The sequence below is a fragment of the Photobacterium sp. Ph5 genome (assembly GCF_022129445.1).
Classification (GTDB): domain Bacteria; phylum Pseudomonadota; class Gammaproteobacteria; order Enterobacterales; family Vibrionaceae; genus Photobacterium.
The window spans coordinates 1-57,671 of the sequence record NZ_JADQAQ010000017.1 but is presented as its reverse complement, the minus strand read 5'-3'; the positions used below and the strand labels follow the sequence as shown (position 1 = coordinate 57,671).

At 37.9% G+C, this 57,671-nt stretch carries 49 protein-coding genes and 1 tRNA gene (1 of these 50 running past the window's edge); 9 read left to right on the top strand and 41 right to left on the bottom strand.

The annotated features are described in order from the left end of the window. Positions 1-1,309 carry the 3' portion of an anti-phage deoxyguanosine triphosphatase gene (locus I3259_RS08805; protein ID WP_238029274.1) on the top strand. The gene continues 59 nt to the left of window position 1, outside the view, so only the last 1,309 of its 1,368 coding nucleotides appear in the window; the start codon falls outside the window, past its left edge; the stop codon is at positions 1,307-1,309. A gap of 50 nt (positions 1,310-1,359) precedes the next feature. On the opposite strand, the gene I3259_RS08800 is transcribed toward I3259_RS08805, so the two are convergent. Further along, on the bottom strand, positions 1,360-1,971 hold the full coding sequence (locus I3259_RS08800; protein ID WP_238029273.1) for a tRNA-uridine aminocarboxypropyltransferase: 612 nt from the start codon (positions 1,969-1,971) through the stop codon (positions 1,360-1,362). 10 nt (positions 1,972-1,981) lie between these two features. On the opposite strand from I3259_RS08800, the gene rrtA reads away from it, so the two are divergent. Then, entirely contained in the window at positions 1,982-2,554 is a 573-nt protein-coding gene (gene rrtA / locus I3259_RS08795) for a rhombosortase (RefSeq protein ID WP_238029272.1), read from the top strand. 44 nt (positions 2,555-2,598) lie between these two features. Here rrtA and I3259_RS08790 read toward each other — a convergent pair whose 3' ends face one another. From I3259_RS08790 to I3259_RS08755, 8 genes are all read right to left on the bottom strand, one after another. Continuing rightward, positions 2,599-2,892, bottom strand: coding sequence for a ComEA family DNA-binding protein (locus I3259_RS08790; RefSeq protein ID WP_105059699.1), 294 nt, complete (start codon positions 2,890-2,892; stop codon positions 2,599-2,601). A gap of 138 nt (positions 2,893-3,030) precedes the next feature. Continuing rightward, the gene (ppiD, locus tag I3259_RS08785; protein WP_238029271.1) at positions 3,031-4,923 is read right to left on the bottom strand and encodes a peptidylprolyl isomerase; all 1,893 of its coding nucleotides are present in this window, start codon (positions 4,921-4,923) and stop codon (positions 3,031-3,033) included. 405 nt (positions 4,924-5,328) lie between these two features. After that, positions 5,329-5,601, bottom strand: coding sequence for an HU family DNA-binding protein (locus I3259_RS08780; RefSeq protein ID WP_005369098.1), 273 nt, complete (start codon positions 5,599-5,601; stop codon positions 5,329-5,331). 219 nt (positions 5,602-5,820) lie between these two features. After that, entirely contained in the window at positions 5,821-8,184 is a 2,364-nt protein-coding gene (lon, locus tag I3259_RS08775; protein ID WP_238029293.1) for an endopeptidase La, read from the bottom strand. A gap of 192 nt (positions 8,185-8,376) precedes the next feature. Continuing rightward, on the bottom strand, positions 8,377-9,657 hold the full coding sequence (clpX, locus tag I3259_RS08770; RefSeq protein ID WP_045127750.1) for an ATP-dependent protease ATP-binding subunit ClpX: 1,281 nt from the start codon (positions 9,655-9,657) through the stop codon (positions 8,377-8,379). 109 nt (positions 9,658-9,766) lie between these two features. Next, on the bottom strand, positions 9,767-10,390 hold the full coding sequence (gene clpP, locus I3259_RS08765) for an ATP-dependent Clp endopeptidase proteolytic subunit ClpP (protein ID WP_238029270.1): 624 nt from the start codon (positions 10,388-10,390) through the stop codon (positions 9,767-9,769). Between the two features lie 105 nt (positions 10,391-10,495). Further along, the gene (tig, locus tag I3259_RS08760; RefSeq protein WP_238029269.1) at positions 10,496-11,794 is read right to left on the bottom strand and encodes a trigger factor; all 1,299 of its coding nucleotides are present in this window, start codon (positions 11,792-11,794) and stop codon (positions 10,496-10,498) included. Between the two features lie 468 nt (positions 11,795-12,262). After that, positions 12,263-12,339 (bottom strand) — tRNA-Arg (locus I3259_RS08755). A gap of 307 nt (positions 12,340-12,646) precedes the next feature. Between I3259_RS08755 and folD the strand changes: the two genes are divergently transcribed. Continuing rightward, on the top strand, positions 12,647-13,504 hold the full coding sequence (gene folD, locus I3259_RS08750) for a bifunctional methylenetetrahydrofolate dehydrogenase/methenyltetrahydrofolate cyclohydrolase FolD (protein ID WP_238029268.1): 858 nt from the start codon (positions 12,647-12,649) through the stop codon (positions 13,502-13,504). Positions 13,505-13,659: 155 nt separating this feature from the next. Beyond that, the gene (locus I3259_RS08745; protein ID WP_238029267.1) at positions 13,660-14,322 is read left to right on the top strand and encodes a hypothetical protein; all 663 of its coding nucleotides are present in this window, start codon (positions 13,660-13,662) and stop codon (positions 14,320-14,322) included. Between the two features lie 58 nt (positions 14,323-14,380). Here the strand turns inward: I3259_RS08745 and galU are convergent, their stop codons facing one another. Together galU and rfaH are read right to left on the bottom strand one after the other, a co-directional pair. Next, positions 14,381-15,286 (bottom strand): UTP--glucose-1-phosphate uridylyltransferase GalU, encoded by a 906-nt coding sequence (gene galU / locus I3259_RS08740; protein WP_255721142.1) that lies wholly within the window; start codon positions 15,284-15,286, stop codon positions 14,381-14,383. An 87-nt stretch (positions 15,287-15,373) separates the two neighbouring features. Further along, the gene (gene rfaH / locus I3259_RS08735; protein WP_238029266.1) at positions 15,374-15,871 is read right to left on the bottom strand and encodes a transcription/translation regulatory transformer protein RfaH; all 498 of its coding nucleotides are present in this window, start codon (positions 15,869-15,871) and stop codon (positions 15,374-15,376) included. A gap of 454 nt (positions 15,872-16,325) precedes the next feature. On the opposite strand from rfaH, the gene I3259_RS08730 reads away from it, so the two are divergent. Next, a complete protein-coding gene (locus I3259_RS08730; protein WP_238029265.1) occupies positions 16,326-17,714 on the top strand; it encodes a peptide MFS transporter in 1,389 nt (462 codons plus the stop codon). A 52-nt stretch (positions 17,715-17,766) separates the two neighbouring features. On the opposite strand, the gene I3259_RS08725 is transcribed toward I3259_RS08730, so the two are convergent. Continuing rightward, complete coding sequence (locus I3259_RS08725; protein ID WP_255721141.1) at positions 17,767-18,819, bottom strand: response regulator; 1,053 nt, start codon at positions 18,817-18,819, stop codon at positions 17,767-17,769. 316 nt (positions 18,820-19,135) lie between these two features. On the opposite strand from I3259_RS08725, the gene I3259_RS08720 reads away from it, so the two are divergent. Together I3259_RS08720 and I3259_RS08715 are read left to right on the top strand one after the other, a co-directional pair. After that, positions 19,136-20,020 carry a LysR family transcriptional regulator gene (locus I3259_RS08720; protein WP_238029264.1) on the top strand — a complete coding sequence of 295 codons (885 nt, stop codon included), beginning with the start codon at positions 19,136-19,138 and terminating at the stop codon, positions 20,018-20,020. A gap of 222 nt (positions 20,021-20,242) precedes the next feature. After that, positions 20,243-20,845, top strand: coding sequence for a Yip1 family protein (locus tag I3259_RS08715; protein ID WP_238029263.1), 603 nt, complete (start codon positions 20,243-20,245; stop codon positions 20,843-20,845). 58 nt (positions 20,846-20,903) lie between these two features. On the opposite strand, the gene purF is transcribed toward I3259_RS08715, so the two are convergent. The 11 genes from purF to fabB all read right to left on the bottom strand — a co-directional run bounded on the left by purF (position 20,904) and on the right by fabB (position 36,452). Next, positions 20,904-22,421: an amidophosphoribosyltransferase gene (gene purF, locus I3259_RS08710; protein WP_238029262.1), complete on the bottom strand. Its 1,518-nt coding sequence runs from the start codon at positions 22,419-22,421 to the stop codon at positions 20,904-20,906. 73 nt (positions 22,422-22,494) lie between these two features. After that, the gene (gene cvpA, locus I3259_RS08705) at positions 22,495-22,986 is read right to left on the bottom strand and encodes a colicin V production protein (RefSeq protein ID WP_006646399.1); all 492 of its coding nucleotides are present in this window, start codon (positions 22,984-22,986) and stop codon (positions 22,495-22,497) included. A gap of 62 nt (positions 22,987-23,048) precedes the next feature. Further along, entirely contained in the window at positions 23,049-23,711 is a 663-nt protein-coding gene (dedD, locus tag I3259_RS08700) for a cell division protein DedD (protein WP_238029261.1), read from the bottom strand. 48 nt (positions 23,712-23,759) lie between these two features. Further along, positions 23,760-25,022 (bottom strand): bifunctional tetrahydrofolate synthase/dihydrofolate synthase, encoded by a 1,263-nt coding sequence (folC, locus tag I3259_RS08695; RefSeq protein ID WP_238029260.1) that lies wholly within the window; start codon positions 25,020-25,022, stop codon positions 23,760-23,762. A gap of 190 nt (positions 25,023-25,212) precedes the next feature. Then, positions 25,213-26,142, bottom strand: a complete 930-nt coding sequence (gene accD, locus I3259_RS08690; RefSeq protein WP_238029259.1) for an acetyl-CoA carboxylase, carboxyltransferase subunit beta — start codon at positions 26,140-26,142, stop codon at positions 25,213-25,215. A gap of 140 nt (positions 26,143-26,282) precedes the next feature. After that, positions 26,283-27,068: a tRNA pseudouridine(38-40) synthase TruA gene (gene truA, locus I3259_RS08685; RefSeq protein ID WP_107206058.1), complete on the bottom strand. Its 786-nt coding sequence runs from the start codon at positions 27,066-27,068 to the stop codon at positions 26,283-26,285. 198 nt (positions 27,069-27,266) lie between these two features. After that, entirely contained in the window at positions 27,267-31,400 is a 4,134-nt protein-coding gene (locus tag I3259_RS08680; protein WP_238029258.1) for a FimV/HubP family polar landmark protein, read from the bottom strand. A gap of 250 nt (positions 31,401-31,650) precedes the next feature. Continuing rightward, on the bottom strand, positions 31,651-32,664 hold the full coding sequence (locus I3259_RS08675) for an aspartate-semialdehyde dehydrogenase (RefSeq protein WP_238029257.1): 1,014 nt from the start codon (positions 32,662-32,664) through the stop codon (positions 31,651-31,653). Further along, positions 32,661-33,836 carry a 4-phosphoerythronate dehydrogenase gene (locus I3259_RS08670; RefSeq protein WP_238029256.1) on the bottom strand — a complete coding sequence of 392 codons (1,176 nt, stop codon included), beginning with the start codon at positions 33,834-33,836 and terminating at the stop codon, positions 32,661-32,663. The genes I3259_RS08675 and I3259_RS08670 overlap by 4 nt, the downstream gene beginning before the upstream one ends. 19 nt (positions 33,837-33,855) lie before the next feature. Further along, complete coding sequence (locus I3259_RS08665; protein WP_238029255.1) at positions 33,856-35,022, bottom strand: nucleotide sugar dehydrogenase; 1,167 nt, start codon at positions 35,020-35,022, stop codon at positions 33,856-33,858. 215 nt (positions 35,023-35,237) lie between these two features. After that, the gene (gene fabB / locus I3259_RS08660) at positions 35,238-36,452 is read right to left on the bottom strand and encodes a beta-ketoacyl-ACP synthase I (protein ID WP_238029254.1); all 1,215 of its coding nucleotides are present in this window, start codon (positions 36,450-36,452) and stop codon (positions 35,238-35,240) included. Between the two features lie 334 nt (positions 36,453-36,786). On the opposite strand from fabB, the gene mnmC reads away from it, so the two are divergent. Then, complete coding sequence (mnmC, locus tag I3259_RS08655; RefSeq protein WP_238029253.1) at positions 36,787-38,844, top strand: bifunctional tRNA (5-methylaminomethyl-2-thiouridine)(34)-methyltransferase MnmD/FAD-dependent 5-carboxymethylaminomethyl-2-thiouridine(34) oxidoreductase MnmC; 2,058 nt, start codon at positions 36,787-36,789, stop codon at positions 38,842-38,844. Between the two features lie 73 nt (positions 38,845-38,917). Here the strand turns inward: mnmC and I3259_RS08650 are convergent, their stop codons facing one another. The 18 genes from I3259_RS08650 to I3259_RS08565 all read right to left on the bottom strand — a co-directional run bounded on the left by I3259_RS08650 (position 38,918) and on the right by I3259_RS08565 (position 56,601). Further along, the gene (locus tag I3259_RS08650; protein ID WP_238029252.1) at positions 38,918-40,216 is read right to left on the bottom strand and encodes a glycoside hydrolase family 18 protein; all 1,299 of its coding nucleotides are present in this window, start codon (positions 40,214-40,216) and stop codon (positions 38,918-38,920) included. A 312-nt stretch (positions 40,217-40,528) separates the two neighbouring features. Continuing rightward, entirely contained in the window at positions 40,529-41,902 is a 1,374-nt protein-coding gene (locus I3259_RS08645; RefSeq protein WP_238029251.1) for an MBL fold metallo-hydrolase, read from the bottom strand. A 177-nt stretch (positions 41,903-42,079) separates the two neighbouring features. Further along, positions 42,080-42,520: a low molecular weight phosphotyrosine protein phosphatase gene (locus I3259_RS08640; RefSeq protein WP_238029250.1), complete on the bottom strand. Its 441-nt coding sequence runs from the start codon at positions 42,518-42,520 to the stop codon at positions 42,080-42,082. Positions 42,521-42,594: 74 nt separating this feature from the next. Then, entirely contained in the window at positions 42,595-43,827 is a 1,233-nt protein-coding gene (locus I3259_RS08635; protein ID WP_238029249.1) for an exopolysaccharide biosynthesis polyprenyl glycosylphosphotransferase, read from the bottom strand. Between the two features lie 78 nt (positions 43,828-43,905). Next, on the bottom strand, positions 43,906-44,670 hold the full coding sequence (locus I3259_RS08630; protein ID WP_238029248.1) for a glycosyltransferase family 2 protein: 765 nt from the start codon (positions 44,668-44,670) through the stop codon (positions 43,906-43,908). A gap of 13 nt (positions 44,671-44,683) precedes the next feature. Beyond that, positions 44,684-45,610, bottom strand: a complete 927-nt coding sequence (locus tag I3259_RS08625; protein WP_238029247.1) for a glycosyltransferase family A protein — start codon at positions 45,608-45,610, stop codon at positions 44,684-44,686. Then, positions 45,600-46,910, bottom strand: coding sequence for a hypothetical protein (locus I3259_RS08620; RefSeq protein WP_238029246.1), 1,311 nt, complete (start codon positions 46,908-46,910; stop codon positions 45,600-45,602). Before I3259_RS08620 ends, I3259_RS08625 begins: the two co-directional genes overlap by 11 nt. Before the next feature lie 6 nt (positions 46,911-46,916). Next, the gene (locus I3259_RS08615) at positions 46,917-48,014 is read right to left on the bottom strand and encodes a glycosyltransferase (protein WP_238029245.1); all 1,098 of its coding nucleotides are present in this window, start codon (positions 48,012-48,014) and stop codon (positions 46,917-46,919) included. An 11-nt stretch (positions 48,015-48,025) separates the two neighbouring features. Beyond that, complete coding sequence (locus I3259_RS08610) at positions 48,026-49,504, bottom strand: O-antigen translocase (RefSeq protein ID WP_238029244.1); 1,479 nt, start codon at positions 49,502-49,504, stop codon at positions 48,026-48,028. Positions 49,505-49,699: 195 nt separating this feature from the next. Continuing rightward, positions 49,700-50,809, bottom strand: a complete 1,110-nt coding sequence (locus tag I3259_RS08605) for a DegT/DnrJ/EryC1/StrS family aminotransferase (RefSeq protein WP_238029243.1) — start codon at positions 50,807-50,809, stop codon at positions 49,700-49,702. Then, positions 50,806-51,792, bottom strand: a complete 987-nt coding sequence (locus I3259_RS08600; protein ID WP_238029242.1) for a glycosyltransferase family 2 protein — start codon at positions 51,790-51,792, stop codon at positions 50,806-50,808. Before I3259_RS08600 ends, I3259_RS08605 begins: the two co-directional genes overlap by 4 nt. Before the next feature lie 5 nt (positions 51,793-51,797). Then, positions 51,798-52,259, bottom strand: a complete 462-nt coding sequence (locus I3259_RS08595) for an acyltransferase (protein WP_238029241.1) — start codon at positions 52,257-52,259, stop codon at positions 51,798-51,800. Continuing rightward, the gene (locus I3259_RS08590) at positions 52,256-52,657 is read right to left on the bottom strand and encodes an FdtA/QdtA family cupin domain-containing protein (RefSeq protein WP_238029240.1); all 402 of its coding nucleotides are present in this window, start codon (positions 52,655-52,657) and stop codon (positions 52,256-52,258) included. Before I3259_RS08590 ends, I3259_RS08595 begins: the two co-directional genes overlap by 4 nt. A 3-nt stretch (positions 52,658-52,660) precedes the next feature. Then, on the bottom strand, positions 52,661-53,530 hold the full coding sequence (gene rfbA, locus I3259_RS08585) for a glucose-1-phosphate thymidylyltransferase RfbA (RefSeq protein WP_238029239.1): 870 nt from the start codon (positions 53,528-53,530) through the stop codon (positions 52,661-52,663). A gap of 1 nt (position 53,531) precedes the next feature. After that, the gene (rfbB, locus tag I3259_RS08580; protein WP_238029238.1) at positions 53,532-54,614 is read right to left on the bottom strand and encodes a dTDP-glucose 4,6-dehydratase; all 1,083 of its coding nucleotides are present in this window, start codon (positions 54,612-54,614) and stop codon (positions 53,532-53,534) included. A gap of 88 nt (positions 54,615-54,702) precedes the next feature. Beyond that, the gene (locus I3259_RS08575; protein ID WP_238029237.1) at positions 54,703-55,752 is read right to left on the bottom strand and encodes a Wzz/FepE/Etk N-terminal domain-containing protein; all 1,050 of its coding nucleotides are present in this window, start codon (positions 55,750-55,752) and stop codon (positions 54,703-54,705) included. Positions 55,753-55,774: 22 nt separating this feature from the next. Continuing rightward, positions 55,775-56,035 carry a YfcL family protein gene (locus I3259_RS08570; RefSeq protein WP_238029236.1) on the bottom strand — a complete coding sequence of 87 codons (261 nt, stop codon included), beginning with the start codon at positions 56,033-56,035 and terminating at the stop codon, positions 55,775-55,777. Between the two features lie 8 nt (positions 56,036-56,043). Then, positions 56,044-56,601 carry an elongation factor P hydroxylase gene (locus I3259_RS08565; RefSeq protein ID WP_238029235.1) on the bottom strand — a complete coding sequence of 186 codons (558 nt, stop codon included), beginning with the start codon at positions 56,599-56,601 and terminating at the stop codon, positions 56,044-56,046. A 315-nt stretch (positions 56,602-56,916) separates the two neighbouring features. Here I3259_RS08565 and I3259_RS08560 point away from each other — a divergent pair, with 315 nt between their 5' ends. Then, positions 56,917-57,537 (top strand): trimeric intracellular cation channel family protein, encoded by a 621-nt coding sequence (locus I3259_RS08560; protein ID WP_238029234.1) that lies wholly within the window; start codon positions 56,917-56,919, stop codon positions 57,535-57,537. Positions 57,538-57,671: the final 134 nt, after the last annotated feature.

The window sequence follows — 57,671 nt, the reverse complement described above, 5'->3', positions numbered from 1 at the left end:
GCGTCGAGATGATCACCGTTCAGCTTTTCAGCGCGATCGAGCCCGAATTCTTCATTCTGCCGCCTTTCGTCGTTTACAAGCAAAAACTCAAGTCCATGGTGCTGGTAATCACGACTTCTATCGGACTCGACTCACCCACTCGCTAGAAGCATCACAAATCGGTACAGGGATCGTTGCACAACTCAAATTAAAACAACCTGAGTTTAAATCATTACTCCCTTCAACCAGTTTAATGGAAAGTTTGTGCTTAGCACATGATATCGGTCACCCACCCTTTGGCCATGGCGGTGAAGTCGCCTTAAATTACATGATGCGAAATCATGGCGGCTTTGAAGGAAACGCACAAACTTTTCGAATCGTAACCTTACTGGAACCTTATACCGAAGGGTATGGTATGAACCTAGCAAGACGTACCTTGCTTGGTTTACTAAAATACCCAGCCCTACTCAGTGAAACTACCGCTCCAGAGCGTGCACCAGATGTCGTGAACTTTCGTCACCTTAAAGCAAAAGACTGGTATCCAGCGAAAGGCTTATATGTGGATGATAAAGAAGTCTTTGATTGGGTATTAAGCCCGTTATCAGACAAAGATAAAGCCCTCTTTGCGCAAATGCGTTGTGAGCGTTTATCGCCACGAGAACCCTGTAAGACACGTTTTAAATCATTAGATTGTTCAATCATGGAATTAGCGGATGACATTGCATACGGTGTCCATGATTTAGAGGATGCCATCGTGATGGGGATTGTGACACGCGATGATTGGCAAGAAGCGGTTGCCTCAAAAATAGCAGAATGTGGAGACCCGTGGCTTGAGGAACGTATTGGTGATATAAGCGAGTTGATGTTTGCTAGCCATCATCAGCGTAAAGATGCCATTGGAGCGCTGGTCAATGGTTTACTTACTTCTATCACCATTAGCCCTACGATTCAAAACGGTACTGATTTTTTTGATGAGCCATTATTACAATGGAATGCCTTTTTATCCGAGCCTATGGAGCGCGCTTTAGAAGTGCTTAAACAGTTCGTAAGTATCTATGTGGTAAAAAAACCAGAGATACAACTGTCGGAATATAAAGGACAACAATTGATCATGGAACTCTTTGAAGCATTTGCTTCTGATCCCGAAAGATTGTTACCAGATAATACTCGCATGCGTTGGTTAGAAGCTAAAGAGCTGAGAGATAACGAGCTTAGGATCATTGCCGATTACATTTCAGGCATGACGGATGGATTCTCTCAACGTCTTTATAGCACATTATTCTTACCTACCTCTGAAACAGGTATAAGCAATAATGGTTATGGCTTTTAATCATTAACCAGTGAATATAAAGGGAGCCCATGCTCCCTTTTGTGTACAAACTAGCCTTTATAGTTTTTATCAAATACGCCGGGCGGCATTTGTTGAATTTGAAAATTAATCATATTTTCGAATGTATCGAGCAATGGCTGAAGATTTAAAGATGTTGGCTCTAACACTGATAATGCTAAATATCCCGCCTCAACCGTTGATACTCCCTGCTCTTTTGGCGATTTTCTAATACGATAGTTTCCAGTCTCTACATTATCTAAATGGACTAACGGTAGCTGATGTAAATTGGTCGATAATTGCCACATTTTGTAGGCTTTCTTCCAAGTCCCATCAAGTAAGATAATCACATTTTTTCGAGACGACTGAGCATGTTCGACGATATCAGACAGTGCTGTCGCACGCTCTCCTGGGTAAACTACATAAATATCACGATCAGACTCAGCTAAAGCTGTATTTAATTCCTCATGCTGCGAAAAATCTTCACCTACCCAAAGTCGGCTATTGGGTAAAGAAAGTGATAGTATTCTTGCAGTGCCAATTGCTCGTTTAACTTCTGATGGATGTTGTAAAATCCATAACTCTGTTTGAGTTGCAATAGGTTTTATCCAGTGGCAAATGCAGGCTTTGTTTGCTTTACCACAGTTATCACAGTACCGACTCATTGAGGTTGCCTTGTCTATTCGAAATTATATTGTTATTGCGATAATCATGATGGTTATAGCTCAATTACCACAATGTCAGCCATTATTAGTTTGGGATCGCCAAGAAATTATTAATGGCGAATTATGGCGGATCCTATCAGGAAATTTCACACATACCAATTGGGTGCATCTTGCAATGAATGCTAGTGCCTTTGCAATCATTAGCTATATTTTCCGTGCCCATTTTAATGCTAAAGCTTATAGCCTATTGATCTTAACTTTATCGTTCACTATAGGTATTGGACTCTTTGCTACCAGTATTACTTGGTATGCGGGTTTTTCTGGTGTACTACATGGCATCTTTGCTTGGGGTTGTATTCGTGATATCCAATCAAAAACTCGGGGTGGATGGCTCTTACTCCTAGCACTTCTCATTAAGATCTGTTGGGAACAATACTTTGGTGGCTCTGTGAGCTCTGAAGAATTGATTGGAGTACGTGTAGCAACTGAAGCCCATTTGATTGGTGCAATCACAGGCATACTTTATGCCTTGCTTATCAAGCAAAAAATCAACTCTCAAGTCGAATATAATCGATTTAAATGACTATCAATATACGGGAGCATGCTCGCTCCCGTTAAAGTTAATAATTACAATTCAATACGTTTTCTATTTTTATCAACAGTCGCCTCACCGATCCCTTTCACTTTTGTTAAATCGTCGACACTCGCAAATTTACCATTCACTTTTCGATAATTAATAATCGCTTGTGCTTTCTCAGCTCCAATGCCAATTAGTAATGTATCCAATTGCTCAACATTAGCAGTATTAATATTAATTTTTATATCAATACCTTCATGCATGTTGTCAGCAGCGTGACTTAAAGGGACGAGTGCTAATCCACCCGCTAGCGTAATGGCTTTAAACAAGCGATATGAGTACATCTTTGTATCCTTTATTGGTATGAGTGTTTAAAAAGGATAAAAAGAAAAGAAGGACGATGAGGGGGTTATTTAAAAATAAAAGATAAAAAAACGACGGGCCGCACAATGGCGGCCCGTTAATAGAAATGTAAATTTCAATTAGTTTGCTGGCTTGTCCAACATTGGGTAAGTCACTTTCGCTGACTCACGTAATGTCTGAAGCGTTGCTGATAGATCTTGTTGAGCAAACATATTCTCAACTTGAGTTGCAAACTGAGTATCGACATCATCTTTCGATGGCGCAACATTCACAACTTTATCTAATGCAATGATTTCAACATTACCTTTGTTGTCACGTGTCATACCATAAGACACTTTACCGTCTTTTGGTTTAGGTAGTGTAAACGCAACACGTGCCACATTAGCATCAGGACCTGAACGAGTTATAGTTTGATCGCCAGAGAAGCTTAAGCCATCTTTTGCTACAACATCTGACTTACCGTCACGTAGTGCCGCAATGATTGAATCAGCCTTCTCAGTTGCTTGCTTCTCACCTTTTTGTTGAGCGAGTAGTGTTTTCACTTTTGCTTCAACATCGGTAAATGGCAGCACTGATTCAGGGCGTGCATCATCAACACGAACAACAACAACATGCTCTGGTGCAATCTCAATCACATCAGAATTCATACCGTCGTCATGAACCTCAGGGCTTTGTAATGCTTCTTGTACTTTCTTATCACTTAACACACCTTTCTCATCTTGTAATGAGATAAAGCCTGTCTTGATGATCTTCGCCTTTACAGCTTCTGCTGCATCATCTAAAGAGTCTGGTGATTCAAATGCCGTTTCAGCTAGCTTACTTTGTAGCTTATAGAATTGCTCTGCTACTTGCTGCTCTTGAAGTTCAGCGACAATACTCGCTTTCACATCAGCAAAAGGTTTCACTTTAGGCTCTTCGATACCATCAAGTAAAATAATGTGGTAACCAAAAGAAGACTTCACAAGACCAGACATATCACCTGGTTTTGCTAATGAAAACGCTGCTTCTTCAAACGCAGGATCCATCACACCTTTACCGAACCAATCAAGCTTACCACCATCTTTTGCACTGAAAGTATCATCGGATGATTTCTTCGCAACATCAGCAAAGTTAGCACCAGCTTTCAACTCAGCCAGTAATGCTTCCGCTTTTGCTTTAGAAGCATCGCTATCGCCTTTTACTAAGATATGGCTAACTTGAATCTTCTCAGCAGTGCTGTATTTACTCTTATGTTCGTTGTAATACGCTTCAGCTTCTTGGTCAGTGATCTTAATCGTGTTAACAAGATCTTTACCTGATAATTCAATGTAAGACACTTTTACTTGAGCTGGGCGCGTAAACTGCGTTTTATTCTCATCATAATAAGCTTTGGCTTCTTCATCCGTTACCGTTACTTTATCGGTAAAGTCTGCAAGATTCAGCTTCAAAGTACGAACAACACGCTCTTGTGATTCAAGCTTACGAAGTTCATTCAATTCATTATTAAGTGCGAAGTCACTGCCTTCTAATGCGCTTAAGAATTGTTGACGTAGCATGTCTTTACGGATTGACTCTGCAAACTGCTCAGGAGAAATTCCAGCACGACGTAACGTTAAATTATATTGTTCATTATTAAACACACCGTCAACTTGGAAAGCAGGCATTGCTACAATCGCTTGCTTCACTTGAGCATCGCTCACGCCAAGGCCAAGCTCTGTTGCGCGTTGCTCAATCAACTCATCATTAACCATACGCTCAAGCACGCTATTGCGGAACTGCTGTACATAAGCAGGATCACCCATCAGTGTTGAGAAGTAATCACCTAAACGTTGCTGCATTTGGTTACGTTGATTTTGATAAGCCTGCTCGAATGCACGCTGACTAATTTCTTTATCATTAACTTTTGCTGCAACTTGCTCATTACCGCCCGCCAGATAACTGCCGACACCAGCAAATACAAAAGAAAAAATAATTAAGCTAAGAATAATCTTAACCCAGATGCTGTTAGCGCCTTCGCGCAATCGCTCCATCATAATTTGCCGTCTCTCCTACTTGTTCGATCTGGCACGGTTTCGAACTACAAATGTGTGCACAAAATATCGGTATCAACGTGATAGCCGAACCTTCAATATTATTAAGCCGTTACTGACTAAAACGTAAATAACCTGCTGTATTAGCTTTTAAACTAAAGATAGCACTAACACAATAAGCTACAAAGCGCATAGTATGATAACTTGATACCGATTTGACTAATGAAATGTTCTTTGCATTGGTTAAGAAGCAGAAGAATAAATCCCTAGTCAAATAGACATCATTATAAAGTAAAAAAAGCGCATCAACCGATGCGCCTTTGTTGTACTGGATCAGTATACCCTTTCCAGTAGCAATATTTAAGCCATGATAACATGACAAAACAGTCAGAAAAAACCAACTATTTCTTAGTTAACAGAGTCTTTTAGCGCTTTACCCGGCTTAAAACCAGGTACTTTTGCAGCTGCAATTTGAATTTCTGCACCTGTCTGCGGATTACGGCCAGTACGAGCTGCACGTTCACGTACAGAGAAAGTACCAAAACCAACCAACGCAACTTGCTCACCGTCTTTCAATGTGTCTGATACCGCTTCAATGAATGCGTCTAAAGCACGACCAGCTGATGCTTTTGAAATATCTGCGCTTTCTGCGATTTTATCTACTAGTTGAGTTTTGTTCACGATTAAATCCCCTTAATGAACTTGCCTACCCGTAACTCGTCACTGAGACGCTGTGAATAGTAGACAATAAATTGTTTCTAGACCTGATTGTATTGATAGAAACTTACAGGTCTTAATAATACATCGCTTAGCGCGGATTAGAAGTTAACTTATAGCCAGACAAAAAAACGCTGACAAGGACTTTTGTCTTTGAAAGCGTTTTTTATTTAGTTAATTTTGCTACAGGTCACTATTTTGAGCATTTACCAGCTCAATACCCGTCGGATTATTCTGAAGTGCAACAGTTAACACTTCATCAATCCAACGTACAGGACGCACTTCCAAATCGGCAATAACATTCTCTGGGATTTCTTCCAAATCACGTTCGTTCTCTTTTGGAATCAGTACTGTTTTAATACCACCACGATGTGCTGCTAATAGTTTTTCTTTCAAACCACCGATAGGTAAAACTTCACCACGAAGTGTAATTTCACCCGTCATTGCAACATCAGCACGAACTGGATTACCGGTCAAGCTAGAAACAAGTGCTGTACACATTGCAATACCGGCACTCGGGCCGTCTTTCGGTGTGGCACCTTCAGGTACGTGAACGTGAATATCACGCTTTTCGTAGAAATCAGCTGCAATACCTAAACGCTCAGCACGAGAACGTACTACCGTCATTGCCGCTTGAATCGATTCCTGCATCACATCACCCAGTGAACCTGTGTAAGTTAACTTACCTTTACCTGGCATAGATTCAGTTTCGATGGTTAATAGATCACCACCTACTTCTGTCCACGCAAGTCCTGTCACTTGACCTATACGATTACTTTCGTCAGCTTTGCCGTAGTCGCAACGCTGAACGCCTAAGTAATCTTTTAAATTATCTTGACTGATTTCAACGTGTTTAATGTCTTTATTAAGTAAAATTTCTTTCACTGCTTTACGGCAAAGTTTAGATATTTCACGCTCAAGGCTACGAACACCCGCTTCACGCGTGTAGTAACGAATAATGCCAATAATCGCAGAATCATCAACAGTCAACTCACCTACTTTTAAACCGTTACGTTTAATTTGTTTCTCAAGTAAGTGATTCTTAGCAATATTTAACTTTTCATCTTCGGTATAACCCGATAGACGAATAACTTCCATACGGTCAAGCAATGGACCAGGAATATTCATCGAGTTAGATGTAGCAACAAACATTACGTCAGATAAATCGTAGTCAACCTCTAGGTAGTGATCATTAAATGCGCTATTTTGCTCAGGGTCTAACACTTCTAGTAATGCTGACGCTGGATCACCACGCATATCAGATGACATTTTATCAATTTCATCTAATAGGAAAAGTGGGTTTTTCACCTCAACTTTTGCCATTTTCTGGATCAATTTACCCGGCATAGAACCGATATAAGTACGACGATGACCACGAATTTCCGCTTCATCACGTACCCCACCCAATGCCATACGAACATACTTACGGCCCGTTGCCGCTGCAATCGATTGACCTAGAGACGTTTTACCAACACCTGGAGGACCAACCAAACATAGGATTGGACCTTTTAGCTTGTTTACACGACTTTGTACTGCGAGGTACTCAAGAATGCGTTCTTTCACACGCTCAAGACCATAGTGATCGGCATTTAGCACTTCTTCAGCTTTTGCAAGGCTCTTTTTCACTTTAGAGCGCTTGTACCAAGGAACGCTTAACATCCAATCAATGTAACCACGAACAACGGTTGCTTCCGCTGACATTGGTGACATCATTTTTAACTTTTGCAGTTCTTGCTCGGTTTTTTCACGAGCTTCTGCTGGCATTTTAGATTCTTCAATCTTTTTCTTTAGCGCTTCAAACTCATCTGGCGCATCATCAAGCTCACCCAATTCTTTTTGGATAGCCTTCATTTGCTCATTTAAGTAATACTCACGCTGAGATTTTTCCATTTGCTTCTTAACGCGTCCACGGATACGTTTTTCAACTTGAAGCAAATCAATCTCGGATTCCATCATTGCCATTAAGAACTCTAAACGTTCTGTAATATCAACAATTTCTAATACTTTCTGCTTATCTGCCAATTTTAGCGGCATATGCGCTGCAATGGTATCAGCTAGACGTGCAGCTTCATCGATACCGTTAAGTGAAGTTAAAACTTCTGGCGGGATCTTTTTATTAAGCTTGATAAAACCTTCAAATTGGCTGATAGCAGTGCGAACAAGTACTTCTTGTTCACGCTCATCCATTTCTGGCGTAACCAAATATTCAGCATGAGCGGTAAAAAACTCATCATCAGCTAAATCTTCAACTTTGGCACGTTGTTGACCTTCAACCAGTACCTTTACTGTACCGTCTGGTAACTTCAACAGCTGTAAAATAGTGGCAACAGTACCGACATCATAAAGATCAGTGATTGACGGTTCATCTGTCGCTGCTTCTTTTTGGGCAACCAACAGAATCTGTTTATTATTCTCCATTGCCGATTCTAGGCAACGAATAGATTTTTCCCGTCCCACAAACAATGGAATAACCATATGAGGGTACACCACCACATCACGCAGTGGCAGAACCGGGATCTCAAGGCGCTCAGAACGCTCCAGGTTCATATTCATCTCTCTTCCTGTCAATACTAATCGTATTAAGTAACTGATTGAGTCACTTACTTAATACGACTAGAAAGTTAGCTTATATTGAGTATATGGGGGTAAAACATGATTATTCAACGAAAGAAGTAACAGAAAATAAAAAAGGAGGCTTATGCCTCCTTTTTTTAGCCTTTATGTGCACTTATTAGACACTTACTCAGCTGCAGCTGCTGGTGCTTCCGTATTCTCATAAATCAGTAGAGGTTCAGATTCACCTTTAATTACTGACTCATCGATAACAACTTTACTTACACCTTGCTGAGATGGTAGCTCATACATAGTATCAAGCAGTACCGCTTCCACAATAGAACGTAGGCCACGAGCACCTGTTTTACGCTCCATTGCTTTACGTGCAATAGCCACAAGTGCATCATCACGAAACTCAAGTTCAACATTCTCAAGCTCTAATAACGCAGCATACTGTTTAGTTAGTGCGTTCTTAGGCTCACGAAGGATCTGAACGAGTGCTTCTTCGTCAAGCTCACCTAATGTTGCAGTCACTGGTAGACGACCGATAAATTCTGGAATCAAACCATATTTAACAAGATCTTCAGGCTCAACTTTCTCAAACAGATCACTTAATGTATCTGTTTGGTCTTTTGAACGCACTTCTGCGCCAAAGCCAATACCAGTTCCTGTTGCTACACGCTGCTCAACAACTTTATCTAGGCCTGCAAATGCACCACCACAGATAAATAGGATCTTAGAAGTATCAACTTGTAAGAACTCTTGTTGAGGATGCTTACGACCACCTTGTGGTGGAACAGATGCAACAGTACCTTCAATCAACTTCAGTAATGCTTGCTGTACACCTTCACCAGATACGTCACGAGTGATCGATGGGTTATCTGATTTGCGAGAGATCTTATCGATCTCATCAATGTAAACAATACCACGTTCAGCTTTCGCCACGTCGTAATCACATTTCTGTAGCAATTTCTGGATAATATTTTCTACGTCTTCACCCACGTAACCCGCTTCAGTTAGCGTTGTTGCGTCAGCCATCGTAAACGGCACATCTAACATTCGTGCTAGTGTTTCAGCTAATAGCGTTTTACCACTACCAGTAGGACCAATAAGTAAGATATTACTCTTACCTAGCTCAACACCTTCACTAGTTGTATCGCCATTACGTAGACGTTTGTAGTGATTATATACCGCAACAGCTAGCACTTTTTTCGCATGTGCTTGCCCGATTACGTAATCATCTAGGTTGTTACGAATTTCTTGCGGAGTCGGCAGTTCATCACCATCGCGTTTAGGCATCACTTCTTTAATTTCTTCGCGAATAATGTCGTTGCACAAATCAACGCATTCATCACAAATATAAACGGAAGGGCCTGCAATCAGCTTGCGAACTTCATGCTGACTTTTACCGCAGAAAGAGCAATACAATAGCTTACTGCTACCACTCTCTTTTCGCTTATCTGTCATTCGCTAACCTCTTATTGGGGTATTCCCATCATTGCCTTGTCTTGAGTGTATAACAAGTCGGCTTATTTTGCTGCGTTAACTATCTAGAGCTAATCAGCTAAATAAGTACTTAGTCACGCTTACTCAACACAGCATCCACTAAACCATATTCTACAGCTTGATCTGCAGACATAAAGTTATCACGGTCAGTATCACGCTCAACAACCTCTAGTGGTTGGCCTGTATGTTCAGCCAACAAACCGTTTAGACGCTGTTTGATTGTTAGAATTTCTTGTGCATGGATTTGGATATCCGATGCTTGTCCTTGGAAACCACCTAATGGCTGGTGAATCATTACTCGTGAGTTAGGCAGACAGTAACGCTTACCTTTCGCACCACCAGCAAGTAAGAATGCTCCCATTGAACATGCTTGCCCCATACACACAGTGCTCACATTAGGCTTGATGAACTGCATTGTGTCATAGATTGACATACCCGCAGTAACAGAACCACCTGGAGAGTTAATGTATAAGAAGATGTCTTTATCTGGGTTTTCTGACTCTAAAAATAGTAGCTGGGCTACTACTAAATTAGCCATGTGATCTTCAACCTGACCTGTTAAGAAAATCACACGCTCTTTTAAGAGACGAGAATAGATATCGTAAGAACGCTCACCACGAGAAGTCTGCTCGACCACCATAGGTACCAGCGCATCCAAAATTGGTGACATGGCGTTTTTTTCTTGGTAGCTCATAACGTTATTTCCCTAAAATAAATGGCCCGAATGAAATGACTCACACGGACCATTGTTAGCAGAAGACTTGAGATAATGTCAAATCTCTACATCAATTTCAGCAAATTAAGCAACTGGGTTCATTAGCTCATTGAAGCTAACGTCTTTATCAGAAACCTGTGCTTTCGCTAGAAGTGCGTCAATTGCTTGCTCTTCTAGAGCAACATTACGCATGTTGTTCATTAGCTGTTCGTTAGTTTCGTAGTACTTAACTACTTCTGATGGATCTTCGTATGCAGAAGCCATTTCAGCGATGATTGCTTTAACGCGCTCTTCGTCTGCTTTTAGCTCTTCTGACTTGATCACTTCACCAACTAGAAGACCAACTACTACGCGACGCTTAGCTTGCTCTTCGAACAATTCACGTGGTAGTTCAGGCATGTTCTTAGCATCACCGCCAAAGCGTTGTGCAGCTTGCTGACGTAGTGCTTCGATTTCTTGATCGATAAGAGCAGCAGGAACTGTGATATCGTTTTGCTCAACAAGACCGTTAAGAACTTGATCTTTGATGCGACCTTTAACAGCTTGCTTAAGTTCACGCTCCATGTTCTTACGAACTTCAGCTTTAAGACCGTCAACAGAACCGTCTTCAACGCCGAACTTAGCAACGAACTCTTCAGTTAGTTCAGGAAGCTCTTGTGCTTCAACTTTGTGAAGTTTGATAGCGAATGTTGCAGCTTTACCTTTTAGGTTTTCAGCGTGGTATTCTTCAGGGAACGTTACTTCTACAGTAAACTCTTCGCCTGCTTTTTTACCCACAACACCTTCTTCGAAACCAGGGATCATACGACCTTGGCCCATAGCAAGTGCGAAACCTTCAGCTTTACCGCCTTCGAACTCTTCACCGTCGATAGTACCAACGAAGTCGATAGTTACACGGCTGTTTGCATCAGCTGCTGCGTCTACTTCAGTCCACGTAGCTTGTTGCTTACGTAGAGTATCAAGCATTGTATCAACGTCAGCTTCAGTTACTTCTACAACTGGCTTCTCAACAACAACTTTATCTAGACCTTGAAGTGCGATTTCTGGGAATACTTCGAAAGTCGCTTTAAATACTAGGTCTTTACCTTCAGCAATTTCTACTGGAGTAAATGTTGGCGCGCCTGCTGGGTTGATTTTCTCTTTAACGATAGCTTCGATAAAGTGACGGTGCATTACTTCACCAAGAATGTCTTGACGAACTGATGCGCCAAACATTTTAGCAACCATCTTAATTGGTGCTTTACCAGGGCGGAAACCGTCGAAACGACGAGTTTTAGCAATTTTCTTTAGTTCAGCTGTTACTGCATCTTCGATGTTTGCAGCAGGAACAGTGATTGTTAGTTGGCGTTCTAGGCCTTCAGTGGTTTCAACGGTAACTTGCATTATATTTAACCTCAAAACTTACTCAGCTTTCTGAGTGATGTTGCCGAACAGCCATTTACTGACGGTGGCATCCTTTTCGTGTTACGGCTCGAAAACCATAACGCCTCAATTCTTTTACTTTATTTCTAAACTGTCAGATCTGCTCATCCAACTTAGAAATTAAAGCGCGTTATTATAACGGCACACTTAGGTGACGTCGAGATGAGATAGACTAAACTGCTATCTAGCTCTACAACTGAAACACAAGATAGGGTCTATAACGAGCATTTCAAGGGGTAAGGAGAAAATAATCGTAGATCTCTGCGTTTTTTGGGTTCAAATGTTGGAAAAACAGTCGAATTAACGCAAATAGGAAGTAAATAGAAATCATTTTTTAGACATTCAATACTAACAAATAGAGTGATTTTTTGTATTTGAAGAAATTAGAAATGTATTAAATATTGAAGATTATAAATAAAGAAGAGAGAATGGCACGCCCTGCAGGATTCGAACCTGCGACCACATCCTTAGAAGGGACGTGCTCTATCCAGCTGAGCTAAGGGCGCATCATTGTGTAACATGACGTTACGAGGCAGGATTATACGTTGCTAATCATTTAGGTCAATACGTTTACTTTAAATTTCATGATTTAAACAGCCAACCGATTAAAGTTAAACCAATCTGTTTTAATTTCAGTTTTATCCCCTCACTTATTCACACGTATTCCCTTCAACGATAAAGACTTAATATCGTTATTCTCAATATCATTATTATTCAACGAACAAAAAGCAAACGTTTGCGCTATGGCTAATATTATCATTTTCTGACACAATAATAGCGTCCACATGCTTAGCCTATATAAAAAGGATTACCATGACCGCCCAAATTATTGATGGGAAATTAATATCCCAAACAGTTCGACAGGAAGTTGCCGCTAGAGTGAAAGCTCGTACTGATGCTGGTCTTCGTGCACCCGGCTTAGCTGTTGTGCTCGTAGGTCAAGATCCTGCTTCTCAAATTTATGTCGGTAGTAAGCGCAAAGCTTGTGAAGAAGTCGGCTTTGTCTCTAAATCATTTGATCTACCATCAACCGCTTCAGAAGAAGAGTTATTACTACTAATTGACGAATTAAATCTAGATCCGACGATTGATGGCATTTTAGTCCAGCTTCCATTACCAGCAGGTATGGACAGTACGCGAATTTTAGAACGTATTGATCCTGAAAAGGACGTTGATGGTTTCCATCCATACAATGTTGGCCGCTTAAGTCAACGTATACCGAAACTGCGTTCTTGTACCCCTAAAGGTGTGATGACACTCTTAGATCGTTATAATATTCCTGTTCGAGGTAAAGAAGCGATCATTGTTGGCGCTTCTAATATTGTCGGGCGCCCGATGACACTCGAGTTATTATTAGCAGGCGCAACAACAACGACTTGTCATCGTTTTACTCAAGATCTTGAGAGCCATGTTCGCCGTGCCGATATCCTTGTCGTCGCTGTTGGTAAACCTAACTTTATTCCTGGTGCTTGGATCAAAGAAGGTGCAACCGTTATTGATGTGGGTATTAACCGATTAGATAACGGTAAATTATGTGGTGATGTTGAATTTGATATTGCCAGCCAAAAAGCAAAACACATCACTCCAGTCCCTGGTGGTGTCGGCCCAATGACAGTCGCAACATTAATAGAAAATACAATGTTAGCTTGCGAGCAGTTCCACGGCGAATAATTTCAAATAAAAAGAGCAATATCTATTGCTCTTTTTATTTTCCAAAACAATTTATTTTTTAATTAACAGACTACTTCTAATTATCAGATATAATAGCAAAAGTTAAAATTCCATCCATTTATAGATTTAAACCATCTGATAAAGTAGAGAAATAAATGATTCATTCCTTCCGCTTATTTTTTATTAGTTGTTGTATTCTTTTTTCATCTTCGTTATTTGCAAATACAACATCTCAAAAGTTTGATATCAAAGATACTGTAACAGCGCCTAATAATGATAAAGCATTGATCGCTTTTAATGTCGGTGTTGATTTATCAGGTATCGAGCAACCCGCAACTATCGCTGCTGAATCTATCGAAAAGATGGCATTATCATTACAAACAATGGCTAAACATCCTAACTTGACGCCATCACAGCAACAGACCGTTATTGAAACATTTCAACAAATCGACACATTAGCAAAAACATTTAATCAATCTGTCGCAGCTCTACCACAAGCTGTTGCACAGACAAGTCAACCGATTATTACTGCATCTAAAACTGTCATTAATGAGATAAAGATCTACACGATTGTTTTTTTTGCTCTAATTCTTCTATTACTAATATTAGTACTTATTGCTATTTATTATTTAATGCTTGCTCCGGTTAAAAATATTCTTATTGAAACTACGGGGAAACTTAATCATATGGCTGATGCATTAGAAACAACCGCAAACCTTGTGCATGAAAGTAACAAATTTCACCATGAAATATTAAAAAGTATTCATCATTACGAAGAGCAACAACGTAAACATAGTTCACTAGAGCAGATTAAATAAATAAAAAAGCGATGGAATACCATCGCTTTTCTTTTAATAACACAATTTATGACATTCGCTATAAGCTTTTAGCTAGTTGTTTTAAATACACTGTAAATTCTTCACCAAATTGATTATGGCGCATACCGTATTCAACAAACGCTTTCATGTAACCAATTTTGCTACCACAATCATGGCTTACGCCTGACATATGAAATGCATTCACTTGTTGAGACTGCATTAACATATCAATAGCGTCAGTTAATTGAATTTCATCACCGGCACCAACAGGAGTACGCGCTAATAATGCCCAAATTTCAGCAGGAAGAATATAACGACCAACAATCGCTAAGTTAGAAGGAGCTTCTTCAACCGATGGTTTTTCAACAACTTTTGTCATAGGTGCAGATTCGCCAGCATGTAATTCCACACCATTAATATCCGCAACACCATAGCTTGACACTTCAGACATAGGAACAGGTTCAACCATCACTTGACTAACTTTAGTTTCGTTGAACATTTTCACCATGGCTGCCATATTATCGCAACGTAAATCGCTCGCAACATCATCCAAAATCACGTCCGGTAAAACAACAGCAAAAGGCGCATCACCAACAAGAGGATGTGCACATAATACTGCATGCCCCAAACCTTTAGCTTGGCCTTGACGTACATGCATAATGGTCACATCAGGTGGACAAATCGCTTGTACTTCTTCAAGTAACTGACGCTTTACTCGCGCTTCTAATGTTGCTTCTAATTCAAATGAAGTATCAAAATGATTCTCAATCGAATTTTTTGATGAATGCGTCACTAAAATAATTTCTTTAATACCTGCAGCAACACACTCATTTACTACATGTTGAATAAGCGGCTTATCAACAATAGGAAGCATCTCTTTGGGAATAGCTTTTGTTGCCGGTAACATACGAGTACCTAAACCAGCAACAGGAATAACAGCTTTACGCACTAATGAAGTATTCAATTTTTTTTCCAATATATTATGTTTATAAAAATCGTATTAGATGCCTAACAAAGATGCAAAACAGATCTCATTTATAGAGAAAAATGATTATTTTTTAAGTAGATCTGTATTCTCAACACTCACTTTTACAGGCTTACCTAACAAATTAATTAACATAAATGAGCGTTTCTCTCCATCAGGCTCTTGATAAATAGCTTCAAGGCCTTGAAATTTACCTTGCTCTAATTTTAACGTGTCACCCGGTTGAGGCAGCATAGATAACAAACGTTGATGCTCTTCACTATCTTCATTCATCATTAAGTTATAAATAAGTTCTTCACGTACTTTTTGTGGCATTGCACCGCAGCGAATAAAATCTGCAACACCACGCGTTGATCGTACCGATGTATAACTTACCGTTTCAGGATCAAATTGAACAAAAACATAACTTGGAAATAACGGTTCAATTGTCTCAACCCGTTTCCCTCGACTCACTTTTTTTACTGTTACCTGAGGGTAATAACAATCCACACCTTGACGATCCAGATTGATCACTGCACGCTCTTGTTCACTGCGCTTACAATAAAGCAAATACCAATCTTTCATCATCAATCCTAAACATTAAAATTCAGCATCATTATATACATAAATAGCTATTTTTTATATTGCTGCAGATTAGAGATAAAACACATTTATTTTATATTTCTCATAACCCAGCTCGCTTATAACGACTAAGTCAGTAACCACTTTTAAAACAATTTCACAGGCAAAACTTGTAACATTCATGAACAATAAAAAATCACAGGCAAAAAAACCAAAAAAACCAAAAAAACCAAAATAAAACACCAGTTAATTACAGTTAATAAAAACAACACTATAGGATTTATACTGAAAATTAACTTTTCAATTTTGAACAAATAAAGCACAAACACTTATTATTCAATAAGTTGAAATGTTTTCCATTTGTTCTTTAAATGTAAAAACTTGCAGTCGTATATATTGTGCTTTATAAAACTACGGGTATTAGCAAACACACCATCACAATAATATAGAGAATCCTATGAGTCATAATAGTAGTGGTACCTTATTGGGCCACCCAAAAGGCTTGTTCCTATTATTTGGAACTGAGCTATGGGAGCGTTTCTCCTACTACGCCATGCGCGCTATTTTAGTTTTATATTTAACAGATAAAACGATCGATGGCGGTTTAGGCTGGACCACTCAAGAAGCATTAAGCCTATATGGTATTTACACCGGCCTTGTCTACTTTACCCCTTTAATTGGTGGATGGATTGCAGATAACTTTTTAGGTCAGCGCCGCTCAATTATTATTGGCGGTATATTAATGGCTATTGGTCAATTTACTCTGGCACTCCCACACAGTATTGTTGATCCTCATGCAGTAAAAGCTTTCTATTTAGGTCTTACTTTCCTGATCATTGGTAATGGTTTATTTAAACCAAACATCTCTACCATGGTGGGTGATCTCTATAAAGAAGGCGATAACCGTCGTGATGGCGCGTTTACTATTTTCTATATGGGTATCAATATCGGCTCATTACTTGCTGGCGTTATTGCAGGTACAGCGTCAGCCGTTTATGGCTGGAAAGCTGGCTTCTTATGTGCAGGTTTCGGTATGCTATTTAGCTTATTGATCCAACTATTTTTCGCACAACGTTACCTTGGTGATATTGGTACTGTTCCAGCTGCAGTTCGTGATGCAGCAAACAATGCTAGCGGCAAAAAAGAGCCACTCACCAAAATTGAACGAGATCGTCTAAAAGTGATCATGGTGATGTGTACATTTGTTATCGTATTCTGGGCGGGGTTCGAACAAGCTGGCGGCTTGATGAATATCTATTCTCAAGAATACACAAACCGTATGATTGGTAGTTTCGAAGTACCTGCAGCTTGGTTCCAATCACTAAATCCATTTTTCATTATTATTTGTGCTCCTATTCTTGCCGCTCTTTGGGTAAAAATGGGCAAAAATGAGCCTAATTCACCAGTGAAGTTTGCACTGGCCATGTTCTCACTTGCCATTGGCTTTGGCTGTATGATTGGTGCTGCGCTTGAGCAAGGCGGTGATATGACAGTTAAAACATCTATGCTATGGCTGATCGGCGCATACTTCTTCCATACTATTGGTGAGTTATGTTTATCACCGATTGGCCTATCAATGGTGACAAAACTTGCACCTCTTCGTTTAGCGTCGCTGATGATGGGAGCATGGTTTGGTGCCAACGCCATTGCTAACTATATTGCAGGTGAGATTGGTTCTCGTATTGGTGAAGCGGGGCCTCTAGCAATCTTCTCTGGTATTGCAATTACCGCAGTGATTGCCGGTGTATTACTGCTATTACTATCTAACACATTAATTAATTGGATGCATGGTGCTGAATCATCAGCTCATGATGAAAAAGTAGAAGTTAAAACAGCAGAAGCTTAATACATACTGATAATGATCCGTTTAAGGGTAGTGTTACTAACACTGCCCTTTTTTACATCTTGATGTTTTTAAAATTCACACTAAAACTAGCATGCCCCAATTGACTTAGCGATAAACGTCCACCTGATGGAGACAATGCTAACTTCGATAACGTATTGTGCCTTGCCTCTCTTCCAAGCCATTCACCGGATGAAATTTCAAAAGAATCATCACTTGTTCGTAGTTGTGCTTCAATACCCGCTGGAAGAATATGCAAGCATCGATCAGATAAATCAAATACGCCAAACAAGGCCTTAATGGGCGATGCATAACCAGAGTGCTTCATCCCTTTTTCAATCAATGAGACTAAATGGCTCAAGCTTTCCAAACAATTACCTTGATTACGCAAATAATCATTAAAAAAAGCACGAATTAATAATGCTGTTGCCGTCGCATTATGATCGCCGCTGCTAGTATCCAGAAGATAAAAGGCTAATTGACCATCCAATAGCCACGTATAATCAAGAATAACGGGGAGAGAATCAATGGATTGCAATACACAATAATTTAACTGCCATCGCCCATAAGTCGATTGTGTTTCAGGCATTAACCCGACTAATAACTCACGTGCCGCCTTAGGATTATCTTGCAGATCTTTAATGTGCCACTCTAATTCTTCTTCAACCGGCTCTCTATCTTCTGTTGTCACAAACCATCGATTAGAAAAATCTTGTCGATGATGTATCGCACTGTCTTGTCCCTTCAATACCGATACCATAGAAGACTTCAGCATTAAAATATTCTCCAATGGCTTTATTAGGAAGTCCTTAACGCCAAGTCGCAATGCCAATGCAACATCTGTCATTGCGCCTGTTCCCGAAATCACAATAATTGGGATCATCGGATATTGAATAGACACTTCTTCAACAAACTCCATCCCTGTCATAATAGGCATAGCGAGATCACAAAGTAACAGATCAGGAATATGCTCCTTTAATGCGCGTAGCCCTTCTAAGCCATTATCTGCCTCTTGCACCAAGCATCCTTGGCTCTCAAGAAAGCCAACAATCATATTTCTAAATACTGGGTCATCTTCTACAACGAGAACATCTTTCCCTTCTAGCAAAACCACCTCCACAAATACACGCTTAATTTAAGACGCATAACAAGCTGATATTAAAGATCTTAAAGACTGTCTAAGTTTTGCGACTCTATTAAGCATAGAAAAAACACCACAAAAAATATGTATTCATTAGCATTTAATGAAAATAAATTCATTTATGTAATACACTTCAAATTATCGTAAGCCTTTATTTTTGTAAATTTACCCAATCAAACATGATCAAATCGGTATTTTAATAGACAAAACAAAGAAAAAGAGATGCATTTGACTCATTTTGTTATACAATTGCTCATCATAAGCGTTCAATAATGACTTTTTTATGAAACTTGACGATCTAAATTTATTCCGCATGGTTGTGGAAAATGGCAGCTATACCGCTGCATCAAGAAAGACCCAGGTACCAGTTGCTACACTGACACGTCGAATTCAAGCACTTGAAGAAGGCCTTAATATTCGCTTGCTTAATCGTCATGCCCGTAAACTGTCACTTACTGAAGCCGGTCAAAAGTTCTACCATGACTGTGCACCTTTACTACAACAGTTACTTGATACAACTGAACATATTAGTGAAGAATGTAAAGGTGCTGCGGGTAAACTACGTATTGCAGCACCAACCAATATAACTAAAGTAATGCTTCAACCTTTGTTGAATGCATTTATGTTGGAACATCCAGCTATTAGTATTCAGCTATACATGAGCAATGAACCTGATCAACTTGATCCGACTGACTGGGATGTTATGTTCCGCATTGGTCCTCAACGAGATTCAACCCTGATCGCTCGTCGTATTAATGAAGTAAAAGATATTCTTGTTGCTAGCCCTGAGTATTTAAAGAAAAATCCAGAGCCAAAACATGCACAAGATCTTCATGAGCATGTTTTATTAAAGGGTAACCCTTTACTACGCTGGCGCCTAAACAACCACAACGGCGAAACCGTTACGATTAATGAACGTGGTCGTTTTGAAGCAAGTGAACTTAATGTTGTTCGTAAAGCATGTTGTGCTGGCTTAGGGATCACGCTAATGCCTGATGTTATGTTAGAAAAATACATAGCTGCAGGTGAAGTCACCCAAGTACTTAAAAACTGGTCAGCAAACCCACGTGATGTATATTTAATTTACAATCACCGTGATTACCAACCAGAAAAACTACGCCTATTTATTGATTTCGCAAGTCACTACTTTGACTTAGAAAAACACTAAAAACGTTTACTAACAGCGTAACATTTCAATAAAAATGCCATATTAATCGATTAATATGGCATTTTATTTTTCTAGCATTCAATACAATAACCCGCATCAAAAAACAAACAGTTACAAACCTTGCACTCCTCCCCGATCCCGACTAAATGTTATAAGACAGCTCAAAAATCGATCAACAATAATATAACGAACTTGAACGTAATATAATGACAGGGGCGTACTATGATTCTGGGACACCTATGGGGTATATATACCCACCCGAAACAAGAATGGCGCACTATTGATAAAAAACATGAAGGATTACTGAGTGGTTGCTTAAGTCATATTTTGATTATTTCATTACTTCCTTCAATCTTTGCTTTTATATCCAGTGTTTATATTGGCTGGAATATCGGCGCAGGAGAGCCTATTTTCCTTACCGCTTCTAGTGCAATACCTATGGCTATCGCTATGTATATTGCCTTGGTAACAGGTGTGCTAGCACTCGCATATCTTACCTATTGGATGAGTAAAACCTTTGGCGCATCTCCCACTATCACACAAGCAGTTGAACTTGCCGCCTATACCGCCACACCGTTATTTATGACAAGCATAGGAGCACTCTTTCCACATTTATGGTTTCTAATGCTTACAGGACTCATAGGGCTCACCTATTCTGTGTATTTACTCTATACCGGTGTACCCATTTTAATGCACATTCCTGAAGAACGTGGTTTCATTTATGCAAGTTCAATTGTTACCGCAGGACTGGTACTGTTAGTTTCGATTATCACATCATCGGTTATCTTATGGAGTCATGGTTTTGGGCCTGAGTTTATCCATTAAAAGAAAAGCCGGAGTTTTTACACTCCGGCTTATAGCGATATTTACTCACATATAAGGCTTAGATGCCTTCATTATGTAACTCTAAACTGGCTAAATCTTGCTGAATCTCACGTTGTTTTTTCGAGTCATCACTGCGTAGTGAATCTAAATACTCTAAGTATTTTTGGTTCACGTCACCGGTAACGTAATTACCATTAAATACTGACGTTTCAAACAATTTAATATCAGGGTTTCCTTCGGCAACAGCATCAACAAGATCTTGTAGGTCTTGAAAAATCAAACCATCAGCACCGATAATATTTGAAATTTCATCCACTTCTCGGCCATGAGCAATTAACTCATTAGCGCTTGGCATATCAATACCATAGACATTAGGGAAACGAATTTCAGGTGCTGCTGATGCTAAATAAACTTTCTTCGCACCGGCTTCTCTTGCCATTTCGATGATCTGCTCTGATGTAGTACCACGAACAATAGAGTCATCAACTAACAATACATTTTTATCTTTAAACTCAGAGCGAATAGCGTTGAGTTTACGACGCACAGACTTACGACGCATTTGCTGCCCTGGCATGATAAACGTACGGCCCACGTAACGGTTTTTAACAAAACCTTGGCGGTAAGGTTTATCTAACGTACGGGCTATTTCTAGTGCACTATCGCAAGAGGTTTCTGGGATAGGAATAACGACATCGATATCTATATCTGCCCATTCTCGTTTAATCTTTTCACCCAGTTTAGTGCCCATCGCTAAACGCGCACCATAAACAGAGACTTTATCAATAAATGAATCTGGACGAGCGAAGTAAACAAACTCAAATACACATGGATTTAACTGTGGATTATCAGCACATTGCTGAGTAAATAATTGCCCATCAAAAGTGATATAAACGGCTTCACCAGGCGCGATATCACGGACAAAATCAAAACCAACCGCATCAAGTGCCACTGACTCTGAAGCTACCATGTATTCTGTTTTACCTTGCTCTTCACGCTTACCAATACATAAAGGGCGAATACCATTTGGATCACGAAATGCAATTAAGCCATGTCCGATAACCATCGCAACAACCGCATATGCGCCTTTTACAATTCGGTGAACTTCACTGACTGATTTAAATATTTCATCAGGACTAATAGGATAGCTTGGACAATGCTCAAGTTGATTTGCCAGAATATTCAGTAAAATCTCAGAATCTGAGGTTGTATTGACATGACGTTTCGCTTGCTCAAATAAGGTCTCACGAATATCTGCTGCGTTGGTTAAATTACCATTATGAGCCAGTGAAATACCGTAAGGAGAATTAACATAAAACGGTTGGGCTTCTGATGCACTAGAGCTACCCGCAGTTGGATAACGCACGTGTCCGATACCTACATTACCTTGTAAGCGTTGCATATGTTTAGCTTCAAAGACATCACGCACTAAACCATTCGCTTTACGCAGACGGAAACGATTGCTTTCTAAGGTACAAATACCCGCAGCATCTTGGCCGCGATGTTGCAGCACAGTAAGTGCATCATAGATAGACTGGTTTACCGGGGTTGAGCCCACGATTCCAACAATACCACACATTTCCAAAATCCTCGTCATGCATAAAAATACAGTTACCAAATCGAATAACTTGGTAACTGCTATTAATTTGGCGCTATTTCATGTTAGGTAAGAAGCTTGAACTGTGTTTTATATAGGAGAAAAACCATTCAATGACGACGCCAAATTGTGGGATAAGTTTTGACTGTTTCCACCAATCAGCACTTGCAAACCCAGTAAAGGCGTCGAGAAAGAACAATACTGCCGCAACAATTAACACGCCGCGAACCCCACCAAAAACTACGCCCAAAACCCTATCAGTACCAGATAAGCCTGTTTTCTGTACCAACTGACCTATAACATAGTTAACTACCGCGCCAACAATTAGCGTTGCGATAAATAAAACGGCAATAGCGCTACCGTTGCGAAGCATTTCATCATGAAAGTTTGTAAAGTAAACCGCTAGTTGTGGGTAGAAATTACTCGCCACAAAAAAAGCAGTAAACCAGATAACTAATGACAGTGCTTCTTTAACAAAACCACGGATTAAACTTACCAAAGCGGAAAAGCCAATCACGGCTAAAATTACATAATCAATCCAAATCATCATGTGTATTTCGTCTTGTTGATGCGTATTCTAACAGAAAAAATGAAGACGCAAACGTTTACTTAAGGTTTTATTGGGCTAAATTGATACAATTTGCCACTTAACCCGGTTAATTTATTCAAGTCATCAATCTTAGCCAAAAGCTTATCTTTTGAAAGATCAGGGCCTACAACAACTTTTACATACTGACCTGGCTGAGCATTTTTAGGTAATAAATGAGCTTGATAACCATTTAAACGCAACTTCGCCACCAGTGCGCTGGCATTTTTAAAATTACCAAACGTACCTAGTTGGATCATCCAGCCACTATTTTTTAACCCTTGGTCAGAAACCACGGCAGGTTCAGGTTTAACAACAGGCTTCGATTGCGGTTTTACCACAGGTTTAGGTTTCGTAACAGGCACTACAGGTTGTACTGGTTGAGACGTTTTATCTTCTTCAACGGTATAGGTTTCATTAGAATCACTTGATGATGTTGAAACCGTATCTTTACCATTATCCACTGTTACCGTAACAGGATCTTTAGGTAGCTCCGAATTTACCGTTTCAGGGTTAGGAATTTGATTAAATTCCTTTTGATCACCCATTTTAGGTTGTAACGGAATACTTGCGAACTGCTCTTTATAATGCTGTTTTTGTCCATCAAAAAGATCGGGAAGAAAAATCACGCCAACAGTTACCAAAATGATGGTACCAATGAGTCGATTTTGAAATTGGCTAGCCACATGGACTCCTATGCTATTTAACCACTTTATAATAAAGTGTTTTTTCACTTATTTACGTAAATGACTCGTTATTTGCCCGACAGTGTAAAACGAGCCAAAGACGATTACCATATCATCGCTGTTAGCTTTTGTTAGCGCTTGGTCAAATGCGTCCTCTGGCTTATCAAAACCCATACAATCTGTTGGTAAATACTGTAATATCTCATCAGCAATCGCCGCCCTAGGCCCCGTTAAAGAAGCGGGATACCAATGATCCACGACATCTCTCATCATTGCGATAGTCGAAGCGATATCTTTATCATGGAGCATCGCAACAACAGCATGAATGTGCTTCTTACTTTCTTTTTTCTTCATTCGATTTAATTGCTGAGCGAAATACTCAGCAGAATGGGGATTATGTGCGACATCCATAATAATCAATGGGTTATTACTCACACGCTGCATACGTCCTGGTAATTGGGCTTTACTTAAGCCTTTAATAATATTCTCTTCCGAGATATCAAGCTCTGCGGTTCCTAAAGCCATTAAGGCTGTGGCTGCATTAGGGAGCGGTAAATTCGGGAGAGGCAAGTGAGATAAATCAAATGCACCACATTGCCAATTCCAGTGGTCATCTGCTACTTGATAATCAAATTGATAACCAACCTGATGTAATTCTGCACCAATATCATCCGCGTGAGCAGGAACAGTTGCTGGCGGATGAGGTTGCCCGCAAATAGCCGGTTTGCCAGAGCGGAAAATACCTGCTTTTTCATAACCAATGACATCAATGTTATCACCAAGCCAATCAACATGATCAATTGCAAGACTGGTGATCACGCTAACATCATGATCAACAATATTAGTGGCGTCTAATCGTCCACCAAGACCAACTTCCAGTACAACAACATCCACTTTATGTGTTTTAAACAGTGTTAACGCAGCAAGCGTACCAAATTCAAATAAGCTTAAACTGATATCACCACGCGCCGCTTCAACACTTGAAAATGCTTTGCTGTGTTCACTATCTTCAAGCTCTTTATTATTGATACGAACACGCTCGTTATAACGTACAAGATGAGGAGAGCTATAAACCCCCACCTTATAACCCGCTTCAATTAAAATCGCTTCTAGCATGGCACAGGTTGAACCTTTGCCATTAGTACCTGCAACAGTAATAACACAAGGTGCAGGTTTAATTAGGTTTGCCTTTTCACCTACAGCCTTGACACGATCTAATCCAAGATCGATTGCACTGGTATGTAATTGCTCAAGATATTTTAGCCATGTTGAAAGCGAGGCTGTCGCTTGTGGTGCAGTCAATCCTGACATGAGAAATCATTCACTTGTTTATAAATTACTTGAGCCATAATTTACCATCGAATCTTAAATAACTTAAACCTATGACGATATAAATTCTATTAAACACCACGTTAATGGAGAACTTGGTATTACGCACTCAAAAAAAAACCGCCTAGCGACAAGCTAAACGGCTTCTATATTCATCAATCGATATAATCAATTAGACGTTTTCTGAATCTTCAGCTTGGACAGGAGTCTCAACAGGCTCTGGCTTACTATCAACAGAAACAACTAACGGTGACGCTTGGTTGGTCATTTTGGCAACAAGGCCTGCGATACGCTGGCGCATTTCACGGCGATCAACAATCATATCAATCGCACCATGTTCAAGTAGGAACTCACTACGTTGGAAGCCTTCTGGTAACTTCTCACGTACGGTTTGCTCAATAACACGTTGACCTGCAAAACCAATCAGTGCTTTTGGCTCACCAATATTGATATCACCAAGCATTGCAAGAGACGCTGATACGCCCCCCATAGTTGGATCAGTTAACACAGAGAAGAAAGGTAAGCCTTTCGCTGATAGACGCTCTAACGCCGCACTGGTTTTCGCCATTTGCATCAATGACATCAACGCTTCTTGCATACGTGCACCGCCACTTGCGGAGAAACAAATCAATGGGCAGTTATTTTCAATTGCCGCATCCACTGCTCGTACAAATTTAGCACCAACGACAGAGCCCATTGAACCGCCCATAAAAGAGAATTCAAAAGCACATGCAACAATAGGTAGACCTAATACTTCCCCTTTCATTGCGATTAATGCATCTTTTTCACCCGTGGCTTTTTGAGCGCTATACAAACGATCTTTGTACTTTTTAGAATCGCGGAATTTAAGCTTATCTTGCGGCTCTAGCTCTGCGGCAATCTCAACTTGCGTATCGGCGTCTAAGAAAGTTTCAAGACGACGACGTGCTTTCATACGCATGTGATGATCACACTTAGGGCACACCTCTAGATTGCGCTCAAGATCTGCATGGTACAGTACTTGATCACAAGAGGTACATTTCGTCCAAACGCCCTCAGGAATCGACACTTTTCGTGAAGAGACAATGTTGCTTTTAGTTAGAATCTTTTCAAGCCAGCTCATGAATGACCTTTATTCTTAATGCTTCCGCCGTCAATGGCCGAAGATACAAATTCATTGGATAACGATCAGAGATTAAAACACAATCTTGCTAATCTGTAGATAAAAAACTGGTACTACCTTATCAAGGTAACCTTTGTAACTCAATCAGCTAAGAATAACGGACCTAATGGTACACGCGGTAAATTGTGCTCTTTCGGGTAATCAACATCGACCAAATACAAGCCTTCAGCTTTGGCTGTTGCCCCTGCTAATGTGCGATTTTTTTGCGCAAGTAGCCACTCAATCCACTCTGGTTTTTCTTCGCCTTTACCGACTTTAATTAAGCTACCTGTAATGTTACGTACCATATGGTGAACAAAGGCATTTGCTTTGATATCAATGATCACGAAGTCGCCTTGGCGAGTGACATTCAGGTGCATTAAATTACGCCATGGGCTACGCGATTGGCAATGTACAGCACGGAATGAAGTAAAGTCATTCTCACCCAATAAATATTGACCAGCCTCATGCATTTTTTTCTCATCAAGATGGCCGTGATAATGGCTGACACCATTACCTAAAATAGCAGGACGTAAGGCATTATTAAAAATGATGTAACGGTAACGACGTGCTGTCGCGGTAAAACGAGCATGAAAATCCTCATTCACTTCTGTCGCCCAACGTACCGCAATATCTTTAGGAAGATGAGCATTGGCGCCCATCGTCCACGCCACCATTTTGCGATCAATATTAATATCGAAGTGAACAACCTGCCCCGTGCCATGAACACCAGCATCAGTTCGTCCTGCACAGAAGACTTCAACCGGTTGATTGGCGACTTTAGAGAGAGCCTTTTCCAAACGCTCTTGTACGCTATCTACATCACGTTGGCGTTGCCAGCCATAATACTTAGCACCATCGTACTCTACACCTAAAGCTATTCGCATAATTTATTCAACTTCGATTAATCAAACCTATGTAAATCACTTACACGTAATTTACGAAAACTGTTCCGAATTATAAGTAATTCACAAGATAAGGGAAAGAATAGCGCGATAGAGATAACATGATATGGCAAGTAAAAAATAAAAAAGCACGATAGACTCACCTCTACCGTGCCTTTCCTTTCTTAAACAAGAAGAATATTACAGCTTAGTAAGCAATCTTTTTGCCTCAGCTTGCAGATCTTGTTCAGCATTTTTTGCTATATCTTCTAATAACCCAACAGCACCTTCGCTATCATTCATTTCTAAATAAGCTTTAGCCAAATCAAGTTTACTTGCATATTCACCATTAGTATCAACATCATAGTCACCAATACTGGCTAACATATCAGGGTACTCGTCAAGCCCTACCTCTAAATTTAAAGGATTGGCATCGGGATCGACTTGCTGATGTGATGGGTCATCTTTCATTAATTCATCAATACTAATATAAGACGGCTTTTCAATAATGGATCGCTCAGTCAGCAATTCACTGGTTGCTGCATTTTCAAGAGCACTTGAGTGTAATGAGAAATCTGACTCTAACGAAACCGACTTCACATCATCTTTGACCAAATGCGGTTGTTGTGTCCAATCCTCTTGAGCTAATTCAGGTTCAGATACCGAGGTTTGCCACACTTTAGCATCATCATCAGACAGCTCATCGTCAAAAGTATGATCTGCCACTAACTCATCTGCAGTTTGCGTTAATAATCCATCACGTTCATCGTCTTCTAAACCCAGTCCAGAGCGTTCCACTTGCTGTTTGGGTTGTTCATCAGTTAATGATGAATCAGTCGTGCTATCACTAATATCTTGTGACTGTATTGGCTGAGATGGACGATCGTTCTCTGTATTATCGTTTAATGAATCATCAAACAGTAATGCATCCATATCTAGGCCAGCGGAATCAACCATTGTTTGATCCAACTGATCTAATACAACTGGCTTCTCTATTACGTCGATAAGCTCTTCATTGGGTAAACGTAGACCTTGTTCAATTTCATATTGCTCAAGCTCATGTTGTTCATCCAATGAGGCTTGCAGCGCTTCACCTTCATCAAACTCTGGAATGGTCGTTGGATCGAGTTTTTCAAAAGGATAAACATCCCTTTGAGCGGTATCAAATGGCGATACTTCATTTTCACTAGCAACCGCTGATGCTGATAACGATGACTCATCAGGTAATTCAGGAGTAGTTTCAGCAACAAAGTCTACTGTATTTTCAGAAGATAATTCAGATTTAGGTGAATACTTGTCTGCAGCTTCCGCAGCTTGCTGCAATTGACGAATAACATTATCAAGTGCGATTTGCTCATCAATATCGTTATTAAGTTCTGTTTCGTCAAAAGGCTCAGCATCAGGATCATCCAATGCCGCTTGTTCATCAAATTCAGGTAAATCATCGAGTGATAATACGTCTTGATGAACAGCGTCTTCTTGTGGTGATTCATACACATCATCAGCAAATGCTTTTAATGCATCCTCTTCATCAAAAGAAGGAAGATCGTCTACATTCAGCGGTTCAGGTTGCTCTGCTGCAACATGACTCGCTAATGCATCTTGCTCATCAAGTTCACGTTCAAGATCTGAAACGGTTAATGGTTTAACATCACTGTCTAGCGATTGACGATAAAAGTCTTCGTCTAAAACATCATCTAAAATCTCATCGAATTTCTGTTCACTACTTGGTGATAAGGTTTGCAGCTCTTCTGTGTTTTGTGACTCAAGGACTTCTTGAGATGGTCTATCGCGAGTGTCACTAACAAGTTCAGAAGTGAAAGCATCATTAAACACTTCTTCACTTGGCAATTCAGCTACAACTTCAGCTCCTAATGTATCAGGCTCGACAGTATCAGCATCGCTTTCATCAGTAAGCGATATGTCTTTTTCCGGTTGAGCATTTTTTTCAACATCATTTTCAGGAGCAATAACATCCTTTAATTTCTGCTCTACATCAGAAGCTAATGACTTAGATTCGACAATCTTATCAAGATGTTGATTCTCATTATTCGGAATATCTTGCTCATCGACTGCTGCTAACTGCTCGGATAAAATTTCATCTAATAATTCAGTACTGGATTCATCGATGGCAATGTCATCTTGTTGTGATGAGGTTTCACTTTCAGCGTCATTGTCTTTTAATAATTCATCAAGCAGTTCAGTACTATCTTCAGCAACTTCTATCGTTAAATCCGATTGTTCTGGTTCATCATCTAAGATCAACTCATCAAGCAATACTGTACTGTCTTCTTCAAGCTCAATATCACTACTTAATTCATCATCTTCTACTAACTCATCAAGTAACGCAGTACTACCTTCTTCAAAAACACGTTCATCATCTTGTATTTGATGAGTCGACGCGTCAGGAATCGTTTGATCTAACTCTGGTAAATCAGCACTAAAACTGCCAAATAATGTATCCAATTCATCTTGGTCAATATTTTCAGATGCGTTAACTTCAGCATCATCTGACTTGTCATTAACGTCATCAGTTTCATGATCTTGGTTTTGCTCTTCTGCTTGTTGCAAAATTTCATCTAATAACGATTGCTCTAACAAGCCGTTATCTAATTCTTCATCTTCGTTATCTGCAGGCAGTGACTTAACATCATCATTATCACTAAGATCAAAGTCATCCTGAGATAAATCAAAGTCATCGAGACTATTTTCAGTGTCTTCATCTTTCGCTGATTCATTGAGAGATTTCTCCCACATTAACGCTAAGGCTTCATCTGAACTTGGCTCGCTCTCATTATCCATTTCATCAAGAGCACGCTCCATGTCTTCTAGACCAATGGCGTCATCACCTTTAACTGAAATACTGCGGCTTAAATTATTTTCAAAAGCTTCATCAAATTCAATATCATTAACAACTGCTGATTCAGTCTTAGCATCAACTTCATCGCTAAACTCAGTAACAGGCTCTTTTACCTCTTCTTTTTCATTTTTAGTTGATGGTTCATCTTTATCATCAATATCTAACGTAAAGTCAGTATCATTGAATAGGTCATCATCCGCAAAGAGATCATCTAAATCATCCGAAGTATCAAGAGCTTGATCATTACCATCAACAGGAGGGCTCACAACAGGTGCCGTTTCAACTGCTGTCGCCTCTGGAGCGTTTAATGATTTCACCTCATCTTGCTCGTCTTCTTTACGACGCAATAAGAAGAATGCCAGCAATGCAGCAAGTAAACCGCCAGGAATAATACCAGCAGCAGCTAATGCCCAAGGATTATTGGCAAGAGAGTCAAACCATGTCGTGGTTGGCGGTGTCACAGCTTGTGGTGTTTGTTGAATTTCTTTTTGTTGTTCTAAAAACAGCAATATTTCTTGACGAACCTTATCACTGTCTTGTACTTGATCTTTAAGTGCTAACACTTCTTGTTGCATTTCTGCTAAGCGTAAACGAAGCATGTGGTTGCTTTCCACCAGCTTTGTCATTTGCTCATCAGTCATCGTTTTTTGCGGTTCTGATAATTCAGGCTTGGCTGGAATTACTGTATTCTCTGCATTATCAACATCAGCGACTTCAACTTTTTCAGTTTTAGGCGCTTCAGAAGTATTCGCTGTTAATTCTGTTGGTGTCGCAGCACTAATAACACCAGCGGTTGTTGCTACAGCTACCGCTTTTTCTATTGTTTTAACTGGAACATCTGTTGTTGGCTTAGCCGTTTCAGTAACCGTCGCCACAGGCGTTACAATTGGCTCTGCGGGCTGTGGTTTTTTTACATCTTTTTTCGCTGCCTGCTCTGCTTGTATTTTTTGTAATTCTTCAGGCTTGGGCTTTAATTTTACAACACGTTTTGGGGTAGCAGGCTTCGCTTTTATATATGGTGCACGCTTTTTATCCGCTTCTAATTGACGACGGATCAAACTCTCTTTCTCGTTTTTAACCTGGCTTAATGTTGGCATAACTAAAGTGCTACCAGGGATCAAACCATGAATATTACTGTTTTCAAATGCTTGAGGATTAACGTGATAAATAGCGCCAATAACTTGGTATACAGATACTGAAGCATTAGGACGATTTCGAGACGCGATTGACCACAAGGTTTCTTTTTCACCTGTAGGGCCATAACGGCGAGTAGAAAGAGAGGATGTATTTAACTGCGGGATAGAACGCAGAGTTGGCGAATCAGTACCTCGGCTCGCTTGCGAATAGGATCCATCCTCACTCGATGGGCCAATAATACGAACGGTATTCGCATTCACCATAGGTAAATAAGAAGAAATGGTAACGAAAGCTACCGGTACAATAAAGCGCTTTACTATCTTTGGGATATCAGACACTGCCTGCGTTCCTCTCTGGCAGAGATAAATAAGCCGAAAACGTTAACTCAATGAACGCATTTCGAAATAATACGAATTACTTATATGTTGCATAAACTGCACATATAACGACAACAAAAAGAAAATCTTAAGGTTGTTATGGCTAATTTTTGCTAGGTAGCGATGTATGTCAAGTGACTACTTAGGGTTTTACCAGCAAGATCATGGAAATGAGGAAGGAGCAATCTCTTGCTCCTTTGTTTTATTTCTTTTACAAATATTCTTCAATTAACTTTTCAGCAATCTGAATACTATTTGTTGCCGCACCTTTACGTACGTTATCAGCTACAACCCACATATTCAGACCACATGGGTGACTAATATCTTCACGGATACGACCAATCATCACGTGATCTTTACCCACAGAATCTGTTACCTGTGTTGGGTAATCAGTACCATGGAAAACTTCAATACCATCGGTATTTTCAAGTAGATTAATCGCATCTTCGATTACTACAGGTTGATGCGTTTCAACATGCACCGCTTCTGCATGACCAAAGAAAGCAGAAACACGCACACAGGTTGGATTAACACGAATACTTGAGTCACCAAGGATCTTTTGTGTTTCCCACACCATTTTCATTTCTTCTTTGGTGTAACCGTTATCCATAAACTCATCAATATGAGGTAGACAGTTAAATGCAATTTGCTTGTCATAAGCACTGTTTTCAGCTGGCAGACCGTTCAGCAATTTTGCCGTTTGCCCCGCAAGCTCATCAATCCCCTTACGACCAGAGCCAGATACAGATTGATAAGTCGCGACATTAATACGATCAATACCATAAGCATCCTGAATTGGCTTAAGAGCAACTAACATTTGAATCGTAGAACAGTTGGGATTCGCAATAATATTACGGTTGCGATAATCAGCAATAGCTTCAGGGTTAACTTCAGGGATCACTAAAGGAACATCATACTCATAACGGAATTCAGATGTATTATCGATAACCACGACACCAAAATCAGCCGCGATAGGTGCCCAATGACGTGATGCTTCAGCACCAGCTGAAAATAGCGCGATTTGAACTTGACCCCAATCGAAATCTTCCACGTTCTTCACGCGGATTGATTTACCTTTAAAACGTAGCACTTTGCCAGAGCTACGATCACTTGCCAGCAAGTAAAGATTGCGAACAGGAAAATTACGCTCTTCTAGCACCTCGACCATAGCTTCGCCGACAGCGCCCGTTGCGCCTAATATTGCGATATCATATTCCTGACTCATTGAGTGACCTCTACTACTGTAAAACCTAATTTAGCCAGCGACTCTACCTCAAAATCTGCCTTACCTGCTACTGTAATTGCACTATATTCACGGCGATCCCAGTAGTTTTTTCGCATAAGATCAAAAGAGGTTGCCATTTTGCTGTTATCGTCACCAGCTAGCTGCATTTGACGACGGAAAATGCCGTCGTCTTTACGTACATCATACACCAATTGGGTAAGGCTAAATAAACTAGCCTCATCCCATTGACGGCTAAATTCAACCTGAGGGATTGGCGCAACAGGCAATAGTTCACTCGCATCTACCTGCTTATCAACCCCAAGAAACTCACAAAAGCGATTAAACACCATCGTTGTTCCACGCGCTTTACCTTCAAGCCCATACCCTGCCACATGCGGTGTCGCAAAAGCTAAATAAGGTAGTAGCTCTAAATCCACCAATGGCTCTTGCTCAAACACATCAAGTACTGCTGTGAGTAATTTCCCTGTTCCATTCTGAGAAGCCACTAAGGCAACTTTTAAAGCATTATTATCAACAATAGGACCACGTGCCGCATTAATTAAAATAGCATTGGGTTTTAATGCATTAATAAAAGTTTCGTTTACTAAATGGTGAGTTGGAAACTCGACATCACGCGTTAACGGGGTATGGGTTGTGATGACATCACACTCGGCAAGTAGCGTTTCTAACGAATGAAATTTACGATCATCGCCTTCCGCTTGCTTTAATGGATCGTTAAGCAGATAACGAATACCTAATGCATCTAAACATTTAACTAAATATGAGCCAACATTACCAGCGCCAATGATCCCAACAGTACGGTCAAAAATAGAAAAGCCTTGTTGCTGCCCTAATACCATTAAGCTACTAAGTACGTACTCGGCAACACCCACTTTGTTACAGCCTGGTGCTGCTGTGAAAGTAATACCACGCTCAGCTAATAGCGGTTGATCAACATGATCTTGTCCTGCCGTTGCTGTTCCCACAAATTTTAACTTATCGGCTTTTTCTAACAGGCTGCTATTAACTTTTGTCACCGAGCGGATCATCAGGGCGTCAATCCCTACCAAATCATCAGCCGTTAAATTTCGACCTGGTTTGGCGATAACCTCACCAAGCTCACTAAACAACTCCAACGCATACGGCATATTTTCATCAATAAGGATTTTCATTTCGGCTTCCCTGCTTTACTTAATCAGCCCCGAACAAATCTCGGGTATATACTTTTTCTTGTACGTCTTGAAGTTCAATATCCATACGGTTCGAAACAATCACATCAGATATCGCTTTAAATGCCTCAAGATCTTTGATTACTTTTGAACTGAAGAATTCATCTTCTTCCAGTACGGGTTCAAACACCACAACTTCAATACCTTTGGCTTTTATACGTTTCATGATGCCTTGAATACTGGATGCACGGAAATTATCTGACCCTGATTTCATAATTAAGCGATAAACGCCTACAACTTTAGGTTGTTTGGCAATAATTGAATCTGCAATAAAGTCTTTACGTGTCGTATTCGCATCCACAATCGCACCAATAATGTTATTCGGTACGTCACGGTAATTCGCGCGTAATTGCTTAGTATCTTTCGGCAAGCAGTAACCGCCATAACCAAAGGATGGATTATTATAATGATTGCCAATACGAGGATCTAACCCCACACCTTCGATAATCTGACGACTATCGAGTCCTAGTGCTTCCGCGTAGCTATCGAGTTCATTAAAATAAGCCACACGCATTGCAAGGTAAGTATTGGAAAATAATTTTACCGCTTCTGCTTCTGTAGAATCTGTAAATAAAACGGCAATATCTTGCTTTTCGGCACCTTGCTTTAATAGTCCAGCAAAGATCTCAGCTCGCTCTGAACGTTCACCAACAATAATACGAGAGGGATGTAAATTATCGTACAGTGCACGACCTTCACGTAAAAACTCTGGCGAGAACATAATATTCGTAACGCCAAACTGTTTTTTTATACTTTCTGTATATCCAACAGGCACAGTTGATTTAATCACCATGGTCGCTGATGGATTTTTCTCAATAACGTCTTTAATAACTGCTTCTACTGAGCTGGTATTAAAATAATTTGTGATCGGATCATAATCAGTTGGGGTAGCTATAATGACAAATTCAGCACCATCATAAGCATGTGATGCATCAGTTGTCGCATTAAGATTCAAATACTTATTTTTTAAGAAATCTTCAATTTCCTTATCAACAATTGGGGATAATCCTTGGTTGATTAATGAAACCTTTTCCTCAACGATATCTAACGCAACAACTTCATTGTGTTGAGCTAAAAGCACTGCATTTGACAGGCCTACATAACCTGTACCCACAACTGTAATTTTCATACTTAACCTCAGTAAACTAATGTGCAAGTAGCTATTATTGTCCTTGCTAACTGGCTATTAGTTTAACTGAAAATAGACTAAAATAACAAAGTCACAATCTAGACATGTTAATAATTCTTCAATGTTGACATATAGTTAAAAAAAAGAGCCATAAATAACTTTATGGCTCTTTTTCATTTTTAATAAATACTAGAGTTAATCAGAATCTAGTTTACTTACGCTTCGTATTTCTTGATCACTAGTGTTGCGTTAGTACCACCGAAACCAAAGCTGTTAGACATTACCGTCTTCAGTTCAACATCACGCTTCTCAGTCACAATATCAAGACCTTGTGCTGCTTCATCTAGGTTATCAATATTGATACTTGGTGCAACGAAACCATGCTCAAGCATCAATGTTGAATAAATAGCTTCATGCACACCTGCCGCACCCAGTGCGTGACCAGTCATGGCTTTTGTTGCTGAGATTGCTGGGCAGTTATCGCTAAATAACTCTTGAATTGCACCTAGCTCTTTCACATCACCAACGGGTGTTGATGTACCGTGAGTATTGATGTAATCAACAGGCGCATCTAGATCTTGCATCGCCATCTTCATACAGCGAACTGCACCTTCACCTGATGGAGCGACCATGTCATAACCATCCGATGTTGCGCCATAGCCAACGATCTCACCGTAGATTTTAGCGCCACGTGCAAGTGCATGTTCTAGTTCTTCAACCACAACCATACCGCCACCACCAGAAATCACGAAACCATCGCGATCAGCATCGTAAGTACGTGATGCTTTTGATGGATCGTCATTATATTTGGTTGATAATGCACCCATTGCGTCAAACATCATGGTTAATGACCAATCAAGCTCTTCACCGCCACCAGCAAAAACAACGTCTTGCTTACCCAGTTGGATTAGCTCTAGAGCGTGACCAATACAGTGTGCAGATGTTGCACATGCTGAGCTCATTGTATAGTTAACACCACGGATCTTAAACGGTGTTGCTAAACACGCAGAGACGGTTGAAGACATCGTACGTGGCACCATGTAAGGACCAACACGCTTTACACCTTTTTCACGCAACGTATCTACAGCAATGTATTGATTATGTGATGATGCACCACCAGAGCCAGCCACCAAGCCTGTACGCTCGTTAGATACTTGATCTTCTGCTAAGCCAGAATCGGCAACCGCTTGCTCCATTGACAGGTAAGCAAAAGCGGCAGCATCACCCATGAAACGCATTTTCTTACGATCAATATGTTCTGCTGGGTTAATTTTCAGATCACCCCAAACATTTGAGCGCAGTTTCATTTCAGCAAACTGCTCAGAAAAATTAATGCCTGACTTGCCTGTTTTCAATGACTCTAGTACTTCTTCAACGTTGTTACCAATACTAGATACAATGCCCATGCCTGTAATTACGGCTCGTTTCATGATGACTTCCTACTGAAATTAATGGATATAGCCTAACCGTGAGCTTTCTCGACGGTGGGTTTGCTCCCAAACGGCTTTAAGATGCACGTTCATGACGGTAATTATACCGTATTTAACGGAACATCATATCTTAAAGCGGTTTGGCGTTCGTTATTCCGAGATAACAAGAGCCCATCGACTATAACGGCTTTGGCGGTAAAAAGTGGTCAGCTTTCCTGATATTCGGGTACAATCGGTTCAAAATTGCCATTTCTTTCTATATTACGCCTAAAAGTGGTGATATTTAAACCAAGTTTTCCATTATCGTTTGTCTGTTATAAAAGAGGTTCCCCCTTTGTCTTCTTCACAACAAGAAAAATCCACCTTACAAATTGAAAATGCAGTTCTTGATTGGAACGATGTGGGAACACCCGTCTCAAATAACTTTGATGATGTCTACTTCTCCAACGTTAATGGATTAGAAGAAACGCGCTATGTTTTCATTAAACAAAATGGCTTACCTGAGCGATGGATTGACGGCGACCGTCGTCGTTTTGTTATTGCAGAAACAGGGTTTGGTACCGGATTAAACTTTTTAGCCGTATGGAAAGCATTTAAAGATTACCGTTCTCAATATCCAGATTCCACAACCACAGAGCTACACTTTATTAGCTTTGAAAAATTCCCGGTTACTCAACAAGATTTGATTAAAGCCCACCAAGCATGGCCTGAACTTGCAGAGCTTGCAGAGCAACTTCATGCTCATTACCCACCCGCTATTAAAGATTGTCATCGTATCGTATTAGAAGATGGCATGATCACCTTAGATCTCTGGTTTGGTGATATCAAAGATTGTATGCCTCAAGTATGGGTTGGCGATGAGGGTATCGTCGATGCATGGTTCCTAGATGGTTTTGCCCCTAGCAAAAATCCTGAAATGTGGAACCAAAACTTATTCAGAGGCATGGTTAAAATGGCACGTAAAGATTGTAGCGTAGCAACCTTTACTGCTGCAGGTTTTGTTCGTCGAGGATTAATAGAAGCCGGTTTTGATATGAGAAAAACCAAAGGCTTTGGTACTAAACGTGACATGATCGTAGGTCACGTTGTTGAACGCCAGCATAAAACGAATATTATGCCTTGGTATAATCGTGAAGCACAAACAGAGCCAAACGCAAATATTGCTATTATTGGTGGCGGTATCGCATCTGCAACTACCGCACTGGCTTTGCTTCGTCGAGGTCAAAATGTCACATTATATTGCGCTGACAATGAACTTGCTGAAGGTGCATCAGGCAACCGACAAGGCGCTGTCTACCCATTATTAAATGGCAATAATGATAAGTTATCCCGTTTTTTCTCTAGCGCTTTTATCTATGCACGACAACTTATAGAGCAAGCCGCAATTCACAGCGATTTTAGTCATAACTGGTGTGGCGTAACTCAACTGGCGTGGGATGATAAATCAAGCCATAAACTCGCAAATATCATCAATGGTGGTTTTGCATCTGAACTTGTTCATAAGCTCGATAAGGAACAAACCAAACAAATCACGGGTATTGAAACAGGGTTTGAAAGTGTTCATTACCCACTTGGCGGATGGTTATCACCTAAAGAGTTAACCACAGCGTTAATTGAACATGCTGTTAATGAAGGGAAACTGACGCTACAAACACAAAAAGAATTATGTCAGCTAGAACAAGTTAACAAAACTCAATGGCAACTGACTTTTACAGATGGTAGTGAAGCGCAGCATAGCACGGTTATTTTGGCTAATGGTCACCGCTTTAATCAATACCCTCAAACCCAGCAGATCCCTGCATCTTCTGTACGCGGGCAAGTCAGCCACGTGCCGACAAATCCATCACTGGGCGAGCTAAAAACAGTGCTTTGTTATGACGGCTATCTCACTCCAATGAATCCAGAAACACAAAGTCATTGCATTGGAGCAAGTTACGATCGTCGTAATATTGATCTTAATTTTAACGAAAATGACCAACAAGATAACAAACAACGGTTAGTAAACTGCTTACCTAATGTTGAGTGGCCTAAACAGATTGATATCAATGGCTTTGATGTTCACAACAGAGCACGTGTTGGTATTCGTTGTGCGGTACGTGATCACTTACCCTATGTGGGTAATGTTTGTCGTTATGATGATTTATTACAGCAATACGATGATCTTAGAGATAATCAAACGTCAGCGAAAGCTGCACCAACCTATAGTAATCTTTTTGCTATAGTTGGTTTAGGCTCTCGAGGATTAAGCTCAGCACCATTACTCGGTGAGCTCTTAGCATCGCAAATTTGTGGCGATCCATTACCACTACCACTTGACGTACTTGAAGCGCTCCACCCAGGTCGCATGTGGGTAAGAAAGCTACTTAAAGGCAAAGCAATTCAGGCACTATAAATTAATAAAAAAGCGCAATGACTATCCTCTAATTACTAACGGATAACTTATTGCGCTTTTCTTTATTTTACCGTTACTTCAATTCTGCCGACATAACATTCATTAGTTCATTATTTTCATCGCCAGATAAATCCCATACAAAGAGACCTGCAAGCTTATTCTTCTTAACCCAATCAGCTTTGGCTTTTACCGAGCGTGAATCATCATAACTAATAAAGACTTGTTTCTCTTCATTCCACAAGTAAGGCGCCTCAGCTTTCTCGTCATAACCTGAGATATAGCCTTGTGCTTTTGTATAGTTACGTTTTAAGTCCCAATACATAAAGTAACCAGGCTCTTGTGCTGACGTACCAAAACTTGCACCTTGCGTAGAAGAAAGCTCTTTCGGAATAGCTTTGCCATCAAATCCTTTGGTTCCTTCCCAGCCTCGACCATAAAACGCCGCACCAACAACTAATTTATCAGCAGGGATCCCAAGAGCAATCATTTTATTTACAAATACATCGGTGCCCATTCCCCACCAACCATTATCCGTGGCATGAAGATTCGTTAAATGCCCTGTTTGTGTCCCCCATCCACCTAAATAATCATAAGTCATCGCAAACATATTAGTTAAGTGCGGCGCAACAGCAGCCCAATCAATCGACTCAGCTTTGCTTCCTACACCGACAGCAGTAGAAAGCTCATATTCACGCCCTGTTTTCTTCTCTAAGTTATCTAACTCAACGCGTAGTGTTTTCACTAAATGGGTATACGCTTCTTTTTCTGATGCTTTCTGCTCATCCGATAGCTTAGTATCAGGATTCCAAGGAGACGTTGTTAGACCACCACCACCTGGGTATTCCCAATCTAAGTCAATACCATCGAAAAAGTCATATTCAGCAATCAATTCAACAGCTGATTTTGAAAAGTGTTCAATCGACGCTTTATCTTTTGCCATTGCATGGAAAGGTTCAGACATTGTCCAACCACCAAAAGAAGGCAATATTTTTAGTTCCGGCTTTTCATTTTTTAAATCTTTAAGCTGGGCGAAATGTCCTTTATAAGCAACCTTAGTTTTCGTCGGCCCAAAATCTTTCTGTAATGCTGATACTTGATCAACGATCACTGCACTAAAAGGCTCTTTCCCCTTACATGCCTCTGCAATTTGTTTCTGTACCGCATCACTCGCACCTTGATGTGGACCACACATGCTTAAAAAAGCATAAATAACATGAGTAAGCTTATCTGCAGGAATATCTTTAACAGTATATGGATTAGCTTCATTATTGTATTGCCAGTCGGCAAAGTAACCCGCAACAACCGAAGAATCAGCGGCAACTGCCGAAGTGCTTAATAGAGTAGCAATCGTAAGAGGTAAAATCGCTTTCATGGATGTCCTTATTTATCATTATAACTAGCGACTAATGCTTTTAGCTTCACAATAAAAATTAGAACAACAGCTAAGATAACAATGAGCCAAATATAGAGTAATGACTACCTTAGTTTGAACATTGATAAGAGGGGATAAATAAAAAGCATAAAGACTATATTTTAAATCTTTTTCAGATTCAGTTCTTATTTATACTTGAAATGAAATTTAAACCTGTAACATTATGCTATATAAGACGTATTATTATATTGAGAGCAAACAGCATAATCACTCTCAAAATAAATTCATTCGCAATCTTATTTAATAATATAGTTATTCATTAGCAGCAATAATCACATGAGCTTCGGGCTTACAGTCTTGTAAACATTTTGCCAGCTGTGTTTGTGCAGCCACATCACCGTGAACGACACGGATAACAGACGGACCATGATTGATCCCTGCAACAAATTTGACTAAATCCTCTTGTGCGGCATGAGCTGAATAGCCCGACATTTGATAGATATTGGCTTCAACTTCTATTGTGTGATCATCTATTTCAACCACTTCATCCCCATTACATAACGCACGCCCCAGTGTGCCTTCGGCTTGATATCCAGCAAAAATGATATCTGTTCTGGAGTCTGGCAATAGCGCTTCTAAATAATTAACAATCCGTCCGCCAGCACACATTCCACTTGCCGCAACGATAATAGCTGGCTCCCCTGAATGCTTTAAGCGATTAACTAACTCGATATGATCTTTGTGTGTTTCTATTGTCACGCATTGTTCAAAAGAAAGAGGATGACGCCCCATATAGCGACGATCTTTGGCTTCTTTTGACCATAACTCTTGAAAGTGGCGGTACTGCTCTGTCACCTTCAAAGCTAACGGTGAATCTAAGATCACGGGCAATGATTTCCAGCGACGATAAGTATTATCATGACTCGAACCTGTTAATACATCAGCTAATATATTCTCGATATCAAACAATAGCTCTTGCGTACGACCCACACTGAAAGCAGGAATTAAAATCGCGCCACCATCTTGTAATGAGCGTTCTATAATTTTCCGTAAATGAGCTTCACGTTGCTGAGTATCATGTAGGGCTTTATCACCATAAGTACTCTCAATCACAAGTACGTCAGCTTTTTCAGGGGAAACAGGATCGGTTAATAACGGCGTATTACAAGGACCGAGATCACCACTAAATACGGCAATATTTTGATCAGGAAGTTCGACTTCTATATAGGCAGAGCCAAGGATATGACCTGCTTGACGAAAGCGAACAGAGACGCTGTCTCCATTTAATAAAACGACTTTCGCCCAACAATCATAAGGGACAGGACGTATTTTTTTCTGAATAAGTTGTGTGAATTGTTTACATTGTTGAGTGTTAAAACCTAATTGGATTTTTAAGCCATCTTCAAGCATTAACGGCAACAATGCTGCCGTTGCTTCTGTTGTATAAATTGGGCCAGTAAAACCTGCGGCAAGTAACCATGGGATCCGACCAATATGGTCAATATGGCTATGAGTGATCAAGAGCGCTTCAATACGTTTAACATCGAATTCAATATCAAACTTATTATTTTTATTTTCCGCGCCCTGAAACAGACCACAATCAATTAATAGGCTGCTATTACCAATCACTAGCTCATGACACGAGCCTGTTACGCCAGTTTTTGCTCCATGGTGAATAATATCCACGAACATTCCTTGTGTTTATATTTCGTCCAATTTTTGATAATGACAGAGCTATTACCATGATAGAAATATTAACAACTAGAATCGGAGCAGGCTCACGAAATCAACGAAAAACAACCCAGTAACACACAAATAACGTACTACTAAATCAACAAATAAAACGTATTTATAAAATTAACACTAAAGTTTAGCCGCCCATACTTGGGCCGCTTGATCTACTAACATCAACGAATGTTCAAAAGCTTCACGACTCTGGCGATAAGGATCTGGAATATCACGCTGACCAATCCATTGCCCGAATAACATAGTTTTACCTCGTGCTTCAGGCGCAATATTGGTCACAGCTTCAATATGCCCTTTTTCCATCACTAGAATTAAATCATATTCATGACATAGTTCAGGCGTTAGTTGCTGCGCTTTATGATCAGATAAATCCACACCATATTGCTCCATCACCTCACATGCCATCGCATCAGCACCTTTGCCCACTAATCCACTTTTTTGAGTTGCAATGCCAGCAGAGGCAATATGTTTCGCTAGTAATTTCGTTTGCAAAAGACGTTCACCCGAAGGAGAGCGGCAAATGTTACCCACACATACCACGAGGATTTTGTTGAACATGGTTAACTCCGTTTAAAATAAAAAAGGACCCTTTGCATGATAACAAAGAGCCCTTATAAAATGACATATTAAATCTATTTAGCGCCAAAACCAGTCAGCATAGTGCGAATTGTTTTAAATACTATATTAACATCTAACCAGAAAGATAAATTCTTAATATAATATAAATCAAAAGCTAACTTCTCAGTAGTTGATTCAGTATCATCTGCATACCCTTGGACAACCTGAGCCCACCCAGTAATACCAGGTTTTACCATATGTCGATAACCGTAGAATGGAATTTCTTGCTCAAACTGTTTAACAAAACTATCTTGTTCCGGTCTAGGACCAATAAGAGACATATCACCCTTCAATACATTAAAGAATTGAGGTAATTCATCAATACGAACTTTACGTATAACCTTACCAACTTTAGTAACACGAGCTTGTTCTTGTGTTGCAAACTTATCTTCTGCGTCAGGAGCCTTTACTGTCATGCTTCGAAACTTGTAGATATGGAAAACCTTACCACCTTGACCTACTCGCTCTTGTATAAACATGGCAGGGCCTGGATTTTCCAACTTAATTAAGAGCGCAGTAATCGCCATAATCGGCAAAGTGATAGGAAAAGAGCCGATAATTATTAACGACTCCCAAAAACGTTTAAACGCCATATAAAGTGGATTTGGTAACAAAGTACCGATTGCATTCTCAGATAGGTGTTGGGTCTGTACCTTACCTTCAAGCATCTCTTTTATGCTTTCAGCATGAAAGACAGATATATTTGCCAAACTACAATCAGCTATAAACTTCTCAGAATCAGGAGTTAAATTTCTATGTAAATCAACCACTAAACCACCTTTAACATCAGTGATGTTATAGGGTTGTTTCAATTCAATAACACGCACTCGTCCTTTTTTATTAAGAGACTTAATATCAAAATTTGGAATCGCGAATAATACCAAGCGCTGAGATTCCTGACGTAACAATGAAGTAAAATAAAACCAAAAGAAAGTAATAAAGCCACCGAAGATTAGTGTACTACGTGAATACTCTATACGCGTAAGCAACACAGCAGCCATCACTAAAATAAATACAGTAGAAACTACGGGTAAGATAAAATACTTACGCTCAACGAGTAAATAAGTCGTGATTTTAGGTAAAACCGCAGCTATGGCTAAATAACTTAAGACAAGTAACCACAATGAGTTAACAACTGTATCAGGTATCGTATTCCCCACATAACCCGATAGCAGATATGTAACAAACACAACAAGAACAAGTCCTAATGAATGACAACTATATGAGTTATTGATAAATTTTTTCATCTTATTCAGGTGCACTTCGTATAATTAGCTAATAGTAACAATCATCAAATAATTAGTAAATCATTCAACTTACAAAATTTATTTATTCTTCTTAACACCTAAATATGCGTAATTCATGAAATAATATAAGCTATCTTTAAACGTTAATTTTTCAATTTCTCGATACAAACGCCACTGATATTTTGCGGCTGTTAGTTTGTTTGATGATACACTATTGGGTTGCACAGCCAGATAATCAGCAAGGACTTCATCCATTCCCCATGCATAATCCACTTTTTTTAATATTTTCAACCACAACCCTAAATCTTGACGCTTAGAAATATTAGGCATGTAAACCTTACCCAGCTTCTCAGTATCATAAATAGCGGTTAAACATCCAATACGATTACTCTTAAGCATATCTCTATAAGTTACTTTTGTTAACGGCTTATAAGTACCTAAGAAGTTACCTTCGGAGTCTATTCTATTATATGCCGTATAAGAGAGTTCAACCTCATTGCGCTGCATAAAAGCAATTTGCTTTACAAGTTTATCTTTGTGCCATGTATCATCACTATCTAGAAAGGCAATATAACGACCTTGGGCATTTTCAATAGCAATATTACGAGCTATCGCAGGTCCCGCATTCCAAGTGCGCTCGATTAACTGCACTCTTGAATCTTTCTCAGAGAAAGATCGAATAATATCACAAGAATTATCAGAAGAGTTATCATCAACAATAATCAACTCCCAATCATTAAAAGACTGAGACATAACTGAATTTATTGTATCTTCAATCGTACTTGAACAGTTAAAAGAAGGTGTAATAATTGACACTAATGGAGATTTAATATGTTTAAACATTTAATACTAGCTCTTATTTAGCAGACTTCTTTAAGTATAACATGTATAAATATCTTAATTTCTCTTTCATAGGAGCATATTTAGAGAAGATAATTTGTAAGAAAAGTTGTAACTTTGGATTTCTCAAGTTTTTATCACATAATGTATAAAAATTTGACAACCCACTCAATAACTGTAGTTGTTCAAAAGATAATCTATCCTTAATACTTTGATCATTTAAATAAGCATTATATGTTTTTAACTTTCCACGATAAATTTTAAAGTATGAAAGAAAATCATTCTGTCCTGTGTTATTAGATATTCCAGTGCCCAGTCTATAATAGACTAATTTATCATTAATAAAGCCAACCTTTCCAATAAGCAAAGAACGTAAAGTTAATATCTTATCTTCGCTTATATAATTGTTCCCCATCAAAGGGAATTGCTTAAAAACAGACGTTTTATAAGAAGCAGAGCAACCTAAGACTCCCAAATCCATCTTTAACATACTAACAACATCTAAGTCACCATTCCTTTTAAAGTACTTAAAGCCACTATTATTCTTAAGTTCTAATAATTTTCCTAAGTAATTCATATCATTTGTATCTGTATAGACACACATCAAGTTTGGCTCTTTATCAAAATAAGCTATTACTTTTTCTGTTCGATCTGGATAACTTATGTCATCACCACCCATTAAAAAAACATATTCACCAGAAATAAATTTACTTGCATGATTTAAGTTACTCACAACACCATTATTTTTTTGTGTTTGAGTAACTGTAACATTTGGTAATGATTTATATTGAGATAAAATTTTAATTGTTTCATCAGAACTGCAATCATCACTAATTATTATTTCTATATTTGAATAATTTTGAGTCAATACAGAATTTACGGCACTTTCAATAAATAAAGCTTGATTGTAGGATAATATAACATAAGTAACTTTAGGTAACATTATTATGCCTTTTTAAAGATATAAGAGTATAAAATGGAATAATACCGAAAACAAAAACATATAAAAAATATTTAAAATCTAAAATTTGATAAAATGATCTTGAGATAGGAAATGAAAGCGAGATAAAAAATGCAAATGGGAAATATAGTAAATAGTTTCTTCGTAAAAAATGATCCATAATATACATGTAAAAAATAATAAATAATGATGCAATTACTGGTGATATCAATATACCGTAAATACCGAAAGCATACCATGCCTCCGCTAAATAATAAGTATTAACATTTACTATAGCGTTATTTCCAGCATAAAAACCAATAAATGGAATAACCTCTCTATCAACCGGAATATAGTTTGAATTAATTAACCAATCAAAAAAATCTTTGTGATTAACAGGTAAGTACTGCAATATATAATAAAGTCCTTGATTTTGGCCTATAAATGTCCGGTCTAAAATCGTAAAAACTATTGATAATATACTGCTACTTCCCGAAGCTAATAAATTCATAACTAGTAGTAAAACAACCACGGCGATGCTTAACATCGCTAGCTCTTTTATTTTTTTTGTATATATATATCTAATTAAAAGCAAGCTCAACATTAATAGTATAAGAGGAGCTTTTTGTCCATCATATACAATATTCAGCGACACTAGAAAAAATGAAAGTAAAAAAGTCTTAAAATATTGCCTGAACAATATAACGTTTATGTATAGATAGGAAACTAAATAAAAACCAAAAATCTCAACCAATTTAGATAGGTATTTTACATCGACACTTATTTGGTGTGTTTGAATAAGAAACCTAAGCTCAGCAGCTCTTTCTGGCATTCCTGATAACATAGCTATTATTGGTGAATTATTATAGTTAAAAGCATATTTATAAAACACATAAAGCAATACAATAATAAAAATTGAATATATTTGTGTTTTATTTAATAAACACATTTCTTTTGTAAGGTTATATACTGTAGTATTTTTTTTAGAATTACTTTTATTTATAAAGTAAAAGTAAAATGATAGAATAGATACAAGTACTAATACAGAATAGGTAATATATAATAGTGATAATGATATTGTAGAATAATTGATTTCATATAATCTACCTATATTATCTTTAAAGAAAAATGCAACATATGAACCAATATATGTAAAAACGCCAATTTGAATAAATAACAACGGTGTTAAGTATGAATAAAACCCATTAAGTACATTGAATTTTTTATTAGCGTCCCTAAAAATAACAAAAGTTAAAAATGTAAATATTAAACTTACTATTAATATTAAAATATTGAGAAGCATAAGTTTCTACTTATTTGAAAGAAATTTAATTAAATTAGGAATAATAACGTCAGCACTATATTCTTCACTTAATGTTCGTAATATTTTTTCACACTCATCTTTAGAATAAACATCCCTATCTAAGTTATTTAATATCTCTGACAATTCATCTACAGATAGACTTCGATCAATTGATGGATCATAAAATGGATATGACTTAACGTATTTAAAATTTCCTTCCATTAAATCTCTAGGACCAAAATCGCAGCTTGAATAAATAATCTTACACTGATTTTTTAGTCCCTCTAATACAACCATTCCAAAACCTTCTGCATAAGATGGAATAATTAAGTAATTAGATTCACTTAAATAAGAATAAACCTGATTAGAACTTAAGGTTCCCGTAAAGTTAACTTTCTCTTTCAGTTTATTCATAACCACATAATCTTCGAGTATTTTCTTTTGACTACCATCTCCTATAATATTTAATTTAATATCATTATTAGAAGACTTATATAATGCTTCTAATAAAATATCACACCCTTTAATATACTCTAATCGACCTACAAATGTTATTATTATATCTTTATTTTGTTTTTTATCTTGTATAAATTTTTGTTCATCAGATAGTAAGAAGTTTGGAATCGTTTTTATATTATTCATCCCAAACAAAGAAGTAAGATCATTCTTAATACCTTCACTTACTACAACAGTCTTTATATTAGTAAATGAGGCCAATTTATATGTAAATCTGATTAAAGCTCTATTAATTAGCTTTCTTTTTTTAAAGCCTTTATGTGGTGCAGTGTGAACACTTAGAACTGAATTTGAAGATAGAAATATATATGATAATAAGTTTATTAAATTTGCTCTCTCCATAAAACTAAAAATAACATTATTTTTTTTATTTAATCTATGAGCATATTTAATAAAACCAAATATTGATTTCACATTAATAATAGTAATATTTGGATTTATATGATATTTAACATCAGAATACAAAGTAATTATTATTACATTACCTCCCCTCTTGTTTATTTCTTCGCAAGTATTAACAAATACAGTTTCAGCACCACCAATTGTCAACTTTGGAATAAAAAAATTATATGTAAATGAATTATTCATAACCATTATCTCTATATTTTTAGAATTGCATATGCTTTATTTGTTATTTTATTATTCACACCCATTTCTTTTAAAGTTTTTAGGGCGCTGTAGCTCGTAATGATAATAGCAATTAAACCAAAGACAGAAGTGAAGTAAATATTATAATAACTCAACAATAAGATTAAAATAGAAAAAATAAATGATAAAAAGAATTCTTTCTTTACTTTAATATTCCATTTGAAATCACATTCACGGTTAACCATAGCAAATAAAATAATAGTATATATAAAATATGATAGTACAAAGCAATATCCTGTAACTTCAATACCATATTTTTTCAAACCATAATAAACAAAAATAAAATAAGAAATATTCCATACCATTTCTATTAAGAAATATGATTTTGTTTTACCTTTTGCTAATAATAAAAAACCAAGAGGCCATGATAAAATTTTTAACACGTCACCAAACGATTGCCATCTCAATATTTCTATCGATGGGTAGAAATCATTGCTATAGAGAACTTTTACAATGATAGGTGCGAAAGTAAGCATACAAAGAATTATTGGAGATGAAAAAACAAGTGCAATTTCTGTTTGATGATTAACCACACTATGAGCTTTTTCTTTATCTCCGATACTTTGGGTTAATCTTGGATAATAATCGGCAACCATTGCTCCAAGAATAAAACTAATATAAGTCATAGAGATTTGCCAAGAGGCTTGGAAATAACCAGAGGCGTTAATTCCAAGATTATCTACGATTATTTCTCTAACCCCTAGCTTTGTAGCCTCACCCATAATTCCTGATATCATGAAAATAAAACCTATATAAAGTATATTTTTCGATATACCACAAAGAGTACTAAGATTAGGTTTATTTTTTTTTATTTGTATGTTTTTCTTTACATAAAATACGCCTATAAAATAATTAGTTGCTGGAACAATAATTACAGCCCAAGCAAGACCATCAACTCCATAAATATAGATAATAGCTATACCAATAACCGTTGATATTAAACTACTAAATATTTTCAATTTTGCTTGTTCTTTTATCTTTCTAAAACCTTGCAATAAAATTAACTGAACATTTGTTTGTAATGAAAAAAATATCCCCAACCCTAATACAAGTATATATATGCCTTCATCTTTACTATTGAATAAATAGGATGATATTTCATCACGAAGAGAATAAATCACAAGAATAGCTATAACACCAAGAAATATACTTATTACTTTTAAAAAAATTCTAACTTGATTTAAATAATTAATATTGTTAATTTGAAGGGATATCTCTCTTACACCAGCATTAACTAATCCAAACCCAAAGATACTACTACCTAATGCCAATACCGATGTATATATCCCAAAAAAACCAACACCTGTAGGACCTAATAAAAGAGCTAATATTTTAACTTTTATTAACCCTACTAGAATAGTAATAACAGAAGCCCCACCAATTATAGATGATGACTTTAGAATCTGTTTTTTTGACTCTATTTCATTCATTATATATGATTAACTCCGATATATTTAGCGCATAGCATATGTAATCACCTTAAAATTACTTCCACGTTATTATAAGCCAATTATTTTGCTTTTGATAAGTGGAAGCAATATATATAGTTATATTACTTGTCATAAAGATGTAATATTATAAAGTTAATCGATATATATTAAAAATTTCTAGATAAGTTTAAATTTTTAAATCGCATCTTTATATTTATTGATCTTATCGATAATGTAATCAATATCAGAATTTTCAATAGTTGGGTCTATGGGTAAACTAAGAACTTCTTTATGAAGTTTTTGAGTAATAGGTAGATTTAAATAGCTCCACTCGTTATATGCTTTTTGTTTATGAGGTGGTATCGGATAATGAATAACTGTTTGAATATTATTTTTGTTTAGATATTCTTGAAATGCTTCTCTATCTTTTACTCTAATAACAAACAAATGAAAGACATGGTTCTCATCCTCATCCCAGTAAGGTAAGCTAACTAATGGATTTATTATTTCATTTTTATATCGGTTGGCAATTTCAACTCTACGATATGTCTCTTTATCTAGATACTTCAACTTAACACTTAACATAGCAGCTTGAATTTCATCTAGACGAGAATTAATTCCTTTATATTGATTTTTGTACTTTTCAATTGAACCATAATTACGTAAAGCCTTAATTGAAAGGGCTAACTCATCGTCATTAGTCGTAATAGCTCCTGCATCTCCTAATGCTCCGAGATTCTTACCGGGGTAAAAACTAAAAGCACCTGCATGGCCCCAACAACCAGCTTTTACTCCTTTTATACTTGCGCCATGTGACTGAGCACAATCTTCTAACACCAACAAATCATTCTCTTTAGCTATATCCATCAACTCATCCATAGGTGAAATTAATCCATATAGATGTACAGGAAGGATAGCTCTTGTTTTAGGTGTAATGGCGCTTTTTACATTCATTGGACAAAGATTATATGTAACCGGATTTGGTTCCACAAAAACAGGTACCAGATTATTTTCTGTAATAGCTAAGACAGACGCAATATATGTATTTGCAGGGACAATAACCTCATCACCATCTTTTAATTTTCCTAGTTCTTTCCAAGCGCGAAGGACTAAAATTAACGCATCTAATCCATTTGCAACACCGATTGCATGCTTCGTGTCATTATATCGAGCAAACTCAGATTCAAAATGTTCAAGTTCACTCCCTAATATATACCAACCAGAATCGATTACTCGAGAACAAGCTTCTTTAAGCTCTGTTTCATATTGATTATTTATTTTTTTTAAATTTAAGAAATTGATCATACTTTTTTACCTAAAAAATACACTAGTGTCACAAGAAAATTAATTTTATTCTTTATTGATCTACTAGATCTCACAAACCAAAAGATATACGAGGCAAAGCTTCTTGTATTTATCTCCAATTTACAGCTTTTAAGTACAACTATTTTTTCTTTTTTTGTAATATCATTTTTTTCATCTAATATACTCTTTCTCATTTTTATTAAGTTAGAGCAGAATTGATCCAATAGAAGTATTTTCACTTCATCATCATATATTTTATTAGTAATGAGCAGTTCTTTTACTGCATCATCGGTTTTAAATGATGCTAACCATTCTATTTTAAATTTTTTTGATGCAGATTGTGGGTTGTTATAATAATAATATTTTATTTTTGCCTTGTAGACATATTTTGCTAATGAGAAAAATATCCTTGTTATATATTCATCAGCATTAAAAGAAATCAGCTTTTTTTTATCATACTGTCTATATGCATCCAAATAAATATTTTTATTAAATAAACCTATCCCCGTAATCTTCCAATTTCCAACTGTTTCTTTTAATGCAACTAAGCCTGAAATTCTTGACTCTTTTTTATATGTTAATAACTCTTTTTCATTCACTCCGTCAGTCGAAATAAACTCCCATAATACTGCATCAACACTGTAATTTTTAATATAATTAATAGATTTATTTAATGCATCATCAGAAATATAATCATCTGCATCAACTAATGCTATATATTTACCATTTGCATTTTCAATAGCACACCGCCTAGCTTCGACAACACCTTGATTATGCTGTCGAATGAGAGTTATATTATATTTTTTTAAATACTTTTCAATGACTTCAGCTGTCTCATCTGTTGAGCCATCATCAACACAAACTAATTCTATATTCTTATATGTTTGTTTAAATATTGATTCAATTGCTCTTTCTACATATTTAGAAACATTATAACAAGGCATAATAAAACTAACTAAAGGTTGTTTTACTTCATTTAACACCTAAGTCACCTATCTAATATACGAACAACTTTTGCAGGATTGCCTATTACCACAGCATTATCAGGTACATCTTTTGTAACAACAGCGCCAGCCCCGACCATACAATACTTACCTAACGTAACACCTGGTAAAATAGTAGCATTAGCACCGATCGATGCGCCTTTTCTTATAGTCGTGGTTAAATAAACTTCTTGGTATTGTTTAGATCTCGGCCTTTTGTCATTAGTGAATGCAGCACAAGGTCCTATAAAAACATCGTCTTCAATACGAAGACCATCCCAAATATATACTCCTGATTTAATGGTAACGTTGTTACCAATAACAACATCATTTTCGATTAAAGTATGTGCGCATACATTACAATTGCTACCAATAACAGCATTTTTAAGTACAACAGAAAATTGCCAAATTCGTGTATCATGCCCGATTTTATTCGATTGGACATCACTTAACGGATGAATCATCATTTTTCGCTCGCATTTAAAAAATCATCATAACTACGAATATAATCAGCTTCATCGTAATAATTGCTTGCTAATACAATTAATACACAATCATCACTAAAATCATGCATTTCACGCCACATCATACTGTTAATAAATAATCCAATATTAGGCTTATCTAAAATTACAGACTCACGTGTAATACCATTATCAATAATAAACCTACATGACCCTTTTATACAAATAGCAACTTGTTGTAAATTTTTATGCGCATGATAACCACGAGCTGCGTCCTCATTAGTATCGAAAATGTAATAAACACGTTTGATGTCAAAAGGGATGTTTTTATTTTGCTCTAGAGAAACCAATCCACCACGATCATCGCCTAATTGGTTAAATTTTATTAAATTAATTAAACTCATTAATTAGCCTTCATTAATCATTTTTAGTAAATATTGACCATAGCTATTTTTCTTTAATGGTTCTGCTTCTTTACTAACAAGCTCTTTTGTCATCCAACCTTGTCGAAAAGCGATCTCTTCAAGACACGCAATTTTAAAACCTTGGCGCTTTTCAATAGTTTCAACAAAACTTGATGCTTCAAGTAGAGAATCATGAGTTCCAGTGTCTAACCACGCAAAACCACGACCAAGTAATTCAACTTTAAGATCACCGCGTTCCAAATAAGCTTGGTTTACAGAGGTGATTTCTAACTCACCACGTTCTGAAGGTTTGATTTTTTTAGCAATCTTAACAACATCATTATCGTAAAAGTACAAACCTGTGACAGCATAATTTGATTTAGGCTGCTTTGGCTTTTCTTCAATTGATAACGCATTGAATTTATTATCAAACTCAACAACACCAAAACGTTCTGGATCTTGAACTTCATAACCAAAAACAGTTGCACCTGAGCTTTGTTTTGATGCAGCTAGTAACTTAGGTGAAAAGCCTTGCCCCCAGAAAATATTATCACCTAAAACTAGACAAACATTTTCCTCACCAATAAAGTCCTCTCCAATAATAAATGCTTGAGCCAAACCTTCTGGTTTTTCCTGAATTGCATATTCCAGAGAAATACCAAATCTTTGACCATCACCTAATAGCCTCTGAAAGCTTTCTTGATCTTCAGGAGTAGTAATAATTAATACTTCTTTAATACCTGCAAGCATTAATACAGATAATGGATAATAAATCATTGGCTTATCATAAACAGGGAGTAGCTGTTTTGAAACACCCATTGTAATTGGATAAAGACGAGTCCCAGAGCCTCCAGCTAAAATAATCCCTTTCATATTATTTCTCTTCGTTTTTATTAATGTTAGAGCCTAATCGTTCTAAACTATATGAGCCATCCAGTACACGACTCCACCAAGTTTTGTTATTTAAATACCATTCGACTGTTTTTCGGATACCCGAGTCAAACGTTTCCGCTGGTTTCCAATCAAGCTCACGTTCAATCTTTGATGCATCAATAGCATATCGAACATCATGTCCAGGCCTGTCAGTCACATACGTTATTAAATCTTGATACTTGTCAACACCATTAGGTTTCTCTGGCACTAACTCTTCAAGCAAAGAGCAGATTGTTTTCACTACTTCAATATTGGCTTTTTCATTATGTCCACCAATGTTATAAGTTTCACCAATCTTACCTTTAGTTACTACGGTATAAAGTGCAGAAGCATGATCTTCTACATATAGCCAGTCACGAATTTGCATTCCGTCCCCATAAACAGGTAATTTCTTACCGTCTAGAGCATTCAAGATCATTAATGGAATCAGCTTTTCTGGGAAGTGGTATGGACCATAATTATTTGAACAATTTGTTACAATAGTTGGTAATCCGTAAGTTCGTAACCATGCTCTAACTAAATGATCACTAGATGCTTTAGATGCAGAGTAAGGGCTTGATGGCTCATACGATGTCATTTCAGTAAATAAGCAATCAGTAGCTTCTAAATCACCATAAACTTCATCCGTTGAAATATGGTGAAAGCGAAACTTAGATTTTCGAGTTTCATCTAATTGATTCCAATATTGACGAGCAGATTCAAGTAAATTATAAGTACCGATAATATTCGTTTCAATAAAACTAGCGGGGCCATCAATTGAACGATCCACATGACTCTCTGCAGCTAAATGCATTACAACATCCGGCTGATAATCAAAAAAAACCTTATCCAATTCAGCCCGATTACATATATCTACTTTTACAAACTGGTATCGCAGGCTATTTTCAATTTCTGAAAGCGACTCTAAATTGCCAGCATAAGTCAGTTTGTCGATGTTAACTACTTCGTTTTGAGTATTTTTGATAATATAGCGAATAACAGCGGAGCCAATAAATCCAGCGCCACCAGTAATTAACATTTTCATTCTTCAACCTTATTTTTAAACACGCTACCGCCCTCTAGTATAGCTTTTACTAGTTAACTTGAAAAAACATCCAATTTATTTGTAATAATTACTTGAATTTAATTGTGTTTTTTATAATTACGATAAAAGAGCCTAAAGTTAAACCAATAATAAAACTTAATAAGACTATTAAACCACGTTTAGGCTCATCTCTTGAATAAGGATAATCCGTATTTTGTAAATAGCGAACACTTTGTACTTTAATATTAGAATCTAATTTTATTTTAGAAAGCAGTTCTAATTGACTATCAATAATTCCAAGTTGAGGTTCAAATATGCTTAGATCTTTTACTTTTTCAAGTAATTGACTTTTCTCAGTCAATGCATCAGTACCAAGTTGAATTTGGAACATCTCGTTAGCATTCATCTCAGATAATGGTTTAATAACATCAGCTGATTTAGCCATATCTAAAGCATATTTTGTTTTAATTAATTCATTGTCGAGCTTTTGCTTAGCTCTGGCATAAAAAGCTCGTTTATTAGCCTCTAAAACTTGTTTGTTATATGAGATTTTGGCATCAATTTCTTTGATTAAGTTGTCACGAACTTTATTCGATATATATTCTGAATATACAGTTAAAAGTTCATACGCGGATTTAGGTGACGTTGCCTCAAAAGATAGTTGATAAACACCTGGCTGATTTTTAATAAATAGATCTGCGGATATTTTTTTCACCCAATTAGTAATAAATTGAGTTTTATTTTCATCTGTAATCTTTGCCTCATGAGCATATTGCTTCATAATCTCATTACTTTCGATAAACGCTTTTTTATTATCAAAAGCATTAAACTCGGTAATATAATCATTTAATAAAGCATCACTGCTCAAAACTTTATTTATTTTTGAAGAGTCATTAATGACAGCATATAGGTTTGTTATTTGGTTCCGAATATTAGACGTATTTTGGTACTGTCCAGCTGTTATAATAGCTTTAGATGTCCACCACTGCTGAGCAGTTAGTGCATAAACAATGGCACAAATAGTGAAAACAGCAGTACATACAACTACCGTAACTTTACCTTGCCAAAGCGTTTTGACTAACTCAACAAAATCAATCCCATCACTTGATGAATTATTTACAGCTTGAATATTACTCATTATTTTTCCACAAATATAAAAACTAAGCCGAAACTTTTTGCCACATTTGGCACACAAGAACATAATCTGATGGAGAAAGCTCACTTTTTGCATCAGTAATACTTTGCTCTACTTTTTCCTTCATTACTGATAATTGTGATTCATTTTTAGACTCACAATCAGCTGCTGCTAATGAAATATGTCCGCGTAAATAGCCACCAGCAAACAGCTCATCGTCTGTCGCAGTGTCGATTCCATCGTCGATAAGCTGTAGTAGCTTCTCTTCGTATTCTTGAATTGTCATTTCCTACCCTATACACAACCCATTTCATTATATCGAACGGGTTGTATGAAATCCTGTTCTATTAACTGTTTAATACCATAAAAAGATCGGAACGCATCAGATAGCATTTTAGCTCGTTCTGGAATTCCGCATTCTAAATAGGTTAGTACTTGCTCACGAACTTTTAACGTGAACGCTACCCTATCAGGCTCACAGTCACCACTCAAGTTGTCACAACTTACTTGGAATTTAAACCCGCAACTTGCGGATAAAATCCACTCTATGGCCTGTGGCTTAATCTCTACTTTCTCGAACGCTGCTTGAACTGCCTCAGAACGTCCATCAGGTTCATACCAATAACCATAATCTTCTAATTTACGTCGTTCAACGCCAGCTATACACCAATGTGCTAACTCGTGCATTGCCGAGGCAAAATAGCCACGGGCAAAAATTATCTGATTATGCTGTCGCTCACAAGAAGCAGGCAGATAAATTGGCTCTTCACCGCCTAGAAGTAACTCTGTATTGAGACTTTCTAAAAATAACCCATTGAAAATAACGATTAAGTCGTTGTAATCATGTCTCATACTAATGGTAACTTCTGAAATACATAACTTATCGATTATACAATGCAGTGAATCTAAGTGCGAATATTCTTAAGGTAACAGACTATGACAAACGTCATGTTCTTGTCATTTTATAAAGACATGACAATTTTTGCTTACTTTTCAGTCAACTACTTTAATCAAAAACAGAATACGCCACTCGAAGCATAAAAAACCTAAATATTCAGCCATTAATATAGGATGAATTAAATTCATGCATAACTATTTTCTTTTCATTAGAAGTAGATATCTATCACAAATACAATTAGCTCAACTTACTTTAGGACAACTGTTATCATGCTGCTTTCAATTTTATACATTATTGGCATTACTGCAGAAGCCATGACCGGTGCGTTAGCAGCAGGTAAACGACACATGGATTGGTTTGGAGTAATGCTAGTTGCAAGTGCTACTGCGATTGGCGGAGGGACTGTACGTGACATATTACTCGGCCACTACCCGCTAGGTTGGGTTGCTCACCCAGAATATCTCGTGATCACGTGTGTTGCAGGGATCTTAACTACCTACTTTGCCCGTTGGGTGGTGCGTTTTCATAAAGTATTTATCTTGCTCGATGCTATCGGCTTAATCGTTTTTAGTATTATTGGATGCCAAGTTGCAATGACAATGGGGCTTTCACCCATTATCTGTGTTGTTGCGGCGGTAGTGACAGGGGTATTTGGTGGTTTGCTGCGTGATATGATCACGCGTCGTAAACCGATGGTGCTTCATAAAGAGCTTTATGCATCGGTCGCATTTATTGCAGGTATTATGTACTACGCCATGTCGTATATAGGTATTCACCCAGATATCACTACACTCCTTACTTTAATTACAGGTTTTAGTCTACGTATAGCCGCAGTCTATTTTAGCTGGAGCTTACCTGTGTTTGAGTTTAAAGAAGAAACCTTCCACTAAAAATCAACGTATTATTAGATAAAGCAAAGCCACGCTAAATATGTCAAAGTGAAGTGACCCCATAAAGTTGGACATTTCTGTTAAGCGGCTTGTAAGGCCTGATTTCGATATTCAATCGGAGTCAGGCCTTTTAA

Bases quoted from the DNA above. Each gene is read 5' to 3' on its own strand.
- I3259_RS08560 (WP_238029234.1), top strand. From the start codon at position 56,917: ATGCTGCTTTCAATTTTATACATTATTGGCATTACTGCAGAAGCCATG.
- I3259_RS08625 (WP_238029247.1), bottom strand. From the start codon at position 45,610: ATGTTACCTAAAGTTACTTATGTTATATTATCCTACAATCAAGCTTTA.
- I3259_RS08620 (WP_238029246.1), bottom strand. From the start codon at position 46,910: ATGCTTCTCAATATTTTAATATTAATAGTAAGTTTAATATTTACATTT.
- I3259_RS08640 (WP_238029250.1), bottom strand. From the start codon at position 42,520: ATGTTCAACAAAATCCTCGTGGTATGTGTGGGTAACATTTGCCGCTCT.
- I3259_RS08720 (WP_238029264.1), top strand. From the start codon at position 19,136: ATGAAACTTGACGATCTAAATTTATTCCGCATGGTTGTGGAAAATGGC.
- clpP (WP_238029270.1), bottom strand. From the start codon at position 10,390: ATGAGCTACCAAGAAAAAAACGCCATGTCACCAATTTTGGATGCGCTG.
- folC (WP_238029260.1), bottom strand. From the start codon at position 25,022: ATGTCAGGATTGACTGCACCACAAGCGACAGCCTCGCTTTCAACATGG.
- I3259_RS08630 (WP_238029248.1), bottom strand. From the start codon at position 44,670: ATGTTTAAACATATTAAATCTCCATTAGTGTCAATTATTACACCTTCT.
- I3259_RS08650 (WP_238029252.1), bottom strand. From the start codon at position 40,216: ATGAAAGCGATTTTACCTCTTACGATTGCTACTCTATTAAGCACTTCG.
- I3259_RS08730 (WP_238029265.1), top strand. From the start codon at position 16,326: ATGAGTCATAATAGTAGTGGTACCTTATTGGGCCACCCAAAAGGCTTG.
- rfbA (WP_238029239.1), bottom strand. From the start codon at position 53,530: ATGAAAGGGATTATTTTAGCTGGAGGCTCTGGGACTCGTCTTTATCCA.
- I3259_RS08595 (WP_238029241.1), bottom strand. From the start codon at position 52,259: ATGATGATTCATCCGTTAAGTGATGTCCAATCGAATAAAATCGGGCAT.
- truA (WP_107206058.1), bottom strand. From the start codon at position 27,068: ATGCGAATAGCTTTAGGTGTAGAGTACGATGGTGCTAAGTATTATGGC.
- I3259_RS08615 (WP_238029245.1), bottom strand. From the start codon at position 48,014: ATGAATAATTCATTTACATATAATTTTTTTATTCCAAAGTTGACAATT.
- I3259_RS08790 (WP_105059699.1), bottom strand. From the start codon at position 2,892: ATGTACTCATATCGCTTGTTTAAAGCCATTACGCTAGCGGGTGGATTA.
- I3259_RS08715 (WP_238029263.1), top strand. From the start codon at position 20,243: ATGATTCTGGGACACCTATGGGGTATATATACCCACCCGAAACAAGAA.
- I3259_RS08565 (WP_238029235.1), bottom strand. From the start codon at position 56,601: ATGAGACATGATTACAACGACTTAATCGTTATTTTCAATGGGTTATTT.
- rfaH (WP_238029266.1), bottom strand. From the start codon at position 15,871: ATGAAAGATTGGTATTTGCTTTATTGTAAGCGCAGTGAACAAGAGCGT.
- lon (WP_238029293.1), bottom strand. From the start codon at position 8,184: ATGAACCTGGAGCGTTCTGAGCGCCTTGAGATCCCGGTTCTGCCACTG.
- I3259_RS08605 (WP_238029243.1), bottom strand. From the start codon at position 50,809: ATGATCAATTTCTTAAATTTAAAAAAAATAAATAATCAATATGAAACA.
- I3259_RS08745 (WP_238029267.1), top strand. From the start codon at position 13,660: ATGATTCATTCCTTCCGCTTATTTTTTATTAGTTGTTGTATTCTTTTT.
- I3259_RS08670 (WP_238029256.1), bottom strand. From the start codon at position 33,836: ATGAAAATCCTTATTGATGAAAATATGCCGTATGCGTTGGAGTTGTTT.
- cvpA (WP_006646399.1), bottom strand. From the start codon at position 22,986: ATGATTTGGATTGATTATGTAATTTTAGCCGTGATTGGCTTTTCCGCT.
- clpX (WP_045127750.1), bottom strand. From the start codon at position 9,657: ATGACAGATAAGCGAAAAGAGAGTGGTAGCAGTAAGCTATTGTATTGC.
- I3259_RS08575 (WP_238029237.1), bottom strand. From the start codon at position 55,752: ATGAGTAATATTCAAGCTGTAAATAATTCATCAAGTGATGGGATTGAT.
- I3259_RS08635 (WP_238029249.1), bottom strand. From the start codon at position 43,827: ATGAAAAAATTTATCAATAACTCATATAGTTGTCATTCATTAGGACTT.
- folD (WP_238029268.1), top strand. From the start codon at position 12,647: ATGACCGCCCAAATTATTGATGGGAAATTAATATCCCAAACAGTTCGA.
- ppiD (WP_238029271.1), bottom strand. From the start codon at position 4,923: ATGATGGAGCGATTGCGCGAAGGCGCTAACAGCATCTGGGTTAAGATT.
- I3259_RS08675 (WP_238029257.1), bottom strand. From the start codon at position 32,664: ATGAGTCAGGAATATGATATCGCAATATTAGGCGCAACGGGCGCTGTC.
- I3259_RS08590 (WP_238029240.1), bottom strand. From the start codon at position 52,657: ATGAGTTTAATTAATTTAATAAAATTTAACCAATTAGGCGATGATCGT.
- I3259_RS08800 (WP_238029273.1), bottom strand. From the start codon at position 1,971: ATGAGTCGGTACTGTGATAACTGTGGTAAAGCAAACAAAGCCTGCATT.
- I3259_RS08665 (WP_238029255.1), bottom strand. From the start codon at position 35,022: ATGAAAATTACAGTTGTGGGTACAGGTTATGTAGGCCTGTCAAATGCA.
- tig (WP_238029269.1), bottom strand. From the start codon at position 11,794: ATGCAAGTTACCGTTGAAACCACTGAAGGCCTAGAACGCCAACTAACA.
- rfbB (WP_238029238.1), bottom strand. From the start codon at position 54,614: ATGAAAATGTTAATTACTGGTGGCGCTGGATTTATTGGCTCCGCTGTT.
- I3259_RS08570 (WP_238029236.1), bottom strand. From the start codon at position 56,035: ATGACAATTCAAGAATACGAAGAGAAGCTACTACAGCTTATCGACGAT.
- accD (WP_238029259.1), bottom strand. From the start codon at position 26,142: ATGAGCTGGCTTGAAAAGATTCTAACTAAAAGCAACATTGTCTCTTCA.
- purF (WP_238029262.1), bottom strand. From the start codon at position 22,421: ATGTGTGGTATTGTTGGAATCGTGGGCTCAACCCCGGTAAACCAGTCT.
- fabB (WP_238029254.1), bottom strand. From the start codon at position 36,452: ATGAAACGAGCCGTAATTACAGGCATGGGCATTGTATCTAGTATTGGT.
- I3259_RS08610 (WP_238029244.1), bottom strand. From the start codon at position 49,504: ATGAATGAAATAGAGTCAAAAAAACAGATTCTAAAGTCATCATCTATA.